The 41,113-nt window shown below is 70.4% G+C and carries 37 protein-coding genes; 23 read left to right on the top strand and 14 right to left on the bottom strand.

Translation table 11 applies throughout. The features are described 5' to 3' along the window. Window positions 1–295 (top strand): DUF1080 domain-containing protein (locus VNO22_09350; protein HXG61569.1); only part of this gene is annotated, 295 nt, incomplete at its 5' end. A gap of 10 nt (window positions 296–305) precedes the next feature. Here the strand turns inward: VNO22_09350 and VNO22_09345 are convergent. From VNO22_09345 to fusA, 5 genes are all read right to left on the bottom strand, one after another. Then, the gene (locus VNO22_09345; GenBank protein ID HXG61568.1) at window positions 306–905 is read right to left on the bottom strand and encodes a hypothetical protein; all 600 of its coding nucleotides are present in this window, start codon (window positions 903–905) and stop codon (window positions 306–308) included. Between the two features lie 59 nt (window positions 906–964). After that, the gene (locus tag VNO22_09340; protein HXG61567.1) at window positions 965–2,998 is read right to left on the bottom strand and encodes a TonB-dependent receptor; all 2,034 of its coding nucleotides are present in this window, start codon (window positions 2,996–2,998) and stop codon (window positions 965–967) included. Window positions 2,999–3,080: 82 nt separating this feature from the next. Beyond that, window positions 3,081–3,521, bottom strand: a complete 441-nt coding sequence (nikR, locus tag VNO22_09335) for a nickel-responsive transcriptional regulator NikR (GenBank protein ID HXG61566.1) — start codon at window positions 3,519–3,521, stop codon at window positions 3,081–3,083. 54 nt (window positions 3,522–3,575) lie between these two features. Beyond that, the gene (locus VNO22_09330) at window positions 3,576–4,277 is read right to left on the bottom strand and encodes an energy transducer TonB (protein ID HXG61565.1); all 702 of its coding nucleotides are present in this window, start codon (window positions 4,275–4,277) and stop codon (window positions 3,576–3,578) included. A 142-nt stretch (window positions 4,278–4,419) separates the two neighbouring features. Further along, window positions 4,420–6,447, bottom strand: a complete 2,028-nt coding sequence (fusA, locus tag VNO22_09325) for an elongation factor G (GenBank protein HXG61564.1) — start codon at window positions 6,445–6,447, stop codon at window positions 4,420–4,422. A 157-nt stretch (window positions 6,448–6,604) separates the two neighbouring features. Here fusA and VNO22_09320 point away from each other — a divergent pair, with 157 nt between their 5' ends. Further along, the gene (locus VNO22_09320) at window positions 6,605–8,191 is read left to right on the top strand and encodes an aldehyde dehydrogenase (NADP(+)) (GenBank protein ID HXG61563.1); all 1,587 of its coding nucleotides are present in this window, start codon (window positions 6,605–6,607) and stop codon (window positions 8,189–8,191) included. After that, window positions 8,188–9,348: a mandelate racemase/muconate lactonizing enzyme family protein gene (locus VNO22_09315; GenBank protein HXG61562.1), complete on the top strand. Its 1,161-nt coding sequence runs from the start codon at window positions 8,188–8,190 to the stop codon at window positions 9,346–9,348. Before VNO22_09320 ends, VNO22_09315 begins: the two co-directional genes overlap by 4 nt. Before the next feature lie 3 nt (window positions 9,349–9,351). Here the strand turns inward: VNO22_09315 and VNO22_09310 are convergent, their stop codons facing one another. The 3 genes from VNO22_09310 to VNO22_09300 all read right to left on the bottom strand — a co-directional run bounded on the left by VNO22_09310 (window position 9,352) and on the right by VNO22_09300 (window position 11,995). After that, a complete protein-coding gene (locus VNO22_09310) occupies window positions 9,352–11,403 on the bottom strand; it encodes an EAL domain-containing protein (protein HXG61561.1) in 2,052 nt (683 codons plus the stop codon). A gap of 86 nt (window positions 11,404–11,489) precedes the next feature. Continuing rightward, on the bottom strand, window positions 11,490–11,696 hold the full coding sequence (locus VNO22_09305; GenBank protein HXG61560.1) for a hypothetical protein: 207 nt from the start codon (window positions 11,694–11,696) through the stop codon (window positions 11,490–11,492). Next, window positions 11,693–11,995: a Dabb family protein gene (locus VNO22_09300; protein HXG61559.1), complete on the bottom strand. Its 303-nt coding sequence runs from the start codon at window positions 11,993–11,995 to the stop codon at window positions 11,693–11,695. Before VNO22_09300 ends, VNO22_09305 begins: the two co-directional genes overlap by 4 nt. Window positions 11,996–12,118: 123 nt before the next feature. Between VNO22_09300 and VNO22_09295 the strand changes: the two genes are divergently transcribed. Further along, the gene (locus VNO22_09295) at window positions 12,119–12,883 is read left to right on the top strand and encodes a class I SAM-dependent methyltransferase (GenBank protein HXG61558.1); all 765 of its coding nucleotides are present in this window, start codon (window positions 12,119–12,121) and stop codon (window positions 12,881–12,883) included. 115 nt (window positions 12,884–12,998) lie between these two features. Here the strand turns inward: VNO22_09295 and VNO22_09290 are convergent, their stop codons facing one another. Genes VNO22_09290 through VNO22_09280 form a run of 3 tightly spaced genes read right to left on the bottom strand, consistent with a single transcriptional unit; the run spans window position 12,999 to window position 16,374 of the window. Continuing rightward, window positions 12,999–15,434, bottom strand: a complete 2,436-nt coding sequence (locus VNO22_09290; protein HXG61557.1) for an EAL domain-containing protein — start codon at window positions 15,432–15,434, stop codon at window positions 12,999–13,001. 55 nt (window positions 15,435–15,489) lie between these two features. Beyond that, complete coding sequence (locus VNO22_09285) at window positions 15,490–15,918, bottom strand: DoxX family protein (protein ID HXG61556.1); 429 nt, start codon at window positions 15,916–15,918, stop codon at window positions 15,490–15,492. Window positions 15,919–15,978: 60 nt separating this feature from the next. Next, on the bottom strand, window positions 15,979–16,374 hold the full coding sequence (locus tag VNO22_09280; GenBank protein HXG61555.1) for a hypothetical protein: 396 nt from the start codon (window positions 16,372–16,374) through the stop codon (window positions 15,979–15,981). Window positions 16,375–16,439: 65 nt separating this feature from the next. Here VNO22_09280 and VNO22_09275 point away from each other — a divergent pair, with 65 nt between their 5' ends. The 3 genes from VNO22_09275 (at window position 16,440) to VNO22_09265 (ending at window position 18,967) form a co-directional block, all read left to right on the top strand. Then, complete coding sequence (locus VNO22_09275) at window positions 16,440–17,279, top strand: fumarylacetoacetate hydrolase family protein (GenBank protein ID HXG61554.1); 840 nt, start codon at window positions 16,440–16,442, stop codon at window positions 17,277–17,279. Window positions 17,280–17,355: 76 nt separating this feature from the next. Continuing rightward, window positions 17,356–17,847 (top strand): DUF1877 family protein, encoded by a 492-nt coding sequence (locus tag VNO22_09270; GenBank protein ID HXG61553.1) that lies wholly within the window; start codon window positions 17,356–17,358, stop codon window positions 17,845–17,847. 91 nt (window positions 17,848–17,938) lie between these two features. Then, entirely contained in the window at window positions 17,939–18,967 is a 1,029-nt protein-coding gene (locus VNO22_09265) for a ThuA domain-containing protein (GenBank protein ID HXG61552.1), read from the top strand. Here VNO22_09265 and VNO22_09260 read toward each other — a convergent pair. Then, window positions 18,964–19,596: a DUF1080 domain-containing protein gene (locus VNO22_09260; protein ID HXG61551.1), complete on the bottom strand. Its 633-nt coding sequence runs from the start codon at window positions 19,594–19,596 to the stop codon at window positions 18,964–18,966. The genes VNO22_09265 and VNO22_09260 overlap by 4 nt on opposite strands. A 107-nt stretch (window positions 19,597–19,703) precedes the next feature. On the opposite strand from VNO22_09260, the gene VNO22_09255 reads away from it, so the two are divergent. The 4 genes from VNO22_09255 to VNO22_09240 all read left to right on the top strand — a co-directional run bounded on the left by VNO22_09255 (window position 19,704) and on the right by VNO22_09240 (window position 26,294). Further along, window positions 19,704–20,405 (top strand): peptidylprolyl isomerase, encoded by a 702-nt coding sequence (locus VNO22_09255; GenBank protein HXG61550.1) that lies wholly within the window; start codon window positions 19,704–19,706, stop codon window positions 20,403–20,405. Window positions 20,406–20,486: 81 nt separating this feature from the next. After that, complete coding sequence (locus tag VNO22_09250) at window positions 20,487–22,337, top strand: sulfatase-like hydrolase/transferase (protein HXG61549.1); 1,851 nt, start codon at window positions 20,487–20,489, stop codon at window positions 22,335–22,337. Between the two features lie 194 nt (window positions 22,338–22,531). Then, window positions 22,532–24,955 (top strand): DUF1592 domain-containing protein, encoded by a 2,424-nt coding sequence (locus VNO22_09245; GenBank protein HXG61548.1) that lies wholly within the window; start codon window positions 22,532–22,534, stop codon window positions 24,953–24,955. Continuing rightward, a complete protein-coding gene (locus VNO22_09240) occupies window positions 24,948–26,294 on the top strand; it encodes a DUF1552 domain-containing protein (protein HXG61547.1) in 1,347 nt (448 codons plus the stop codon). The genes VNO22_09245 and VNO22_09240 overlap by 8 nt, the downstream gene beginning before the upstream one ends. Here the strand turns inward: VNO22_09240 and VNO22_09235 are convergent. After that, a complete protein-coding gene (locus VNO22_09235) occupies window positions 26,291–27,835 on the bottom strand; it encodes a hypothetical protein (GenBank protein HXG61546.1) in 1,545 nt (514 codons plus the stop codon). The genes VNO22_09240 and VNO22_09235 overlap by 4 nt on opposite strands. 13 nt (window positions 27,836–27,848) lie before the next feature. After that, a complete protein-coding gene (locus VNO22_09230) occupies window positions 27,849–29,228 on the bottom strand; it encodes a glycoside hydrolase family 140 protein (protein ID HXG61545.1) in 1,380 nt (459 codons plus the stop codon). Window positions 29,229–29,287: 59 nt separating this feature from the next. Between VNO22_09230 and VNO22_09225 the strand changes: the two genes are divergently transcribed. From VNO22_09225 to VNO22_09170, 12 genes are all read left to right on the top strand, one after another. After that, window positions 29,288–30,103: a carbohydrate ABC transporter permease gene (locus VNO22_09225; protein HXG61544.1), complete on the top strand. Its 816-nt coding sequence runs from the start codon at window positions 29,288–29,290 to the stop codon at window positions 30,101–30,103. Next, on the top strand, window positions 30,100–30,987 hold the full coding sequence (locus tag VNO22_09220; GenBank protein HXG61543.1) for a sugar ABC transporter permease: 888 nt from the start codon (window positions 30,100–30,102) through the stop codon (window positions 30,985–30,987). Before VNO22_09225 ends, VNO22_09220 begins: the two co-directional genes overlap by 4 nt. After that, complete coding sequence (locus VNO22_09215) at window positions 30,980–32,431, top strand: extracellular solute-binding protein (protein ID HXG61542.1); 1,452 nt, start codon at window positions 30,980–30,982, stop codon at window positions 32,429–32,431. Before VNO22_09220 ends, VNO22_09215 begins: the two co-directional genes overlap by 8 nt. A 25-nt stretch (window positions 32,432–32,456) precedes the next feature. Further along, the gene (locus VNO22_09210) at window positions 32,457–33,107 is read left to right on the top strand and encodes a GntR family transcriptional regulator (protein HXG61541.1); all 651 of its coding nucleotides are present in this window, start codon (window positions 32,457–32,459) and stop codon (window positions 33,105–33,107) included. A 4-nt stretch (window positions 33,108–33,111) separates the two neighbouring features. Then, a complete protein-coding gene (ugpC, locus tag VNO22_09205) occupies window positions 33,112–34,212 on the top strand; it encodes a sn-glycerol-3-phosphate ABC transporter ATP-binding protein UgpC (protein HXG61540.1) in 1,101 nt (366 codons plus the stop codon). Then, window positions 34,209–35,783: a hypothetical protein gene (locus VNO22_09200; protein ID HXG61539.1), complete on the top strand. Its 1,575-nt coding sequence runs from the start codon at window positions 34,209–34,211 to the stop codon at window positions 35,781–35,783. Before ugpC ends, VNO22_09200 begins: the two co-directional genes overlap by 4 nt. Continuing rightward, the gene (locus tag VNO22_09195) at window positions 35,780–36,829 is read left to right on the top strand and encodes a Gfo/Idh/MocA family oxidoreductase (GenBank protein ID HXG61538.1); all 1,050 of its coding nucleotides are present in this window, start codon (window positions 35,780–35,782) and stop codon (window positions 36,827–36,829) included. Before VNO22_09200 ends, VNO22_09195 begins: the two co-directional genes overlap by 4 nt. Next, window positions 36,826–38,091 (top strand): ribulose-bisphosphate carboxylase large subunit family protein, encoded by a 1,266-nt coding sequence (locus tag VNO22_09190; GenBank protein ID HXG61537.1) that lies wholly within the window; start codon window positions 36,826–36,828, stop codon window positions 38,089–38,091. Before VNO22_09195 ends, VNO22_09190 begins: the two co-directional genes overlap by 4 nt. After that, complete coding sequence (locus VNO22_09185) at window positions 38,088–39,356, top strand: four-carbon acid sugar kinase family protein (protein ID HXG61536.1); 1,269 nt, start codon at window positions 38,088–38,090, stop codon at window positions 39,354–39,356. Before VNO22_09190 ends, VNO22_09185 begins: the two co-directional genes overlap by 4 nt. Before the next feature lie 34 nt (window positions 39,357–39,390). Then, window positions 39,391–40,230: a phosphogluconate dehydrogenase C-terminal domain-containing protein gene (locus VNO22_09180; GenBank protein ID HXG61535.1), complete on the top strand. Its 840-nt coding sequence runs from the start codon at window positions 39,391–39,393 to the stop codon at window positions 40,228–40,230. A gap of 99 nt (window positions 40,231–40,329) precedes the next feature. Beyond that, entirely contained in the window at window positions 40,330–40,857 is a 528-nt protein-coding gene (locus VNO22_09175) for a sigma-70 family RNA polymerase sigma factor (GenBank protein ID HXG61534.1), read from the top strand. After that, the coding region (locus VNO22_09170; GenBank protein HXG61533.1) for a hypothetical protein at window positions 40,841–41,113 on the top strand (273 nt) is incomplete at its 3' end. The genes VNO22_09175 and VNO22_09170, both read left to right, overlap by 17 nt.

The raw sequence follows: 41,113 nt of genomic DNA, 5'->3' as shown, positions 1-41,113 counted from the left end.
CCCGCCGCTCGTGAACGCGTCCCGGAAGCCCGGGGAATGGCAGAGCTACGACATCGTTTTCGCGGCCCCGCGCGTGAAGGACGGGAAGGTCGAGCCCGCCCGGATCACCGTGTTCCACAACGGCGTCGTCCTTCATCACGGGACGGCGCTTCTGGGGCCCACGCAGCACCGGAAGGTGGCGCAGTATTCCGCCCAGCCGGCGACGCGGGGGCCCATCCATCTTCAGGATCACGGCGACCCCGTGCGGTACCGGAACATCTGGATCCGGCCGCTCAAGGGGTACGACGAGCCGTAGAGGAAGGCGCTCAGACCGCCGGGACGTTGCGGGTCTTCCCGCTGGGGGCGTCGCCCAGCCGCAGGAGCTGAATTTCGAACGCCCCGCGGGAGGGGGCGTAGACCAGGCTGATCAGGAGACGCACGCCGCACCGGGAGCAGCGTCCCCGGCGGTCGTAGAGGTCGCGGGAGGCGGCCAGCCGTCCTCCGCAGGACGGACAGGCGAAATAGATCCGGGGCGGGGGGTCCGGTTCCGCGGAGGGAACCGTTCCCACGACGGTGGTGGCGCCCGAGGGGACCTCGGTTTCCGCGTTCGGATCGGCCGACGGTTCTTCGCGCAGGAGTTCGCCTTCGACGGACGACGCCTCGTCGAAAAAGACCGGCCGGTAGACGTCTCCCTCGGGCGTGGGCGCCGCGATGCGCAGGACCTTCATCGGCCGCAGGCAGGACGGGCAGGCGAAGACCTGGTTGCAGTCCTCCGGGGTGACCTTGAGGATCTTCCCGCACCGGCAGAGGACCTCCTGCGGGCGCAGGGGCGATCCGGGACCCGCGGGAGGCGGGGTCCGGGGAGCGGCGGCCTCGCGGGCCTTGCGCAGCGCCTCCCGGATCCGCCGCCGCCGGATTCGTCTCATGCCGGGGATCATGATACCCCGACGAATCCAAAATGGGTATTCCTTTTCGAACGGAGGCTTCAGAACCGGACCGTCACGCCCAGCCGGAACGCGCGCGGTTCCACGGGATGGAAGTGGACGTCCGAAACGGGGGCGGGCTCGCCCGGAAGCTGCGACTCGTAGAAGTAGGCGATGTCGTCGTCCTCGGCGTTGAAGAGGTTGAAGATCTCCAGGGCCACCGTGACGTTGTCCCGCTCGTAGCCCAGGCGCGCGCTTACGAGGGTCGTGGCGTCCGAGCGTACGCCGCCGTCCTCGACCAGATCCCGCGGGCCGAAGTAGCGCACCCGAAGGGCGGCGAGGAACCCCCCGAGCCCCTCGACCGAGACCCCCGCGGCCAGCACGTCCTTCACCGCTCCCGGGATGTGATCCCCCGCGGGGTCGGAGTCCTTGAAGCGGGCCTTGGTGCGGGCGTAGTCGAGGTCCAGCGTGAGCCACGGAAGCGGCCGGTAGAAGTTCGCCCACTCGAAGCCCACGCGGCGGCTGGGGCGGCTGGGCTCCGTGATCCCCGCGTCGCCGACGAAGAGAAGCTCCGAATCGAGGTCGAGGAGGAAGACCGAAACCGTGCTCTGCAGGCCCGGCAGGAACGCGGTCCGCACGCCCGCCTCGGCGCCCTTGCTGCGGACGAGCGGATCGACGGGTTCCACGGGCGTCACGCCGTCGGTCGGGTCCACGCGGATCGTGGCGCCGCGGCCGTCGTTCGAGTGGAAGCCCAGACCGGCGTTCGCGTAGAACTCGGTGTCGGCCCACGGGCCGAAGGCGAGGCCGAGCTTGGGGCCGGCGATCGCGTCCGTCTCGGTTCCGGAATTGGCGTCCACGGAGCTTTCGACGTCCCACCGGTAGAGGTCCCCGCGCGCGCCCGCGGTGGAGCGCAGCCATTCGGTCCAGCGGATTTCGGCCTCGGCCCAGATCCCCACGGAGTTCTGGAGCACCTCGTCGTCGCGGACGGTCGAGAGCCGGACGCGCTGCGCGGTCTTGTGGAGCCCCACCTCGCCGATCGCGTCGTTGCGGGTCTCCAGTCCCACGGCGGCCGCGACGTCCTTGCCGAACCAGCGGTCGAACCAGCGGTGGGAGACGGCCGCTCCGGCGATGAGCCGCTGATCGACCTGCTCGAACTGGTCGCCGTTGGCCGGATCGTCCATGAAGTACGTGAAGTTGGAGAAGAGGCGCAGGCGGTAGTCGATGAGGTAGACGTTGGCCCGGGTGGCGGCGGCGTCGGTTCCGGATCTCCATTCGCCCGACAGGCTCCAGCGGCGGCTCCGCCCCCCGTCGGTCGGATCCACGACCCCGAAGCGGTCGAGCGTGCCGGCGTCGACGGCGCGCTTGGGGATCTGGTCGGCGGAGTTCCATTCCCCCTGATAGCCCATGAGGGTGACGTCGGCGCCGTTCTTCTCGTCGCCGGAGGCGAAACGCACCAGACCGTTGTATTTCACGAAGTTTTCGTCGATCTCCCAGGGGCCGTCGTAGTGCTGTGCTTCGAGGCCCCAGAGGAGGCGTCCCGGGCCGGCCGCGGCGGAGTGCGCGGCGACGGCCCGCTGGAAGCCGAATTCCCCGAGCTCCAGCCGCGCCAGCCCCCGCGGAAGGGACCGGAAGGTCCGCACGCGGGCGGACCCGGCCGAAGAGAAGTCCCCCTCCTCGGCGAAATAGGGGCCCTTGCGGTAGTCGATCCGCTCGACGAGCTCGGGGATGAGGAAGTTGAGGTCCGTGTATCCCTGGCCGTGGCCGTGGGTGGGCATGTTGACGGGCATGCCGTCCACCCACGTGGCGAAGTCCGTGCCGTGATCGAGGTTGAAGCCCCGGAGGAAGAACTGGTTGGCCTTGCCGCTGCCGGAGTGCTGGGTGACGATGAGGCCCGGCACGGTTTCGAGGACCTCCCCCGTCCGCAGGAGCGGCCGGCGGCGCAGCTCGTCCTGGCCCACGCGGCCTTCGCCGGCGCTTTCGGCGTCTCCCACGAGGTTCTCGGCCCGGCCCACGACGATCACCTCGGGAGGCTCCTGAGGCGGCGCGGGGGGATTCTGGGCGGAGGCGGCGAGGAGCCAGGCGATCAGCGGGTTCATCCTCATGGGCTCCTTATACCAACCCAGGGGTAGTATGAAAAGAAAAACAATCGTAATACCGCCGCCGAACGGCCGGGCGGGTCTAGGGGTGCGGGAGGCCGCGGCCGATGGAGCCCAGGGAAAGCGAGGCGTGCAGGACGCCTTTTTCGCGACCGAGAAGCGCCGCCAGCGTGCGGATGGAGCGCGCGCGGGCGCGCACCAGGATGACCTCCGCGCACAGGTCGTGGTCGAGATGCACGTGGGTGGCGGCCAGGATGGAGCGGAAATGGGCGTGCTGGAGTTTCACGAGCTTGTCGGAGAGCGCCCGGCGGTTGTGGTCGTAAAGGATCGTGATCGTGCCCAGGCAGACCCCGTCCGTGGCCCACTCGCGCGCCACGAGTTTGTCGCGGATGAGGTCGCGCAGGAACTCCGAGCGGTTGGCGTAGCGGCCTTGGCGCGCGAGCCGCTCGAAGGCCTCGTGGAGCGGACGCTCGAGGGAGAAGCTCGTGCGCACGAGGCGGGGGGAAGGACGGGATCGGGGCATGGGGGAAGTCTACGGCGCCGTCCCCGAGGGGGTCAAGGACCGGAGACGGGGGCGTCATCGGGTCAGAACGAACCGGACCGGCACCCGGACGGTGCTCTCGATCGGTCCGTTTTCTCCGCGGGCCGGATGGAAGCGCCACGCCGCCACGGTGCCGCGCGCGGCCTGGTCGAGGATTTCGTGTCCGCTCGACTCGAGGACGCGCACCTCGAGCGGGCGGCCGTCGGGGCCCACGCGGACTTCGAGGAGGACGCGTCCTTCCCATCCTCGGAGGCGGGCCAGGAGAGGATAAGGGGGACGGGGATTTTCGCCCTCCTTCGGGACGGCGGCGGGAGTTTCGAGCGCCCGGGGAGGGGCGGGGGCCGGAGCGGGCGGGGCGTTCGGGACGCGGACCCGGGTGCGGTACGCTTCGGCGCGGACGCGCGGCCGGTCGGGCGCCTCGGCCCGCAGGACGGGAGAGGTTTCCACGGGATCGGATTCGGGCGGCGCCGGATCGCGCCGGAGGAATTCCTCGAGGGACGGATCTTCAACCTCGGGCGTGACGTGGCGGCGGGCGTCCTCGCGGGGTTCGAAGAGGGGGATCTCCGGCTCGGGGGCGCGGAAGGCCAGGTCCGTGGCGACGCCGGCGGGGCCCTCTCCGGGGCGCGGCAGGCGCGCCGGGAGGCGCCCGGCGAGCGCCCAGAGAACGCCGGCCGAAAGCGCGTGAAACGCCAGCGAGACGGACAGGGCCCGCGTTTTGGGGGAAAGAGCTTTCTTCACCGCGTTGACCCTCCTCGGCCGCCGGATGAACCGCGGAAACCGGGGATCTCCACCTTATCCATGAGGGCGGGGGGATCGAACGTGTCGTCCCCCTCGATAAGGTTCCGCCGGGAGGCGGGTGTTACCGGAAAGGGGGAAGCCGTCAGGAGCGCGCCCGGGCGGCGGCGGCTTTCGCCCGTGCCGCGACGATTTCCTCGACCTTGGCGTACGGCACCGGCTCGTAGTGGTCGAAGGTCATCGTGAAGCTCGCCGTTCCGCGGGAGAGCGTGCGCAGCTGAGTGGCGTATCCGAACATTTCCGCCAGCGGCACCATGGCGCGGATCTCGTGGTTGGGGCCGCGCGGCTCCATGCCCTCGATCCGCCCGCGGCGGGCGGCCAGGTCGCCGTTGACCGACCCGAGATGGTCCGCCGGCGTGGTGACGTTGACCATCATGACGGGCTCCAGAAGCGTCGGGCTCGCCTTCCGGAATCCTTCCTTGAACGCCATGGACGCGCACGTGTGGAAGGCGCGCTCGCTGGAGTCCACCTCGTGGTAGTCGCCGTCCACGAGCGTGACCCGGACGTCCACGACCGGGTAGTTCGCCAGGACGCCCTTCTGCATCGCCTCGATGACGCCCTTTTCGACGGCGGGGACGTACTCCTTGGGGACGTTGCCGCCCTTGACCTCGTTGACGAACTCGAAGCCGGACCCCGCCGGCAGCGGCTCGATGAGAAGCACCGTCCGGGCGAAATCGCCCCGGCCGCCGGTCTGCTTGACGAGCTTGTGGTCCACCTCGGCCGCGGTCGTCGCCGTTTCCCGGTAGGCCACCTGGGGGCGGCCCACCTTGGCGTTGACGCCGTACTCGCGCTTGAGGCGGTCCACGAGGATCTCGAGGTGAAGCTCGCCCATGCCCGACATGATCGTCTCTTCCGTTTCGGGATCGTAGGTGACGACGAAGGTCGGATCCTCTTCGGCGAGCTTCGCCAGCGCGTAGGAGAGCTTGTCGCGCTCGGCCATCGAGGCGGGAGCGATGGACACCGAAATCACGGGGGCGGGGAATTCGATCGCCTCGAGGACGACCGGCTTCTCCTCGGTGCAGAGGGTGTCGCCCGTGAGGGTATGGTCCAGGCCCACGACCGCGCCGATCTCGCCGGGGCCCAGGGACTCCCGGGCGATGGGGCGATTGGCGTGCATCTCGACCAGGCGCCCCACCCGCTCGCGCCGCTTGCGCACGGAGTTGTAGACGTAGGAGCCGGCGGCCAGCGTTCCCGAATACACGCGCACGTAGACGAGCTTGGCGTGCCGGTCGCTGTAGATCTTGAAGGCCAGCGCGGCCAGGGGGCCGTCCTCGACCTTCGGGGAGGGGAGGTAGTCCACCACCGCGTCGAGCAGATGCTGGACGCCGATGTTCCGGGCCGCCGATCCGCAGAGCACCGGATGGATCGTGCGCCCGAGCGTGGCCTTCCGGAGCGCGGCCCGGATCTCGTCCTGCGAGGGTTCCACCCCCGCCACGTACTTTTCGAGCAGCGCCTCGTCCGTCTCGGACACTTTCTCGATGAGGTTCCGGCGCCAGCGCGCGGCCTCCTCCTGGAGCCCCGTGGGGATCGGGCGCTCCTCGAAGTGGATCTGGCCGCGGCGCTCCTCGAAGACGACCTCCACGTTCTTGACGAGGTCGATCAGCCCCCGGAAATTCTCGCCCGAGCCGATCGGAAGAATCACGGGCACCGCGTTGCCCCCGAGCTCCTCCTGGATCTTGCGCACCACGCCGTGGAAGTCGGCGCCCGTCCGGTCCATCTTGTTGACGAAGCCGATCACCGGCACCGAGTACTTTTCCGCCTGGCGCCAGACCGTCATCGACTGCGGTTCCACGCCGCCCACGCCGCAGAAGAGCGCCACCGCCCCGTCGAGGACCCGCAGGGAGCGCTCGACTTCGACCGTGAAGTCCACGTGGCCGGGCGTGTCGATGAGGTTGATGCGGTGGCCTTTCCACTCGACGGCCGTGGCCGCGGCGGTGATCGTGATCCCGCGCTCGCGCTCCTGCTCCATCCAGTCCAGCGCCGTCGTCCCCTCGTCGACTTCGCCGATCTTGTGGACGCGGCCGGTGACGTAGAGGATGCGCTCGCTCACGGTGGTCTTGCCGGAGTCGATGTGCGCGATGATGCCGATGTTCCGGATCTTCTCGGGGTTCATGTTCGGTTCGTAAGGATGGAATCCCGTCCGAAGGGGCGAAATCTTAGCGGCCCGGGGCCGCGAATGCAAGGGGGAATCGGACGCCGCGGCGGAAGAATTTCGGGGGGCCGTCGAAACCTTTCCACCGGCCGGGCCGGCGGCGTATGATGCGGGGCCCATGGAGCTCGACGGGAAAAACCGGATCGGCGGGCGGCCTTCCGCGCTCGGGACGCGGACCTTTCGGGTGTCCGCCCCGGGCGGGACGGGGGTCCTCCCGCCCGACTTCCACGAGGCGTCGGCCGAGGAAGTGGAGCGCGCGATGGCCCTGGCCGCGGAGGCGGCGGGGCCGTTCCGCGCCGCGGCGCCCGAGACCGTGGCGCGCCTTCTCGAGCGGATCGGCGAGGAGATTCTGGCGCTGGGGCCGGCCCTCCTCGAGCGGGCGGCCAAGGAGACGGCGCTCGGCCTGGAGCGCCTGGCGGCCGAGCGGACCCGCACGGTCCACCAGCTCGGGATGTTCGCGGCGCTGGTGCGGGAGGGGTCCTGGGTGGACGCGCGCATCGACCGGGCGCAGCCGGACCGAAAGCCTCTCCCCAAGCCCGACGTCCGCCGGATGCTCGTTCCGATCGGCCCCGTGGTCGTCTTCTGCGCCACGAATTTTCCGCTCGCCTTCTCGGTCGCGGGAGGGGACACGGCCTCGGCGCTCGCCGCGCGCTGTCCCGTGGTCGTCAAGGCCAACCGGGCGCACGCGGGGACCGCGGAACTCGTGGGGCGCGCCGTCGCGCGCGCGGTCGAGGCCTCCGGCCTTCCGCCGGGCGTCTTCGCGCTCCTCCACGGGGCCAACCACGGGCTCAACCTCGCGCTCGTCCGCCACCCGGTCGCGCGGGCCGTGGGGTTCACGGGTTCGCTCCGGGGCGGGCGGGAGCTTTTCGACGCCGCGGTCCGCCGCCCGGATCCGATTCCCGTCTACGCCGAGATGGGGAGCGTCAATCCGGTCTTTCTTCTGCCCGGGGCGCTTCGGGAGCGCGCCGAGGCGATCGCGGAGGGGCTCAAGGGCTCGATGACCCTCGGACAGGGGCAGTTCTGCACGAAGCCCGGAGCGGTGTTCGGCCCGGCGGGGGCGGATTTCGAACGGTTCGCCTCGACCCTCGCGCGGCTTGTGGAAGAACACACGCCCGGCGCCCTTCTCCACGAGGGGATCCTGCGCGCGTATGAAGAGGGGCTGCGCCGCCTGGAAGGACGGGCCGCCTGCGTGGCGCGCTCGAAGGCCCCCGCCGATCCCGCCCGGACGCAGGCCCCGGCCGCCCTCTTCCGCGCGGACGCGGGGGCGTACCTCCGGACCGGCGAGTTGCGGGAGGAGGTCTTCGGTCCGGCCGCGGTGCTCGTGACGTGCGCCTCGGAGGAGGAGTTCGAGCGGGCGGCGCGCGCGCTCGAGGGCCACCTGACCGCCACGTTCCACGGGACGCCGGAGGATCTGCGGCGCCACGCGGGACTCGTGGCGATCCTCGAGTCCAAGGTCGGCCGGCTCGTCTTCAACGGGTTCCCGACGGGCGTGGAGGTGTGTCCGTCGATGCACCACGGGGGCCCCTATCCGGCGACCACGGACGCGCACTTCACCTCGGTGGGCACGGCTGCGATCTACCGGTGGGTGCGGCCGGTGTGCTATCAGAATTTTCCGGACGAGGCGCTGCCGCCGGAGCTGCGGCGCCGCAACGAGCGGGGTCTCTGGAGGCTCGTGGACGGCGTGTGGACGAGGGACGACGCATGAAGATCACTCGGCTGACGCCCCTGGTTCTGGGAACCCCTTGGCGCAATCTCACGTTTCTCAAGGTCGAAACCGACGAAGGGCTCGTGGGCGTTTCCGAAGGGCGCAACGTCAACCGCACCGAGGCGCTTCTCGGGTACCTCCAGGGGGCGGCCCGGCGCCATGTTCTCGGGAGCGATCCCTTCCGGATCGAAGACCTGGTCCGCCGGATGTTCGTGGAGGACTACGCGCGGGTCGAGGACATTTCCGGAATGGGCATCGCGCTCGTCGAGATCGCCTGCTGGGACATCGTGGGGAAGGCGCTCGGGCGGCCGGTGTATCAGCTTCTCGGGGGCGCGGTGCGGGACCGGATCAAGGCGTACGCGAACGGCTGGTACACCGTGGATCGGACGCCCGAGGCGTTTCACGAGGCGGCCCGGAAGGTGGCGGCGCGCGGATACCGGGCGCTCAAGGTGGATCCTTTCGGCGCGGGGTTCTACGAGCTGGAAGCGGCGGAGCTGCGCCGGTCGGTGGCGCTGGTCGAGGCGATCCGGGACGCGGTGGGGCCCGACGTCGAGATTCTGATCGAGATGCACGGGCGGTTCAGTCCGGCGACGGCGGTGACGGTGGCGCGGGAGCTGGAACCGTTCAAGCCCTCCTGGGTCGAGGAGCCGGTGCCGCCGGACAACTTCGAGGCCCTGGCCAAGGCGGCGGCGAAGATCCGGATTCCGGTGGCGACCGGCGAGCGGATCCACACGCGCCACGAGGTGCGGCGGCTTCTGGAGCTGGGGGCGGTGGACGTGCTCCAGACGGACATCACCGAATCGTGCGGCCTTCTGGAGGGGAAGAAGATCGCCGCGATGGCGGACGCCTCGTATGTGACGTTCGCGCCGCACAACGTGGGCGGGCCCGTGAGCACGGCGGCGTGCCTGCATCTGGACGCCTGCACGACGAACTTCAAGATTCAGGAGCACTTCAACGATTTCGTGGACGCCTGGGTGAAGCAGGCGGCCTCCGGGCCGGGGTACCCCGAAGTGAAGGACGGCTATTTCCCCCTTCCGGGAGGACCGGGGCTCGGGGTCACCCTCAACGAGGACTTCATCCGCGAGCATCCGATGAAGCCGGAGGGGTTCAATCTCTTCCGGGAGAACTGGCATCGGCGCCAGACCGCCGGGGGGTAAGGTTCAGAACCGGCGTCCCTCCGCGAGAAGCGCTTCGGCTTCGGCCCCGGGAAGGGGCGGGCTGAAGGCGAACCCCTGAGCGTACTCGCACCGGAGCGCCTTCAGCGCGGCCAGCTGCTCGGGCGTTTCCACCCCTTCGGCGACCACGTGGATGTCCAGGTTCTGCGCGAGCGAGAGGATCGTGCGGACGATCTCGTTTCCCTCGCCGCCGGGGCGCAGCGACGTGAGGAACGAGCGGTCGATCTTGAGCGCGTCGATCGGGAAGCGGTGCAGGTAGCTCAGGGACGAGTATCCCGTCCCGAAATCGTCCAGGTACAGGCGCGTGCCGTCCCGGCGGAGCTCCTCGAGGGTGGCGTTGGACGCCTCGGTGGTGTCGAGGAGGACGCCCTCGGTGATCTCCAGTCCCAGGCAGTCGCCCTGGAGGCCGGTGGCGCGGAGCGTCCGGCGGAGGTGCTCGGCGAGATCGGGCTGCGCGAAGTGCCGGCCCGAGAGGTTCACGCTTACCGAGAGGGGGCGCGCGTGGGGATAGCGGCGGTGCCATTCGTGAAGCTGCCGGCAGGCCTCGCGCAGGACCCAGCGGTCGATGTCGACCACGAGCCCGGTTTCCTCGGCCATGCGGATGAATTCCATGGGAAGGACGAGCCCCCGGTGGGGGTGGTTCCAGCGCACGAGGGCCTCGAAGCCGGCGATCCGGCCGTCGCGCAGGGACACGATGGGCTGGTAGTGGACGGAGAACTCACCGCGGTCGATGGCCCGGCGCAGGTCGGTTTCCATCTTGAGGAGCGCCACCGCGCGGGCGTGCATGGCGGGGTCGAAGGCTTCGTGGCGGGAACCGCCTTTGGCCTTGGCACGGTACATGGCGATGTCGGCGTCGCGGAGGAGGTCTTCGGGCCGCTCGTAGCCGGTGGCGCTGAGGGCGATGCCGATCGAGGCGGAGGTGAAGACCTCCTGGCCCTCGAGAACGAGGGGACGCCGGATCTCGCGCTGGATGCGCTCGGCGACCTGGGCCGCGTCGGCGCCGTCGCGGACGTCCTCGAGAAGCACGGTGAACTCGTCTCCGCCGAGCCGGGCCGCCGTGTCGCCCGGGCGGATGCATTTTTCCAGGCGGCGGGCGATTTCCACGAGGAGCCGGTCGCCGGCGCCGTGTCCGAGGGAGTCGTTGACGAGCTTGAAGCGGTCGAGGTCGAGAAAGAGGACGGCGAAGAGGCGTTCGCGGCGGCGCTGGGCGTGGCGCAGGGACTGTCCGAGCCGGTCCATGAAGAGCGCGCGGTTGGGAAGTCCGGTCAGGGCGTCGTGGAAGGCGTCGTAGAGGAGCTGTTCCTCGAGGGACTTGCGCTCGGTGACGTCGGTGGCGGTGACCACGCGGTAGCGCAGGGCGCCGCGGGCGTCGAGGAGGTCGGTTTTGGACCAGGCGATGCGGGGGCGGGCGCCGTGGCGGGTGATCCAGGAATGCTCCTGGGGGTCGGGAAGCGGGGCGGACTGAGGGCGTTCGAGGATGGCGCGGGCCTGTTCGCGCTCCTCGGGGGAAAAGAGGGTTTCGTCGAAGGGGCGTCCGAGAAGCTCTTCGGGCGGGTAGCCCAGGAGGTGGGACGCGGCGCGGTTGAAGCGCACGACGCGGCCGGCGGGGTCCAGGACGAGGACCATGGTGGCGATCGTGTCGAAGACGGCGCCGATGAAGGCGCGTTCCTCGCGGAGCGCGCCGCGGGCGCGCGCCCCCTCGGCCGCCAGCCGCAGGAGGGCGGCGATCCGCTCGAGATCGGCGCGGTCGGCCGAGGGCAGGCCGGGGGGGAGGGCGGCGCCGGGGGCGGCCAGGGCCACCGCGGGCAGATCCGGCGGCAAGGGGGGCGGGACGTCTCCGGCCCGAAGGTCCAGAAGCGCCGCGTCCCAGGGTCCCGGCGGCGTTCCGTCGGCCAGGGAAGCCAGGGGGGCGATCTCGCAGGCGAAGCGTTCCGGCCGGGCTTCGAGAAGCGCCGCCAGGGGGAGGGCCTGGGCGGGGTCGGCGGCGGCCAGGAGGATGCGGAACCGTCCCGCTCCCGCGGTGTCCGAATGATCCATGGGTGGAAGGTTTATTCTATGGGCGCACCCGCGCCCTGCATACTATAGCCCGGGAACGGCCGGGCGGGGGAGGAAAAATGAGGCGGCTAGCGCGGGCGGCGCCGCAAGGGCGGGCCGGACCGCCAGGCGCTGAACTCCAGGACGGCGCGGCAGTGGGGGCAGACGTGGGCGCGCTCGAAGACGCCCGGGGCCAGGGGATGGTCGAAGGCCACCAGCCGCTTCCGATCCGCCGGACGGCGGCAGGCGCGGCAGAGGGGACCCACCCCGGACGGCGGCGGAACGGGCGGCTTCATCCCACGAAGTCGTACACCTGGACGCGCTGCCAGTGCGCCTTGTTGCGGCGGATGAACTCGTGGTGGAGCGGATGCTCCTGGTAGACGTCGTGGCCGTAGCGGTCGTTGAGGACGACGGTGAGGCCGACGGCGTACGAGTTGTCCACGACGTCGCGCGGCGTCTGGGCCGGGAGCCCCGCCCAGAGCTGGCGGACGGTGGGGATGCGGCCCAGGTACTCGCGGCAGTCGCGGACGAGCTGGTCGCGGGCGGCCGCAGGAGTGTCGGGCCGGAGCCAGAAGTAAACGGTATGGATGAACATGACGCATCCCTCCCACGCCGGCGAGCGGCGAAAAGTCGTTCCCCGGCCCCGGGCGGGGCCGGAGCACCGGGGGGAATCGTACCCGGCGGCCGCCCGGTCGTCTATACTCCCGTGGGAGGAGCCATGAAGGAGAAGCGCGGCGGGACTCGGGCGGTCGGCGCGGTGCCGGTTCTGGTTCTGACGGTTCTGGGGGCGGGCCTGGCCGGCCGCGGGGCGGCCCAGGATCTCCCCCCGCCGCCGGTTCCGCTCTACGAATATCGGGCGCTGCACGACCCCAACGGGATCGGCAAGTTCTACATGGGACGCGAGATCGCCCATGTCATGGGCGCAGGCGCGATTCCGTGGCTGGAGCGCCCGGAGCGCGAGCGCGAAGAGGATCCCGCCCGCCTCCTCGAGGCCCTGGAGCTTCGGGAGGGGGACGTTGTGGCGGACGTCGGGGCGGGCTCGGGGTATCACACCTTTCGGATCGCCCCGCGGGTGGGGCCGCGGGGAAAGGTCTACGCGGTGGACGTGCAGCCCGAAATGCTCGAAGCGCTGCGGTGGAACGCCCGCGCGCGGGGCGCGACGAACGTGGAAGTCGTCCCGGGGACGCCGCAGGATCCCCGCCTTCCGGAAGGGGCCGTGCACCTGATTCTCCTCGTGGACGTTTACCACGAGTTCGCCTGGCCGTACGAGATGATGCGGGCGCTGCGCCGGGCGCTCCGGCCCGGAGGGCGCGTGGTCCTGGTGGAATTCCGCAAGGAGGATCCCCGCGTGCCGATCAAGGAAGTCCACAAGATGTCCGAGGAGCAGATCCGGCGCGAGATGGCCGCCGTGGGCCTGAGGTGGCGCAGGACCGTGGGGACCCTCCCCTGGCAGCACGTTGTCTTTTTCGATAACGGGCGGTGACGGCAAAAAATTTTTCTTGCAACGGTTCGGCAAATGGGGTACTAATAAAGGTGTCCGAGACACCCCAGGTGCGACCGGGGTGGGGCCCGCGCCCTCGCGGCGCGGGCCGCTTTTTTTACCACCGAGGATCCTGAGCCAGGATCTCCTCCGCCCGTCCCGCGGGCACCGGCAGGCTGAAAAGCGCCCCCTGTCCATAGCCGCACCGCAGGGTTCGCAGCTCGGCCAGCTGGTCGGGCGTCTCGATCCCCTCCGCCACGACCCGGAGCCCCAGGTTGTGGGCCAGGGTCACGATCGCCCGCACGATTTCGTGCCCTTCTCCCCGCGGGCCCATGCGGGCCACGAAGGAGCGGTCGATCTTCACCACGTCGATCGGGAAGCGCTGCAGATAGCTGAGCGACGAGTACCCCGTTCCGAAATCGTCGAGGTAGATCCGGACGCCCAGGCGGCGCAGGCGGCCCAGGATCTCGAGCGCCTGATCGGTGCTCTCGATGAGGACGTTCTCGGTGATCTCGACCGCCAGGCTCGGACCGTCCAGGCCCGCCTCGGAGATCGCCTGCTCGACCGTCTCGACGAGATCGGGCTGCCGGAACTGGCGGCCCGAGAGATTGACGCTGACGGTCAGGCGTCCGGCCGCCTCCGGGAAGCGCCCGTGCCAGGCCTTGACCTGCCGGCACGCCCGGCGCAGCACGGCGCGGTCGATCGCGATGGTGAGCCCCGCGTCTTCCGCCACGCCGATGAATTCCCCCGGCGGCACCATCCCGCGGCGCGGATGGCGCCACCGGACGAGCGCCTCGAAGCCGGCCACCCGGCCCGTCTCCAGGGACACGACCGGCATGTAGTGATCCTCGAATTCCCCGCGCTCCAGGGCCTGCCGCAGATCGGTCTCGAGCTCCAGGAGCGCCACCGCGCGGGCGTGCATGGCGCTGTCGAAGACCTCGTGGCGCGCGCGACCCTGAGACTTGGCGCGGTACATGGCGGTGTCCGCATCCCGCAGGATGTCCTCGGCGCGCTCGTAGCCGGTGACGCTGAGGGCGATCCCGATCGAGACGGTGCTGACGATCTGCTGGCCGCCGGCCGCCAGCGGCGCCTGGAGAGAAGCCTGGATGCGCTCGGCCACGTGGACGGCGTCGTTGGGGTCGGGCACGTCCTCGAGGAGGACGGCGAACTCGTCGCCCCCCAGGCGCGCCACGGTGTCGCCGGGCCGCACGGCCGCCTCCAGGCGCCGGGCCGTCTGGACGAGAAGCTCGTCGCCCGCCGCGTGGCCCAGGGAGTCGTTGACGAGCTTGAAGCGGTCGAGGTCGAGGAAGAGCACCGCGAACGGCCGCCGGGGGTTGCGGCGGGACTGCCGCAGCCGATGGCTCAGCCGGTCGAGGAAGAGCGAGCGGTTCGGGAGCCCCGTCAGGGAATCGTGCAGCGCGTCGTGAAGGAGCTGCTCCTCGGCGAGCTTGCGCTGCGTGGTGTCCGTCTGCGCGCCCACCATGCGATAGGGGCGGTTTTCGCCGTTGCGGACGGCCAGGCCGCGGCTGAGCACCCAGCGGTAGCCCCGGTCCTTGTGGCGGATCCGGTGCTCGCTCTCGAAGACGGGGGTCCGGCCCGCCAGGTGCGCCTCGAGGGCGGCCCGCACCTGAGGGGCGTCCTCGGGGTGAACGCGGCGGAACCACTCCTCCGGCGACGTGCCGATCTCGCCGTCCTCGTGACCGAGCATCGATTTCCAGCGGGAGGAATAGTAGACCTCGTTCGACTGGAGGTTCCAGTCCCAGAGTCCGTCGTTGACGCTCTGGGCCGCCAGCGCGTACCGTTCCTCGCTGGCCCGCAGCGCCTCCTCCGCCCGCTTCTGCTCCGAGATGTCCAGCGCCAGACCGCCCACGAATTTCTGTCCCGAACCGTCGTCCACGGGGAACTGAAGGATCCACCAGTGCTGGACCTTTCCGTCCGGGCCCGGAAGGGACGTATAGAGCTGCCGCGGGCGGCCCGTCGCCAGAACGCCCTGGTCGTTTTCCGCCATCGCCGCCTCGGTTTCCGCCGGCCAGGGGCGCACGTCCGACCGGCCGGCCAGGGCGTCGCGGCGGACGTTGAAGGTCATCTCGAACGGCGCGTTCACGTAGACGTAGCGGCCTCCGGCGTCCTTCATCCAGGCCACGGTGGGGCTGTGGTCCATGAAGGCGCGGAACCGCTCCTCGCTTTCGCGCAGCCGCAGGGCCACCTGCTCCGTGCTGCGCCGGTGAAGGACCCCCACCAGGGCCACCATGGCCAGCATCACGGAGCACAGGACGCCGATCTTCTCGAGGTCTCCCGGCTCGTACCGGAAGGGCGCTCCCGGCCTGGAGAAGGACACAAGGAAAAAAAGAGCCGCCAGGACGGCGCTGGCGAGGCCGGACCGAAAGCCGCCGGCGAACGTGGCGAAGACGACCACGAGGAGGATGATCGAGGCGGCGTTCGGGATCTCGAGGTTGACCCACCGCCGCAGGAGTTCCAGGGCGGCCGCGGAGAACGCCGTCAGGAGCGGCCCTCCGATCGCGCTCCATCGGTTCGTCGCGGTCCCGCGTTTCATGGCTCCGGCCCCAGACCCCCCGGGGAAGTATAACCGGGGAGTCGCAGGCCGGGGCTCAGGAATCCCGCCGCCGCGCCAGGACGGCGTCCAGGGAGAAACGGCCGGGACCCGTCAGGACGATCGCCGCGAAGGCGGCCGCGAGATTCAGGGCGTATTCCATGCCCTTGGGGAGAAAGTAGCCTTCCTTCGCGTGGACGACGAGGGCGGCGACCAGCATGTTGATCGTCAGCGCCAGCGCCGCCGGCCGCGTCAGAAGTCCCACGGCGACCAGAAAACCGCCGCCGAACTCGGTCGCCGCGCTCAGGAACGCCATGAGCCCGGGCGCGGGAAAGCCCAGGGACACCAGGTGTCCGCTGAATCCGGACAGACCCACCTGGAAGAACTTCTGCGCTCCGTGGGCGGCCAGGCACAGTCCGATGAAAACCCGCAGGACGAGGAGTCCCGCGGACGGCACGGCTTCCCGCACGCCGGGGGAAACGATCATCGCGCACCTCCGACCCTCGAACGGCCGGGAGGGAAGGAATATTCCCCGGCGGGAACGCTTCTACGCGCTTTTCGGCTTGGGGCGCGTGCGCCACGTGCGCGGAGGGCGGCCGCATTCGGGACAGGCCACGCCCGATTCCTCCACCGCCTTCAGGCACACGTAACAGCGGAAGGCGTCCGCGGCGTAGTCGCGGTAAAAATAGTTCTCCGCCCCGCACCCGGCGCAGCGGGTGATGAAAACTTCCTTGTCCTCGTGCCGGTCGCTGCCGGAACAGACGAACATGATGGCGCCGGTGTCCTCCCGGCGGACCCCGTCGCGCTCCGGCGGCGGCGGGGCGGCGCCCCCCAGAATCCCGGCGCGCGCCACGGTCGCATGAGGCCGGGGCACGACGACCGGGTCGCCCGAGGCGCATGCCGCCAGCGCCGCGACCGGAAGAATCCCGAGAAGCTTTTTCATGGCCGCCCCCTTCCGTCTCGAACTCGTTGGGAGTATACCCCGCCGTCCGGTAGAATGCTTCCTCGATGACGATGCTCTACCGGAGCCGGGACGGCGCGGCCGTGGCCGTCGAGGACGGGCGGGCCGTTCGCCTGGAGGACGACTGGGACGCGCTCTTCAACCGGCCGGATCTGGCCGCGTATCTGCGGCGCCGCCTGCGCGGGGCGGACGGGCGCGCCTCGCGCTGGGATCCGGATCGCGTCCCGCCGGCCGCCCCGATCGCCGGCCAGGAGGTCTGGGCCGCCGGCGTCACCTACTATCGCAGCCGCGACGCGCGGATCGAGGAGTCCCGCGACGCCGGGGGCGGCGACTTCTACGCCCGCGTGTACGAGGCCGCCCGGCCGGAGCTGTTCTTCAAGGCCACGCCGCATCGCGTCGTGGGGCATCGGGACAGGGTCCGCATTCGGCGCGATTCGCGCTGGAACGTGCCCGAGCCGGAGCTGGCTCTGGCCGTCAACTCCGCCGGCCGCATCATCGGCTTTACGATCTGCAACGACATGAGCTCGCGCGACATCGAGGGGGAGAATCCTCTCTATCTGCCCCAGGCCAAGGTGTACGATCGATGCTGCGCCCTGGGGCCGGGGATTCTCGTCGCCGCCCGGCCGCTTCCCCGCTCGACCGCCGTCCGCATGGAGATCCGCCGCGCGGGGCGGCGCGTCTTTTCGGGCGCCACGACGCTCGCCCGGCTGAAGCGCTCCCCCGAGTCCCTCGTCGCGTGGCTCTTCCGGGAAAACCGCTTTCCCGCCGGCTGCTTCCTTTCGACGGGCACCGGCATCGTGCCTCCGGACCGGTTTTCGTTGCGGCCGGGGGACCGGATCCGGATCTCCATCCCGCCGATCGGAACCCTGGAGAACGAGGTCGAATGAGCCCCGCGGGGCGCCTTCCGCCCCGTTGCCCGGCGCCGCGCGCCCGGCTATGATGCAGGTGAGGAGCCCGAGAGGCATGAGCCGCGCGCGGGGAGTTCACTTCGCGATCGTCCCCTCGGAGGCGCAGCGCCTGCTGGACGCCGAAGGGGACGACGCGGTCCGCGAGGTCCTTGAGGATTTCGAAGCGCGACCGGAAGCGGCCCCCCGCCTGGACCTGGGGACCGTCTGGGATCCGATCCACCGGTGCCTGTCGAACGGCACCCTCTTCTACGACGAGGGGGAGTATCCGCTCAACCATGCCGTCCTCGGCGGGCGCCATCTCTACAGCGGAGACGAGCGCGTCGTTTCCTTCGTGGAGGCGGGCCAGGTGCCGGAAGTCGCCCGGGCGCTTCAGGGCGTCTCCGAAGACTGGTTCCGGGAGCGCTACCAGGAGATCGATCCGGACGACTACGACGGACCGTACGGCGAAGAAGACCTCCGCCGCGCCTGGGAGGCCTTCCGGGACCTGAGGCGTTTCTTCGCCCGGGCGGCCGAAGAGGGAAGGGCCGTCGTCTTCACGGCGGCCTGAAGGTCGAAAGTCGCCCGCGAATCTTTCCGCGACGCCGGGGTCGGGAAGCGTTATTTCCAAAGAGAGAGCGGACGGCGAAGGGAGGCTTTCGATGAGACACGCGATGCTTCTTCCGGCGATCGTGGCGGCGCTCGTGCCGGTTTCCGGAGCGGCCGCGCCGGCCCAGGAAGGCAAAAAGAAGTACAAGGCGCTCTACGTCACGCAGTCCAAGGGGTTTCGCCACGGGTCCGTGACCCGGAAGGACGGAGCGCTTTCCCCTTCCGAAGTCGCCGTGACCGAGATCGCCCGCGAGAGCGGCCTCTTCGAGGTGGAATGCACGCAGGACGCTTCCCTCCTGACCCCCGAGAAGCTCAAAGAGCTGGATGTGGTCCTTTTCTACACGACGGGGGCGCTGCCGATCAGCCCCGAGAATTTCGAGGCTTTTCTCGCCTGGCTGCGCTCCGGGAAGGCGTTCGTGGGGATTCATTCCGCGACGGACACCTTCCACAATTACAAGCCTTACGTCGAGCTCATCAACGGCGTCTTCGACGGGCATCCGTGGGGGGCCGGCGAGACGGTGACCCTGCGCGTGCACGACCCCGAGCATGCGGCGGTGAAGTCGTGGGGCTCGGAGCTCGTGATCAAGGACGAGATTTACCAGTACCGCCACTACGATCCCAAGGCGGTGCGGGTCCTGGCGAGTCTCGACATGGCTCGCTGCAAGACGAAGCGCCCGTGGCACGTCCCGGTCGTCTGGGTGCGGCAGGTCGGCCGGGGACGGCTCTTCTATACGAATCTCGGGCACAACGAGGGAACGTGGCAGGACCCGCGGTTCCGCGCCCATCTTCTGGCGGGCCTTCGGTGGGCGCTGGGGCTGGAGCCCGGATCGGCCGAACCCAATCCGGACGTTCAGGCCCTCGAGGGGGTGCGCTCCTTCTGTGCGGCGGCGGCCGCGGAGCTGGGGAAGGACTACGCGTCGCTGGCGGCCGGCGCCGAGGCGGGAGCCAGGGATTCGGCCTGGCTGGAACGGATGGCGGCGGAGCTGGCCGCGCTCCGGAAGCTCGATCCCAAGAAGGACGCCGACCGGCGCCGCGCGGACATGGAACGCCTGGCGGCGGAGATCGAGAAGCGCAAGAACTAAAGCCGCCGCAACCGGATGTTCCGGAACGCCGAGGTCGTCATGTAGGTGGCCAGCCCGAGAGGCTGCGAAATCTCCATCGCCGGGTGAATCGAGATCGAGCGGTCCTTCAGGGCGAGATCCACCACGGGCTGCTCGTCGATCCACGCCTGGATCCGCTCGGGCGTCACCCGCAGCCGGATGCGGTACCAGCGGCCTTTCTCGTACTCGCGATACGTCCCCGTCTCGTTTTCGGAGGCGTTCATTCCGTCCACGCTGGAAAGGCCCGTGACGCTGCCGCCCCAGCCGCCCGCCACGAAGCTGCAGGAGGCGTTCCCGACGGGGAAGGCGATGCCGCAGAAGATGTCGCTTCCTTCGATCTTCATCGCCTCGAGGGACAGCTCATAGTTCGTGCGGGGAAGGGGCTCGCCCGTCCAGTGGATGCCGGAAAGCTGCACCCCCGCCTCCACCACGATCCGGCCGTCCTCGACGCGGACCTTGCCCTCGCCTCCGAACTCCGTGGGCTTCCACGAGCCGAGCGAGGTTCCGTCGAAGAGGACCCGCTCCGCGGTCCCCGGCGCGGGAGCCGCGGCGCAGGCCGAAAGGAGGACTCCCAGGAAACCGGCGGCGGCATGAGCGGCGCGTCGCGTCATGGATTCTCCTCCGTGCGCTTCCTATATAACGTGCGCCGGGCGCGGTGTCACGGGGCGCGGCACATTCTCTGGAACTGGAGGCCCCCGCGTCCTATCCTGGGAGCCCTATGATCCCGAAGCGGGCGCTCCTCGTCGCCGCGGCCGCGCTGGCGGCCTGCTCCGAGCGGGCGGAGTCCCCGGCCGCCGCCCCGGTCGCTCCCGCGCCGGCGGCGCCCGCGCCGGCCTCCTCGGCGGAGCCCCTTCGCGACCCGCGGCACCCGGAGATGAACCGCCCGGCGCCCTCCGAATTCCGCGTGCGCGTCGAAACCAGCCGGGGGCCGTTCACGGTTCTGGTCGTCCGTTCCTGGGCCCCCCGCGGCGCGGACCGCTTTTACAACCTCGTGCGGCACGGGTTCTACGACGACGCGCGGTTCTTCCGGGTGATCCCGGGCTTCGTCGCCCAGTTCGGCATCCACGGCGATCCCGCCGTCTCGGCCGCCTGGCGCGAGGCGGCGATCGCGGATGACCCGCCCCAGCAGAGCAACCTGCGCGGGACCGTCGTCTTCGCCACCGCCGGCCCCAACACGCGGACCACCCAGATCTTCATCAACTTCAAGGACAACACGCGCCTCGACCGCATGGGCTTCGCTCCCTTCGGGAAGGTGATCGAGGGAATGGAGGTCGTGGACGCGCTTTACTCCGGCTACGGGGAAGGGCCGCCGCAGGGGATCGGCCCGCGGCAGGATCTCCTCCAGAAGGAAGGCAACGCCTATCTCCGCCGGGAGTTCCCGGAGCTCGACTTCATCAAGTCCGCGCGCGTCCTTCCCTGAAGGAAGGTTCGGCCGCCACCCGGCCGCCGTCCCGCGTGTTCATATCGGTGCGCCGTCTTCACGGCCGAGGAGAGAACGTCGATGCCGCGTCTCTGGATCGCCGCGGTCCTTTGGGGGGCCGCCTCCGCGCCCGCGCCGCAGGATCCTCCGCCGCCGCGCCCCAACATCCTCTGGATCACCTGCGAGGACATGAGCCCCCATCTCGGATGCTACGGGGATCCCTACGCCGTGACGCCGAACCTCGACCGGCTGGCCGCCCAGGGGGTGCGCTATACGCGCGCCTTCGCCCCGAGCGGCGTGTGCGCGCCGGCGCGATCAAGCCTCATTCTGGGAATGTACGCCTCCTCGGTGGGCACTCAGCACATGCGCTGTCGCGGGACGCTTCCCGCGGAGGCCCGGTGCTTTCCGGAGTACCTGCGGCGCGCGGGCTACTTCTGCACCAACAACGTGAAGACCGACTACAACTTTCCGGTCCCCCGGGCCGCCTGGGACGAGTCGAGCGCCCAGGCGCATTGGCGCGCCCGGCCGGCGGGTCGTCCGTTCTTCAGCGTCTTTAACCTCACTCATACCCACGAGTCGCAGGTTCGACAGAGCGAGGAATCCTATCGCCGGCGCACCGCGGAGTTTTCCCCCCTGGAACGGCACGATCCCGCGCGCGCCCCGCTGCCGCCGTATCATCCGGACTCGCCCGAAGTGCGCCGCGACTGGGCCCGGTATGCGGACATGGTGACCCTCATGGACCGCGAGGTGGGCCGCCTCCTGAAAGAACTCGAGGAGGACGGCCGGGCGGAGGACACGATCGTTTTTTTCTTCTCCGATCACGGGGCCGGCCTGCCGCGCTCGAAGCGGTGGCTCTACGATTCGAGCCTCCGGGTGCCGCTTATCGTTCGGTTCCCGGAGAAATTCCGCTCCTGGGCACCGGCCCCGCCGGGAGGGACCTGCGACCGTCTGGTGAGCTTCGTGGACTTCGGTCCGACCGTCCTGCGCCTGGCGGGCGTTCCGTTGCCCGCTTCCCTCCAGGGGCGTCCTTTCCTGGGACCGTCCTCCGGGTCGCCGCGGGAGTACGTGTACGGCTTCCGGGACCGGATGGACGAGCGGACGGACCTCCTGCGGGCGGTCCGCGACGGGCGCTTCAAGTACATCCGGAACTACCTGCCGCATCGGCCGTATGCCCAGCACATCAGCTACATGTACGAAATGCCGACCATGAAGGTCTGGCGGCGGCTGCATGACGAGGGAAAGCTTTCAGGTCCCGCGCGCGCGTTCTTCGAGCCCAAACCCGCCGAGGAGCTTTACGATACGGAGGCGGATCCCTGGGAGGTGCGCAACCTCGCCGGAGACCCGGCCCACCGGGAAACGCTGGAACGGCTTCGGGGAGCGCTTCGGAGCTGGATGCTCGAGATCCGGGATCTGGGGTTTCTCCCGGAGCCCGATCTGCGGGCGCGGTTCGGGGAAACGCCGCCTTACGAGGCGGTGCGGCGCGATCCGGCGTCCTATCCCCTCGAGCGGCTGATGGAGGCCGCCGAGCGCGCGTCGCGCCGGGACGTGGGGGAGATTCCGGAGCTGACGCGCCTGCTGGCGGACGGGGATCCCGCGATTCGCTGGTGGGGGGCCACGGGCCTGGGGGCGCTCGGGCCGGCGGCGGCGCCGGCGCGGGAGGCGCTCCGCACGGCGCTCGAGGATCCCGCTCCGTGGGTGAGGGTGGCGGCGGCGGATGCGCTCGCCGCGCAAGGAGCGCCGGACGAGGCCCTGGGCGTCCTTGAGCGCGCGCTCGAGGATTCCAACGAATGGGTCCGCCTGCACGCGGCGGAGGCGCTCGATCGGATGGGGGAGAAGGCCCGTCCCGCCCTCGGCGCCTTGCGGCGCGCCGCGAAGGACTCCAACGAGTATGTCCGGCGGGTGGTCGACCACGCGCTGGGCGTGCTGCGGTAGCAGTTTCTCTTGTTTTCCCTGCCGCCCCGGTCCGGGCTTTGCAGAGGGCGGTTTTGCGACACGCCGCGCCGCGCGGGCGCTATTTCGTGTAGAAGTAGTCGGACGCTTCCGAAGGAGGGGCCGGGCCCGGATCGGGTCGGAAGCGCGGAACGGGAGCGGGCGGGAACCCGGCTCGAGGCGGACTTCCTGAGGACGTGATTCGTCGCGCTCTGAAGTTCCGGATCGGTCGCCGTCGGCGTTTCGTCGCGGCCGCGATCGGCGGGGTTCTTCTGGCGGCGGTGGCCGGAGGGGCCGCGCTTCGGGCCGGCCGCGGTTCGGCGCCCCCGCCGGCGCCGGCCCAAAAGGGGCCCGCGCCCGTCGCCTACGAGACGCACGTCCGGCCGCTGCTCTCCAAGTACTGCTACTCCTGCCACGGCCCCAAGAAGGCCAAGGCGAACCTGGATCTTTCGAAATTCGCCACCGAGGCGTCGGTCCTTTCCGCCCGCAAGCTCTGGAAGCGGGTGCTCGACCAGATCCAGTCGCTCCAGATGCCGCCCGAGGATTCCGGCCGCCCGCTCAAGCCCGCGGACCGAGAGGTTCTGGCTTCCTGGATCGAGGCGGCGATCCTGCGTCCCGATCCCCACGCGCCGCCCGATCCCGGGCGCGTGGTCCTGCGGCGCCTCAACCGCGCGGAGTACCGGAACACGATCCGCGACCTCCTGGGGATCGAGCTGGCGGGATCGTTCGACCCGACCCGCGATTTCCCCTCCGACGACGTGGGATACGGCTTCGACACGATCGGGGATGTGCTCTCGATCCCCCCGCTGCTTCTGGAAAAGTACGTCGCGGCGGCGGAGCGGATTCTGGACCGCGCGATCGTGACGCCCGAGCAGCTCAAGCCCATGGTCCGGCGGCTGGAGGCGGAGGCGCTGGCGGTCACGGCGGGCGGCGCGCCGGACAGCGCCCACATGGTGCTTTTCGCCAACGGCGAGCTTTCTGCGGAAGTGGACGTGCCCAAGGACGGGCGGTACGTCCTGCGGGTGCGGGCGGGGGGCGATCAGGCGGGTCCGGAGCCGGCGCGGATGCTGGTCCGGGCGGAGGATCGGGATCTCAAGACGTTCGACGTGACCGTCCCGCGCGACCGCATGAAGGTGTACGAGCAGAAGCTGGAGCTCCGGGCGGGCAAGAGACGCCTCGCGGTGGCCTTCGTGAACGACTACTACAATCCCTCCGCGCCCAAGCGGTCCGAACGGGACCGGAATCTCGTCGTCGACTGGCTGGAGCTGACGGGTCCGGTGCTCGAGGGTCCCCCGGAGCTTCCGGAAAGTCACAAGCGGATCTTCACGGCGCAGCCGGGGGCGGGGGTGTCCAAGCGTGAGGCCGCCCGGCGCGTGCTGGCGCCGCTGGCGGAGCGCGCGTTCCGGCGGCCCGTGGCGGGGGAGGAGGTCGAGCGGCTTGTCTCGCTTTTCGACCTGGCGGACGCTCAGGGGGAATCCTTCGAGGCGGCCATGAAGGTGCCGCTCCTGGCGGTGCTCGTGTCGCCGCATTTTCTCTTCCGGGTGGAGCGCGACGGCCCGGCCGGGGCGCCTCGGGGGGTGCGCCCGCTGGACGACTGGGAGCTGGCGACGCGTCTTTCGTATTTTCTGTGGAGCTCGATGCCGGACGAGGAGCTTTTCGCTCTGGCCCGGCAGGGACGCCTGCGGGATCCGAAGACGCTGGACGCCCAGGTGGACCGGATGCTCCGGGACCCGCGGGCGCGGGCGCTCTCGGAGAACTTCGCGCTCCAGTGGCTCCAGCTCCGGCGCCTCGAGATCCACGCTCCGGATCCCAAGCGGTTCCCGACCTTCAACGAGAAGCTCCGCGAGGCCATGCGCCGCGAGGTCGAGCTTCTCTTCGACGAAATCGTGCGCGAGGATCGGAGCGTCGTGACTCTTCTCGACGCGGATTTCACGTACGTCAACGAAGCGCTGGCGCGGCACTACGGGATTCCCGGCGTCCGCGGGGACGAGATGCGGCGCGTGGCGCTCCAGGATCCGCGGCGGGGCGGGATTCTGATGACGGCCGGGGTGCTTACGGTGACGTCGAATCCCACGCGGACGAGTCCGGTCAAGCGGGGCAAGTGGGTGCTGGAGGCTCTTCTGGGGACGCCTCCTCCGCCGCCGCTTCCGGACGCCGGGGAGCTCAAGGACGAGCCGGAGGGGGCGGAGCGCCTGACGGTGCGGCAAAGGCTGGAGCTTCACCGGGCCGACCCCAACTGCGCCGGCTGTCACAAGCGGATGGATCCGATCGGGCTGGGGTTCGAGAACTACGACGCGATCGGCCGCTGGAGGGAGACGGAGGGGCGGCTGCCGCTGGACGTTTCCGGGACGCTCGTGGACGGGACGTCCTTCAACGGGCCCGTGGAGCTCAAGAAGATTCTCTTGCGGCGCAAGGACGAGTTCGTCCGGAACCTGATCGAGAAGACGCTCACCTACGCGCTGGGGCGCGGCGTAGAGTATTACGACGCTCCGGTCGTAAAGGAAATTCAGAAGTCCATGGCGGCGCAGGGGTACCGCTTCTCGGCCCTGGTCAAGGGCGTGGTGCGGAGCTATCCGTTCCTGCACCGCCGGACGCATTGGGGCGAGGTGAAGGATGAGTAGCGCGATCTCGCGGCGTCAGGCGCTTCGGGGCATGGGGGCGCTGGTGGGGCTTCCGGCCCTGGAGTCCCTGGGGTTCGGCGCGCGGGCGTGGGCCGCGTCCGGCGCGGGTCCGAAGCCGCCGGTGCGCATGGCCTTCGTCTTCTTCCCCAACGGCGTCAACACCGCCCATTGGTTTCCCAAGGAAGTCGGCCCGAAGTTCGAGCTGCCCTGGAGCCTGGAGCCGCTGGCGCCTTACCGGGACCGGCTTCTGGTGCTTTCGGGGCTCGCCCACGCCAAGGCGCGCGCCAACGGCGACGGCGCCGGCGACCACGCCCGGTCGTCCGGCACGTTCCTCACGGGCGTGCAGATCCGCAAGACCGACGGCAAGGAGATCCGGGCGGGGATTTCCGTGGATCAGCTGGCCGCTCAGAAGCTGGGCGAGGCGACGCGGCTGCCGTCCCTGGAGCTCGGCTGCGACCGCGGCGCCATGGCCGGAAACTGCGACTCCGGGTACAGCTGCGCCTATTCCTCCACCATTTCCTGGAGAACGGAAACGCAGCCCAACCCCAAGGAGGTGAACCCCCGCCAGGTCTTCGTGCGCCTCTTTGGCGATCCCGAGGCCGTGGCCGACCAGCGGGCGCGCGCCCGGCAGGCGATGTACCGCCGGAGCGTGCTCGACCTGGTGCTCGAGGACGCGCGCCGACTCTCGGGGCGGCTCGGCTCGGCCGACCGGCGCAAGCTCGACGAATATCTCGAGAGCGTGCGGGACGTCGAGCGTCGGATCCAGGCGGCCGAGCGGCAGAACGACCGGCCGCTGCCGGAGATGGAGGCTCCCGAGGGGGTGCCGGCGGAATTCCCGGACTACGTGCGCCTGATGATGGATCTCCTCGTCGTGGCCTTCCAGACCGACAGCACGCGGATCGCCACGTTCATGCTGGGCAACGAGGGCAGCAACCGGACCTTCCCGTGGATGGAGGTGCGCGAGGGGCACCATTCGCTTTCCCACCACGCCGGCAACGCCGAGAAGCTCGAGAAGATCCGCAGGATCGACCGCTTCTACGTCGAGCAGTTCGCCTATCTTCTCAAGAGGCTTTCCGACATCCGCGAGGGCGAGGGGACGCTTCTCGACCACTCGATGATCCTCTACGGGTGCGCGATTTCGGACGGCAACCGGCACAATCACAACGAGCTTCCGATCCTTCTGGCGGGGAAGGCGGGAGGAACGCTCAAGACGGGCCGGCATGTCCGCTATCCGAAGGACACGCCGATGTGCAACCTTTTCCTGGAGATGCTCGACCGCGTGGGCGTTCGCCAGGAGCGCTTCGGCGATTCGACCGGCCGCCTGCCGGATCTCGTTTAGTCCTCCCGCGCCGGAGCGAGCCGCGGATCCGAAAGATCCAGGCGGTAGAGGATCTGGTTGTATTCGTACCGCGGCGTGGCCGCGGGCGCGTCCGAGAAGGTGCGCGTGTACGTGCCCTCGAAGTAGATCCGCCGGCCTCCCGCTTCGTCGAAGAAGTCGTGATGCACGGGATTGTAAAAGCTGTGGCGCCCGTGCACGGCGACGCGCGCCGCGCGGGACCAGGGGCCTTCGGGCCGGGCGGCTTCCGCGTAATAGACGTCCCCGAGCATCGAGCCCGGGGCGCCGATCCGGTTGGCGATCATGACCCAGCGGCCGCGGAACGGATTCCAGCGCACCGAGCCGCGGTGGAGGCGCAGGGGTTCGCCCGAGGCCGCGTCCGCCGTCCGCCACCGGCCCTCTTCCGCCGGGAGCGCCCCCGCGCGCGCCAGCGCGTCTTGACGGTCCCGATCGACGGGCGACGTCCCTCGCTTCCAGGCGTAGACGGGCTTTCCGGAGGCGTCCCGTTCGAGGTCGGGCCGGGAGGGATCGTAGCGCGCCCCTTCCCGAAGGGGCGTGAAGGCTTCGTAACGGGAAGGATCCAGAACGTCCTCCCAGCGCGCCCGCACGCGGAGGGTCGGATAGGGCGTGGCGAAGTAGACGAAGTCCGTCCCGCCTTCCCGCACGCGGAACGGCTGACCGGTCGGGAGGCGGTCCTCGTCCAGAGGCAGGGAGACGAGCGGCCGGAAGCGTTCCTCTTCGTCTTCGAAGACGGCGATCCCCTGTTCGACGCAGGTCTCGAGATTCTTCATGCGTTTGTAGCAGGCCAGGAGGCGCTCGCGTCCCCCGGGATCGGGCAGGACGAAGACGCCCTCGATCCAGATGGGGGTGGGTTCGCGGGAGGCGAAGGTGGGACGGCTGAAGCCGGATTCGTCCGCCGCGTACTCGAGGTCGATGCCGACGGACGGAGGAAGCCCTCCGTCCTCGGGGAGACGGCTGACCGCCGTGGCGGTGCCGAAGTGACCCAGCGGGTAGCCGGGCCGGTTGGTATCGCCCCAGAACCAGCGGATCCGCCCGCGGTGGACGACGGCGAGGGTGGAATCCTGGCCCATGACGCGGGCGTTGAGCTGGGGGCGGCGAAGGGGCACGGGAAGTCCGGCGCGGGCGGAATGATGGTAAAGCCCCTGGCCGGTGATGCGGTACAGACGCTCGGCGATCTGGACGCGGCGGACCTTGAGGACGGCGCGGCCGCCCGGAGCGGTATCGATCGCGGTTCCGCGATAGCCGAATCCGTCGGCGGGGAACTCGTATCCCGGGCTTTCGACGTAAAAGAAGACGCGCTCGCCGAGGAGGCCGGGTTCGTCGAACGCGATCACGCCCGCGTTGTCCGTGTGGAAGACGATCTCGTTCGTGGTCCGCAGCTCCACCAAGGGGACGCCGCGGCCGGTCTCCTCGTCGACGACGTGGAGGACGAAGGGACGGGGGGCGCGTTCCGGCTCCGCGGGCGGCGGGGCGCACGCGGCCGTTCCGAGCGCGGCCAGAAGCGGGACCGCCAGGCGTCTCATCCAGGGCGCGATTCTACTCCGGCGGTCCCGGGGGAGGGAAGTTCCGCGAGGCGTCGTCGAGAACGAGGACCCAGTCCTGATCGGGGCCGGAGGTGGGAGGCCGGAAGGTGTGCGTTCCGGAGTTGGGAACCGTCTCGGCGGCGCGCCAGGTGCCCGTGCGGGGATTGAACCAGCCGGCGCGGATCTCGGCGCCGGAGATTTTTCCGAGGGCGACCGCGACGGGCTTTCCGGTGGGAAGGTAGATGAAGGCGTATCCGTCGCCGCGGGTGGCGCGCGCGTGGTCGGGTCCGCGGCCGGGGTCCTGGGCCAGCAGGCTCTGGTCCGGCACGCGGCTGAGGAAGGGGCGGGATTCGAGGAGCGCGCGGACGTGGCGCATCTGACCGGCGCCGGGGAGGTCCAGGGCCTCCGTCCACACGGTGCGCACGTGGCTGACGGGCGCGCGTCCCGGGGCGTACATCTGCCAGACGGGGTGGGCGCCGTAGGTATGGCCGTGGGCCCCGGCGAAGAGCGCCCAATAGGCGGCCTGGCGGACGTCGTAGGCGCCCATGTAGCCGTTTTCCTTCTTGAAGCCCGCGGGGTGATCCTCGTAGCGGGGTTCCCCATCCATGCAGGGTTTCGGGGGTTCTCGGCGATAGTCGGCCTCGATGCGGGCGTCGTTGGGGACGTGGTAGTTGTGGCCGGACTGAAGCATGTTGAAGTCCAGCCAGTCGTCGTGGTGGAACCACGCGGCGGAGGTGTGGCCCCCCTGGGGGTGGTAGGTCATGAGGTGGCGGCCGCCGTCGCCCTCGCGCAGGCCGCGGGCCAGGGCGCGCCAGACCTCGAGCGCCGGATCGGGGTTGCGGTCGCCGCCGAGGATCCAGAGGAGGTTGGGCCGGTCCTTGTACCGTTCCCCGAGCCACCGCCCGTACGTGCGGGCGTTGTCGGGGTTGAAGACGACGGGGCCGACGCCCCACGCGCGGGTGACCTTGTCTCCCCACGTCGGGAGAAGTCCGACGACGATGCCGCGGGCGCGGGCCCGTTCGAGGACGGCGTCCACGTGATCCCAGTAGTCGTTGTCGGGTCCTTCGCGGACGTCGGGCCGCGCGGGGTCGTTCTCGACGAGGGGCCGGTGTCCGTAGGGGTTGGGGGTGCGCAGGCCGTCGAGCTCGGCGAGCGCCACGGCCTGAACGACGGTGAACCGTTTGCGGCGGCGGTCCTCGAGGTACCGTTCGGCCTCTTCGCGGGTGAGGCGGTGGAAGAGTTCCCACGCGGTGTCCCCGAGGTAAAAGAAGGGCGAGCCGTCCGCGTGGACGAGGAACCGGCGGTTCGGGGCCACGCGCAGGTCGCCGCGGGAGAGGTCGGCGGACGGTCCGTCCTGGGCGAGGGCGGCGGTCCAGAGGAGCAGGGCGATCATGGAGGCCTCCGGCGAAAAATCCATTGAAATCTTACTGAAATTTCAGTAGCCTGTCCAGCATGGCGCGCGCGGCGGTGCTGGCGGCGGCGGTGGGGTTCGCGCTGGCCCCGGTCTACTGGATCGTTCTGACGGCCTTCCGGCCGCGCGAGGAGATCTTCCGGCATCCGGCGGCGCTGGCGCCCACGGCGCTCACGCTGGAGCCCGTGCGGCACGTCTGGCTCGGGTCGCAGACGAACGAGCCGATTCTCCCGTTCCTGGGGACGAGCCTTCTCGTGTCCGCGGCGGGGGCGGCCCTGGCGACGGCGGTGGGAACCCTGGCGGCGTACGGTTTGGGGCGCTCGGGCGCGGCGTCCGGGAGGCTCTCGCTGTGGATCCTTTCGCAGCGTTTCCTCCCGCCGGTGGCCCTCATCGTCCCTCTTTTCGTTCTCTTCCGGGACCTCGGGCTTTTCGACACGCACGCGGGGCTGATCCTTCTGTACACCGCCTTCAACATCCCGATGGCCGTGTGGCTCATGCTGGGCTTCGTCGAGGCGCTGCCGGCGGAGGCGGAGGAAGCGGCGCTTCTGGACGGGGCGTCGCGCGCCCAGGCCTTCCTGCGGGTGGCGCTGCCCCTGCTTCGTCCCGGCCTGGCCGTCACCGGCATCTTCACCTTCCTTTTCGCCTGGAACGAATACCTCTGCGCCTATCAGCTGACGGCCGACCGCGCGGCGACGGTGACGGTCTATCTGCCGCGCCTGAGGAGCGCGGTGGCCGAGCTGTACGGGGAGATCGCCGCCGCGGCGCTTCTTTCGGTCCTTCCGGCCCTCATCTTCGCGGGGGTCCTCCAGCGCCACCTGGCGCGGGGGCTGACCCTGGGGGGGGATCGCGAGCGATGAGCCGGACGGGATTTTGCCGGCTTCTGGTGACGCCCGCCGTCGTCTGGCTGGCGGCGGTCGGGATCGGGCCCCTCCTTTTCGCCCTCTGGGCGGCCGTGCACCGCTACTCGCCGGATCCCTCCGTGCCTCCCGAATTCTGCGGCGCCGGCAACCTGACGGCGCTCCTCGGGGATCCTCAGTTCCGCCGGTCCCTGGCCGTCACGGCGCTCGTGGCGGCGCTGGCGGTGCCTCTGGAGCTGGCCGGCGGGCTGGCGGCGGCGCTCGCGCTTCACCGCCTGAGCCGCGCGCGCGGCCTCGTGCTGACGGCCCTTCTGGTCCCCGCGGCGGTGGCGCCTCTGGTGGCCGGAATCGCCTGGTGGATGCTCTTCAACGCCCGCTTCGGACCCGTCAACGCCGTTCTGGAGGCCGTGGGTCTGCCCGCGGTGGAGTGGACGATCCGCATGCCCTGGGCGCTTCTGGCGATCGTGACGGCGGTGGTGTGGCAGGCGCTTCCCCTGGCGATCGTGGTGCTTCTCGGCGGGCTCCAGAGCCTTCCTCCGTCGCTCGTGGAAGCCGCGCGCCTGGAAGGGGCCGGCCCGTGGGCGCTCTTCCGGCACGTGACGCTCCCGCATCTGAAGCCCTTTCTGGCGGCCGCGGGACTTCTGGGGCTGATCGACGTGGCGCGGCTCTACGAAATCCCCTGGTACCTCACGCAGGGAGGACCCGGCCATGAAACGGTCCTGACGGGCATCTACCTCTACAAGCTCGCCTTCAGCTACGGGGCCGACACCGGGCGGGCGTCCGTGCTTTCGCTCCTCCTGGCGGGGGCGCTGACGGCCGTCTCGCTGGTCTACGTGCGCCTGGCGTCCGGGGAGCGCCGGGGGAAAGGAGCCGCCCGTGCGTGAGTCTGCCGGCCGCCGCGAGTTTCTCCTCTGGAGCGCCGCGGGAGCCGCCGCGGGCCTGCTGGGCTGCTCCCGCAAGGAGTCCGGCCCCGAACCCCTGCGCGTTCTGACCCACCCGGGTCAGATCCTCCCGATTTTCACCCATCACCTCGACTACCTCCGGAGCGCCCACGGAATCGCGTTGCGGCTCCTCGAGGCGCCCGACGCCACGTCCTACCAGCAGGCCCTCAAGGACGCCCGGACGGGCGGCGGCCAGTACGACCTCGTCATGTACTACCCGCGCTACAACGGCGAACTCGCGCTTTCTTATCTGCGGCCGCTCGACGACCTCATCGGGCGCTTCGGCGCGGGGCCGCTTTTCGACAACATCGTGGATACCTATCGGATCCTCTACACCCGGTGGGGAGGCCGCACGATCGCCGTCCCCGTGGACGGGGACGTCGCGATGCTCTATTACCGGAAGGACGCCTTCGAAAGCGAGGAGGCGCGGCGCCGGTTCCGCGAGAAGCATGGGCAGGAGCTGCGGGTTCCGCGCACCTGGGAGGAGTTCCGCCGCGCGGCGGAGTTCTTCACCGGCTGGGTCTGGGGTCCCACGGGCCGGCCCGGATACGGCTTCCAGACGAGCACGTGGGCGCGCGACTACGCCGAGCAGCAGTGGGCCCCCATGATGGCCTCCGCCGGGGGAAACTGGTTCACCCGCGACCTGCGGCCGGGCTGGAACAACGCGGCCGGGGCGCGCGCGCTGCGGGATCTCCGGGAGCTTCTGGCCTTCACGCCGCCGGGGTCCCTCTCGCTCTCCTGGGACCAGACGATGGAAACCGTCTTCGCCCACGACGTGGCGCTGGTGCTCTGGTATATGGACCTGGGGCGCCTGGGAGGGACCCCCGGGTCCTGGTTCGCCCGCAGCGGCGGACCCGAGAAGATGAAAAACTTCGGATACGCCCCCTGGCCGGGGTACGAAACGGACGGCGTCTACCGCAACTTCAACTCGATGTTCTACGGCCGCGTCGTCGGCCTGTCCCGCTTTTCGAAGCGGCCGGAGGAGGCTTTTCAGGTCCTCCGGACGCTTCTTCTTCCGGAGCGGCGCGTGCTTTCCATGGACGACGCGCAGTCGGGAAGCGACATGTTCCTCAAGACGGACTACGATCCGGCGGCGTTCCGCCGCCTTTCGGTCGCCCCGGAATTCCTCCGGACGGCGCGGCGGGTGCTCGAGAACGGATTTCCGGAGATGCAGCTTCCGGGAGCGGGGGAATACCTGGACGCCCTTCAGGGGGAGATCCACGGTTATCTCACCGGACACACCGCCTCGCCCGAGGCGGCCCTGGCCGCGGCCGCCGACCGCTGGGAGGCGATCACCGAACGGTGGGGACGCGACCGGCAGAAGAACTACTGGCTCGAGATTCTGGACCGGTATCGCCAGGCGGGACTGCGCCTGGCGGGCCTCTGAGTCCGGCGAAAGGAGAACGCGAGCGATGACTCCGGCGCTTCCGGCCCGAAAGCTGCTCCAGGACCGCGCGTACGAGGAGATCAAGGCCCTCATTCAGAACGGATCCCTTCCTTCGGGCGGTTTCCTTTCCGAGCGCGCGCTCGCCCGCCGGCTCCGGATGAGCACGACCCCCGTGAGGCTGGCGCTCGGCCGCCTGGCGCACGAAGGGTTCGTCTCGATTTCCCCTCAGCAGGGCATCGTGGTCCGGGAACCCTCGATCCAGGAAGTCGTGGACCTCTTCGACCTGCGGGAGGCTCTGGAGTCCTTCGTGGTGCGGCGGCTGGCGGGGCGGCTTTCGGCCGAGCAGGCGCGGCTCCTGCGGGAGAATCTGCGGCGCCAGGAGGAGGCGGCGCGGGCGGGGGACACGCTCGGGCTCACCCATCTGGACGCGGAATTTCATCTTCTGCTCTGCCGCTTCCACGGGAACCGGGAGATCGAACAGACCCTCTGGCGGCTGCGCGACAAACTGCACCGGGTGATCCTGCGGGTCATGAGTCAGCTTCCCGGCCGTCCCCAGGAAGCGGTGCGGGAGCACGCCGCCATCGCGGAGGCGGTTCTTCGAGGTCAGGCGGATCGGGCCGCCGAGCGGATCGTGCGCCATCTGGAATTCGGGCGGAAGTTTCTCGTCTCGCGGTGAAGCCGTGGCGGAGATCGAAGCGGAGCGCGTGACGCGGATCTTTCCGGGGGGCGTCCGGGCCGTGGACGGAGTCTCCCTGCGGGTGCGGGACGGGGAGTTCGTGGCGCTCGTGGGCCCCTCCGGGTGCGGCAAGACGACGCTCCTGCGGCTGGTGGCGGGCCTGGACGAGGCCACGTCGGGGACGATCCGCATCGGCGGGCGGGCGGTGAACGACCTTCCGCCGGCCCGGCGCGACCTGGCGATGGTCTTCCAGAACTACGCGCTTTATCCCCACATGACGGTCTTCGAGAACCTCTCCTTCGGGCTGCGCCTGCGGCGCACCCCGCGGGAGGAGATCGACCGCCGCGTCCGCGAAACGGCGCGGATGCTCGGCATCGAGGATCTGCTCGACCGCCGCCCCCGCGAGCTTTCGGGCGGCCAGCGCCAGCGGGTGGCCCTGGGACGGGCGATCGTCCGGCGCCCCCAGGCGTTTCTCTTCGACGAGCCGCTCAGCAACCTCGACGCGCAACTGCGCGTGCGCGTGCGCGCGGAGCTCAAGCGGATCCACCGGGAGCTCGGCACGACCTCCCTCTACGTCACCCACGACCAGGAGGAGGCCATGACCCTGGCGGATCGGGTCGTGGTGCTCAAGGACGGGCGCGTCCAGCAGGAGGGGACCCCTCTGGAGATCTACGAGCGCCCGCGCAACCGCTTCGTGGCGTCGTTCGTCGGCACGCCCCCCATGAACTTCCTGGCCGGCCGGATCCGCGCGGAAAACGGCCACGCCTGCTTCGAGGCGGAAGGGGTGCGCGTGGATCTGGGGCCTTTCTGGGCGCGCCGGGCGGGGCGCCCGGTGGTGCTCGGGATCCGTCCCGAGCACCTTTCTGAACGCCCGCCGGGTCCGGCGGCCGGCACCCTGCGGGTGCGCGTCGGCGTCGTCCAGCCGCTCGGCGATCGCAAGGACGTGTCGCTCGTGACGCCGGGACGGGAGACGCTGGTGGGCCGTTTCGACGCCCGCGCGGGGCTTCGGGAAGGCGACGAATGCACGCTCTATCTGGATCCCGGGCGGACCCGGTTCTTCGAGCCGGAGACGGGAGAGGCGCTCGGCGGGGAGGAGGGAGCATGAGCGACGCGCGCGAACTCCGGGCGGGGGCGCTTTCGGCGCTCCTGGAGTCCGATGGGGGCCTGCGCTACGTCCGCTGGGGCGGCGTCGAGATCCTTCGCCGGGTCTACGCGGCCGCCCGCGACCCGCAGTGGGGAACCCACCTGCCGGCGGCCGGGGCGGTCGAGGTCCGGACGGAGGCGGCGTCCTTTTCGGTGCGGTTCCGCGGACGCACCCGGGCCGGCGACATCGACCTCTCGTGGGAGACCACGATTCGCGGAGAGGCCTCCGGATCGCTGTCCTGGCGGGTCGAGGGAAAGGCGGAGCGGGAGTTTCTCACGAACCGGACCGGGATGTGCGTGCTCCACCCGGCGGCGCTGGCCGGGCGTCCCTGCGTCGTCGTGCGCGACGACGGAACGGCCGTTTCCGGAAGCTTCCCGGAGTCGATCGCTCCCCATCAGCCGTTCCGGCGCATCCGCGCGATCCGCTGGGAGCCCGCTCCGGGGGTGTCGGCGGAGGCCCGGGTCGAAGGCGACGTCTTCGAGATGGAGGATCAGCGCAACTGGACGGACGACTCCTACAAGATTTACTCGACGCCCCTGGAGGAGCCCATTCCCCGGGTTTTTCCGGAAGGAGCGCGGATCCGGCACGAGCTGGCGTTGCGCCTGGACGGCGTTCCGCCGGCGGGCGATCCGTCGGAAGAGGTGCGGGTGGAGGTGGACCGGGCGGCGGCCGGTCCGCTTCCGGCCGTGGGCCTTCCGGCGGGCTTTCCCCGGGACGCGCGGATCCGGCCGGCCCACCTGCGGGTGGAGCTCGGGTCCGCGGAGGCGCCGCGTTTCCGGGAGGCGGTGCGCGAGGCGCGGGCGTGCGGCGCGGCGCTGGAGATCGCGGTGAGTCCGGCGGAAGACGTGGAATTCGACCGGATCGCGGCCCTGGCGCGCGAAGCGGGCCTCGAGGGGACGCGCGTGCTGGTGGGCGCTTCCTGGGAGGAACTGCTGCGGACCGCGCGGGGGCGTCTCGGCGGGCTGCGGCTCGGGGCGGGCTCCACGTCCTTCTATGCCGCGCTCAACCGAAGGCCGCCGCGGGCGGATCTCGTGGACGAGGTGTTCTTTCCCGCGCACCCGCAGGTGCACGCGGAGGACGCCCGGACGATCCTCGAGAACGTGGAGGGACTTCGGGCGGCCGTCGCGGACGCCTGCCGGAAGTTCCCGGGTCGCGCGGTCTCGGTGACGCCCCTGGCGTTCGCTCCGCGGGGGCGGACCGACCCGCGGGAGGCCGGGCCGCTCGGAGCGTCCTGGGCGATCGGATCGCTCCGCGCGCTCCGGGAGGGCGGCGCCGCGCGGGTGACGGTGGAGAGCCGCGTTCCGCAGGTGCTGGACGCTCTGGCCGAGGCGGGAGCCTTCGAGGGGGCGTCGGCGCTTCCGGCGCGCACGTCGGCCCCGGAGCGGGTAGGCGCCTGGGCGGTGCGGGGTTCCGGCGGGGCGCGGCTGCTGGTCTTCAACCGGACGGGCGACGCCGTGACGGTCCGGGCGGCGGCGTCCGGGCGCGCGGTGCGATTGGAGCCGTGGGGATGGGCGCGGGTGGATCTGGAATGAAGAACGCCCGCGTGCTCCGGTTCGGACTGATCGGCGCGGGCTTCTGGGCGCGCGCCCAGCTGGCGGCCTGGGGAGAGGTCGCCGGGGCGAGGTGCATCGCTGTGGCCGACCGGGATCGGACGAAGGCGGAGGCTCTGGCCCGGAGCTTCGGGGTCCCCGCCGCCTACGGTTCCGCGGGGGAGCTTCTGGACCGGGAGCGGACGGATTTCGTGGACGTGGTGAGCTCTCCGGAAAGCCACGCCGAGGCGGTCGGCGAGGCCTCGCGGCGCGGGATTCCCGCGATCTGTCAGAAGCCGCTGGCGCCGACCCTGGAAGAGGCCCGCGCGATGGCGTGGGCGTGCCGGCGGGCGGGCGTGCCGCTCCTGGTGCACGAGAACTGGCGCTGGCAGGAGCCGATGAGGGCGGCGAAGGCGGAGCTGGCTTCGGGGCGCCTGGGCAAGCCGTTCCGGGCGCGGCTGAGCTTCTGTTCGAGTTTCCCGGTGTTCGATCGCCAGCCCTTTCTGCGCGGGCAGGAGCGCTTCATTTTGGCGGACGTGGGCGTGCATCTCTTCGACGCCGCGCGGTTTCTTTTCGGCGAGTTCCGCCGCGTCTACGCGCGGGCGGATCGAATCCGGCCGGGGATCCGCGGCGAGGACGTGGCCACGGCGGTTCTGGAGGCGGCGTCCGGCGCCACGGTGATCGTGGAGCTGAGCTACGCCAGCCGCCTGGAGCGGGAGCGTTTTCCGGAGACGTTTCTCCTCGTCGAGGCGGAGCAAGGCTCGCTCGAGATCGCCCCCGATTTCTGGGTGCGGGTCTGCGACGCCCAAGGGGTGCGGGCGCGGCGGATGGAGCCGCCCTCGTATCCATGGATGGATCCGGCCTACGCGCTCGTTCAGGCCAGCCTCGTGCCCTGCCACCGCAACCTGCTGGCGCATCTGCGGGGAGAAGGCGCCGCTGAGACGACGGCGGAGGACAACCTGAGGACGCTGGAACTCGTGGAGGCCGCGTACCGGTCGATCGGGAGCGGCCGGGTCGTGGACGTGCCCCTGAAGGAGGATGCTGCATGAGCGGGGAGTGCGTGCGGGCGACGTATCTCATCGAGACGCCGTATCCGGTCGAACAGGCCGTGGAAGTCCTGGCGGGCGAGCAGTCCTGCGGGACGTTCGTGCGCGTGCCGGGGGAGACGGACGAGCTTCGGGCGCGGTTCATGGCGAAGGTGGAGCGCCTGACGCTTCTGGACGAGACGGACCGTCCTTCGCTTCCGGGATGCCGGCCGCCGAAGAACGCTCCGTCCCCGCCGCGGTACCGGCGCGCGGAGGTCGTGCTTTCGTTCCCGCTGGAGAACATGGGGCCTTCGCTGCCGAATCTGCTGTCGACGGTGGCGGGGAATCTTTTCGAGCTTCGGGAGTTTTCGGGGTTGCGCCTTCTGGACGTGGACTTTCCCCCCTCCTTCGCCCGGGTCTATCCGGGGCCGCAGTTCGGGGTCGAAGGGACGCGGAAGCTCTCGGGGGTCTACGGACGGCCGCTCATCGGGACGATCGTCAAGCCGAGCGTGGGGCTGGCGCCCGAGGAAACGGCGCGCCTCGTCCGGACGCTGGCGGAAGCGGGGCTCGACTTCATCAAGGACGACGAGCTCATGGCGAATCCCCCGCATTCGCCCCTTGCGGAGCGCGTGCGCGCCGTGATGCGGGTCCTTCAGGAACACGCGGACCGCACCGGCAAGAAGGTGATGTACGCCTTCAACATCACCGACGAGATCGAGAAGATGCCGCGCCACCACGACACCGTTCTGGCCGCGGGCGGGACCTGCATCATGATGAGTCTCAACAGCGTCGGGCTTCCCGGGGTGGCCTACATGAGGCGCCGGTCGGCGCTGCCGATTCACGGGCACCGCAATGGATGGGGGATGCTCACCCGGTATCCGTACCTCGGCCTGGGATTCCGGGCCTACCACAAGTTCTGGCGTCTAGCGGGAATCGACCACATCCACACGAACGGACTGCGGAACAAGTTTTTCGAGTCGGACGACTCGGTGGTCGATTCCGCGCGGGCGTGCCTGACGCCGATGCTCGGGGGATACGTCGTGATGCCGGTGCTCTCTTCCGGGCAGTGGGCGGGCCAGGCGCCGGACACGTACCGGAGGATCGGGAGCGTCGATCTTCTTTATCTCTGCGGCGGCGGGATTCTCGCGCATCCGGGCGGGATCGCCGCCGGGGTGGCCAGCGTCCGCCAGGGGTGGGAGGCGGCCCTGGCGGACCGGCCGCTCGAAGAATGGGCGCGGGAGCACGTGGAGCTGCGGCAGGCGATCGAGACCTACGGGCGGCGATGAGCGCGCTTTCGCTGGCGTTCTACGGGGACGATTTCTCGGGCTCGACGGACGTGCTCGAGGCCCTGGCGGTTCACGGCGTCCGCGCGGCGCTTTTCCTGGAGCTTCCCGAGCGGGAGCGCCTGGAGCGGCGGTTCCCGGACCTCGAGGCCGCGGGCCTGGCGGGGTCGAGCCGCGCGATGACGCCGGCGGACATGGAACAGGAGCTCGCGCCGGCGCTGGAGGGGCTGGGGCGGCTCGGGGCGCGGAAGGTGCACTACAAGATCTGCTCGACCTTCGATTCCTCGCCCGAGATCGGCAGCATCGGGCGGGCGATCGAGATCGGGCGGCGCCTGTTCGGACCGGAGCCGGTGCCCCTCGTGGTGGGCGCCCCGGCGCTGCGGCGCTGGTGCGTCTTCGGGAACCTCTTCGCGGCGGACGGAGACGGGGTGTCGCGTCTGGACCGGCATTCGACGATGAGCCGCCATCCCGTGACGCCCATGGATGAAAGCGATCTGCGCCGGATTCTGCAGCGGCAGGCGCCGCTGCGGACGGCGCTCGTGGACGTCCGGGCGGTCGGAGGTCCGCCGGAGGAGTTCGACCGCGCCGTGGCGGCCGCGCGGGCGGAGCGGCCGGACGTGGTGCTCTTCGACGTCCTGGAGCCCGCGCACCTTGTTCCCATCGGGCGCTTTCTGTGGGAAGAGGAAGGCCGTTTCCTGGTGGGCTCTTCGGGGGTGGAGTACGCGCTGGCGGCTCACTGGGGTCGGCCGCGGCGGACGTTCGCGGGGGCGGGCCGGGCGGATCGGATCCTGGTCCTTTCGGGGAGTTGTTCGCCGGCCACGGATCGGCAGATCGCGTGGGCGCTCGAGCGGGGGTTTCTGGGGGTGCGGTTGCCGGAAGACGGGAGGGCGGAAGGCCGCGTGATCGACGCGCTTCGCTCGGGGCGGAGCGTCGCGGTCTACACGGCCCGGGGCCCGGCGGATCCGGAGATCCGGGATCCGCGCGTCGAGGGGCCGAAGCTCGGGCGGAGGCTGGGAGAGATCGCCCGCGCGGCGGTTCGGGAGGCCGAGGTCCGCCGGATCGTCGCGGCCGGCGGGGACACCTCCGGGCGGATCGCGCGGGCGCTGGGGATCGAAGCGCTGGAGATGGCGGCCCCTCTGGCGCCGGGATCGCCGCTCTGCCGCGCGCGTTCGGAGGACTCCCGCGTGGACGGACTCGAGATCGCGTTCAAGGGCGGCCAGGTGGGCCGCGAGGACTACTTCGGAAGGGCGCTCCTGGGCGGGGGATAGCGCGGATTCCCCTTTCGGAAAGGAGATTTCGACGATGGAAACGGTGGCGCTGTTCGGCGCGGGCGGGAAGATGGGGTGTCGGATCGCCGACAACCTCAAGGACTCCGAGTACCGGATGCTCTACGTGGAAGTCAGCCCCGCGGGGCTCGAGAATCTCCGGCGGCGGGGGCTGTCGGCCGTTCCGGGGGACGAGGCGGCGCGGCGGGCGGACGCGGCGATTCTGGCCGTGCCGGACGCCGCGATCGGAAAAGTCGCCGCCGAGATCGTGCCGAAGCTCCGGCCGGGCGCGATGCTCGTGTGCCTGGACGCCGCCGCGCCGTATGCGGGGCACCTGCCGCCCCGGCGGGACGTGACGTACTTCGTGACCCATCCCTGCCATCCGTCCGTGTTCAACGACGAGACGGATCCGGAGGCCCGGCGCGACTATTTCGGCGGAGTGAAGGCGCGGCAGAACATCGTCTGCGCGCTCATGCAGGGACCGGAGTCGGATTACCCCCGCGGGGAGCGCCTGTGCCGGCAGATGTTCGCCCCGGTTCTCCACGCCCACCGGGTGACGGTCGAGCAGATGGTGCTTCTGGAGCCGGCGCTTTCGGAGACGACGGCGGCGACGTGCCTGACGGTCGTGCGGGAGGCCATGGACGAGGCGATTCGGAGGGGCGTGCCGCCTCAGGCGGCGCGCGATTTCCTCCTGGGCCACCTCAATATCGAGCTGGCGATCCTCTTCGGGGAGGTCTCGTCGCCCTTTTCCGACGGAGCCAAAAAGGCCATCGAGCGCGCCAAAGAACAGATTTTCCGTCCGGACTGGAGAAAGGTGTTCGATCCGGAGCACGTCCGCGCCTCGGTGGAGATGATCACGGGACCTTCCGCGCGCTGAGCCCCGGGCCTCGGTGGTTCGAGGGTCGGGCTTCGGGAGGCCGTCTTTTTTTTTCGCCTCCGCGTCCAATTTCCGCGTCCCGGCGGAAGAAGATAGGGGATGCGGATGGACGCGCACGAACGGTTCCTGAGGCTGCTCCTGGCGCATCAGGAGGACCTGAAGGCCTTCATCGCCTCGATGGTCCGCGAGCGGGCGCAGACCGAGGACCTCTTTCAGGACGTCTGCCTGGCCCTGTGGCGGGGCTTCTCCGGATACGACCCGTCGCGTCCCTTCGGGGCGTGGGCGCGCGGGGTGGCCGCCAAGAAAATCCTCCAGGCCTGGGAACGCTCCCGCCGCACGCCCCTGCCGTTCTCGCCGGAGGCCGTTCGGGCGATTCTCGACGCGTACGACCGCGAGGATCCGCCCGCCGGGGAGGCGGAAGGGCTGCGGGATTGCATCGCGCGGCTTCCGGAGCGGGCGCGGCGGCTTCTGGCGCTGCGCTACGAGCGGGCCCTGACGCTGGGCGAGGTCGCCCGGGAGGTCGGCAGCACGCTCGACGCCGTGCACAAGGCCCTTTCCCGCATCCGGGCCGCTCTTCAGGAATGCCTCGAAGGAAGGAGCGCCGCCGCCGATGGATCGCGCGGATGAACTGATCGGAAAGTATCTCGACGGCGCGGCCTCGTCCGGGGAACTCGCGGAGCTGGACCGTCTCCTGGCGGCATCGCCCGAAGCGGCGGGCCGGTTCGCGCGGCTTTCCCGGCAGGATTGGGCGCTCCGGCGCCATTTCCGGGAGGAACGGGCGGCGGCCGAGGCGCTGGCGCGGGTGCGCCGGGCGATCCGGCCGCGCCGGCTCCGATGGGCGGCGGCCGCGGCGGTGCTTCTCGGCGTCGGCGCGGCGGCGGGG

This window comes from Planctomycetota bacterium (assembly GCA_035574235.1).
In the GTDB taxonomy this organism is placed as follows: Bacteria; Planctomycetota; MHYJ01; order MHYJ01; family JACPRB01; genus DATLZA01.
The sequence above is the reverse complement of the archived record's forward strand: the minus strand, read 5'-3'. Positions and strand labels throughout refer to the sequence as shown.

Bases quoted from the DNA above. Each gene is read 5' to 3' on its own strand.
- VNO22_09345 (HXG61568.1), bottom strand. From the start codon at position 905: ATGAGACGAATCCGGCGGCGGCGGATCCGGGAGGCGCTGCGCAAGGCC.
- VNO22_09340 (HXG61567.1), bottom strand. From the start codon at position 2,998: ATGAACCCGCTGATCGCCTGGCTCCTCGCCGCCTCCGCCCAGAATCCC.
- nikR (HXG61566.1), bottom strand. From the start codon at position 3,521: ATGCCCCGATCCCGTCCTTCCCCCCGCCTCGTGCGCACGAGCTTCTCC.
- fusA (HXG61564.1), bottom strand. From the start codon at position 6,447: ATGAACCCCGAGAAGATCCGGAACATCGGCATCATCGCGCACATCGAC.
- VNO22_09320 (HXG61563.1), top strand. From the start codon at position 6,605: ATGGAGCTCGACGGGAAAAACCGGATCGGCGGGCGGCCTTCCGCGCTC.
- VNO22_09315 (HXG61562.1), top strand. From the start codon at position 8,188: ATGAAGATCACTCGGCTGACGCCCCTGGTTCTGGGAACCCCTTGGCGC.
- VNO22_09310 (HXG61561.1), bottom strand. From the start codon at position 11,403: ATGGATCATTCGGACACCGCGGGAGCGGGACGGTTCCGCATCCTCCTG.
- VNO22_09305 (HXG61560.1), bottom strand. From the start codon at position 11,696: ATGAAGCCGCCCGTTCCGCCGCCGTCCGGGGTGGGTCCCCTCTGCCGC.
- VNO22_09300 (HXG61559.1), bottom strand. From the start codon at position 11,995: ATGTTCATCCATACCGTTTACTTCTGGCTCCGGCCCGACACTCCTGCG.
- VNO22_09295 (HXG61558.1), top strand. From the start codon at position 12,119: ATGAAGGAGAAGCGCGGCGGGACTCGGGCGGTCGGCGCGGTGCCGGTT.
- VNO22_09290 (HXG61557.1), bottom strand. From the start codon at position 15,434: ATGAAACGCGGGACCGCGACGAACCGATGGAGCGCGATCGGAGGGCCG.
- VNO22_09285 (HXG61556.1), bottom strand. From the start codon at position 15,918: ATGATCGTTTCCCCCGGCGTGCGGGAAGCCGTGCCGTCCGCGGGACTC.
- VNO22_09280 (HXG61555.1), bottom strand. From the start codon at position 16,374: ATGAAAAAGCTTCTCGGGATTCTTCCGGTCGCGGCGCTGGCGGCATGC.
- VNO22_09275 (HXG61554.1), top strand. From the start codon at position 16,440: ATGACGATGCTCTACCGGAGCCGGGACGGCGCGGCCGTGGCCGTCGAG.
- VNO22_09270 (HXG61553.1), top strand. From the start codon at position 17,356: ATGAGCCGCGCGCGGGGAGTTCACTTCGCGATCGTCCCCTCGGAGGCG.
- VNO22_09265 (HXG61552.1), top strand. From the start codon at position 17,939: ATGAGACACGCGATGCTTCTTCCGGCGATCGTGGCGGCGCTCGTGCCG.
- VNO22_09260 (HXG61551.1), bottom strand. From the start codon at position 19,596: ATGACGCGACGCGCCGCTCATGCCGCCGCCGGTTTCCTGGGAGTCCTC.
- VNO22_09255 (HXG61550.1), top strand. From the start codon at position 19,704: ATGATCCCGAAGCGGGCGCTCCTCGTCGCCGCGGCCGCGCTGGCGGCC.
- VNO22_09250 (HXG61549.1), top strand. From the start codon at position 20,487: ATGCCGCGTCTCTGGATCGCCGCGGTCCTTTGGGGGGCCGCCTCCGCG.
- VNO22_09240 (HXG61547.1), top strand. From the start codon at position 24,948: ATGAGTAGCGCGATCTCGCGGCGTCAGGCGCTTCGGGGCATGGGGGCG.
- VNO22_09235 (HXG61546.1), bottom strand. From the start codon at position 27,835: ATGAGACGCCTGGCGGTCCCGCTTCTGGCCGCGCTCGGAACGGCCGCG.
- VNO22_09230 (HXG61545.1), bottom strand. From the start codon at position 29,228: ATGATCGCCCTGCTCCTCTGGACCGCCGCCCTCGCCCAGGACGGACCG.
- VNO22_09225 (HXG61544.1), top strand. From the start codon at position 29,288: ATGGCGCGCGCGGCGGTGCTGGCGGCGGCGGTGGGGTTCGCGCTGGCC.
- VNO22_09220 (HXG61543.1), top strand. From the start codon at position 30,100: ATGAGCCGGACGGGATTTTGCCGGCTTCTGGTGACGCCCGCCGTCGTC.
- VNO22_09210 (HXG61541.1), top strand. From the start codon at position 32,457: ATGACTCCGGCGCTTCCGGCCCGAAAGCTGCTCCAGGACCGCGCGTAC.
- VNO22_09200 (HXG61539.1), top strand. From the start codon at position 34,209: ATGAGCGACGCGCGCGAACTCCGGGCGGGGGCGCTTTCGGCGCTCCTG.
- VNO22_09195 (HXG61538.1), top strand. From the start codon at position 35,780: ATGAAGAACGCCCGCGTGCTCCGGTTCGGACTGATCGGCGCGGGCTTC.
- VNO22_09190 (HXG61537.1), top strand. From the start codon at position 36,826: ATGAGCGGGGAGTGCGTGCGGGCGACGTATCTCATCGAGACGCCGTAT.
- VNO22_09185 (HXG61536.1), top strand. From the start codon at position 38,088: ATGAGCGCGCTTTCGCTGGCGTTCTACGGGGACGATTTCTCGGGCTCG.
- VNO22_09180 (HXG61535.1), top strand. From the start codon at position 39,391: ATGGAAACGGTGGCGCTGTTCGGCGCGGGCGGGAAGATGGGGTGTCGG.
- VNO22_09175 (HXG61534.1), top strand. From the start codon at position 40,330: ATGCGGATGGACGCGCACGAACGGTTCCTGAGGCTGCTCCTGGCGCAT.